This window comes from Armatimonadota bacterium, from assembly GCA_016869025.1.
Taxonomy (GTDB): domain Bacteria; phylum Sysuimicrobiota; class Sysuimicrobiia; order Sysuimicrobiales; family Humicultoraceae; genus VGFA01.
Genome location: VGFA01000016.1, coordinates 1 through 56,404, shown reverse-complemented (window position 1 = coordinate 56,404; position 56,404 = coordinate 1). Strand labels below are relative to the sequence as shown.

The window sequence follows — 56,404 nt, the reverse complement described above, 5'->3', positions numbered from 1 at the left end:
GTCTCCTTGGCGTTCATGGCGTCCTCCTTTCTATAAGGTGGCCGGCCTCAGCGCTGGCCTATCCGTCTGCTAGGCCGCGTTTGGGTCGTCCTGCCAGAGCGCGAAGACGTTCATCTGTGGATCGGCCAGCACGCAGAACCAGCCCATCTTGGGAACAGGCGACTTCGGCCGCAGGACCTGGCCGCCGAGGGCTTTCACCTGCTCAACGGTTGCGTCAACCGACTCCACCGAGACGTAGTTCAGCCAGGCGCGGGCATCGGGCGTGGGCCGCTTCATCATGCCCCCGTTGACGCCGCCGGGCTGTGTCGGCATCCCCCTCTCGTCGGAGGGGACGGTGTAGATCATCCAGTAGTCCATCTCGGGCGACTTGTCGATCTTCCACCCGAACACTTCCCTGTAGAAGCCCGCGAGCTTCTCTGGTTCGTCGCCGTAGATCTCGAAGTGCACCACCGTGCTCGGCATAATCATCTCCTCCCTCTAGTGCGGCCCACCGCCATCGGAGATCTCCACGAACTCGACCTCGGCATCAGGGTCAGAGGCCTCGCTCACCACGAGCACCAGGGCGGTAAGGGACTCCGCGACGTCATGGCCATCCAGGATTATGCTCAGAGGGTCCTGGAGGGCCTGCACGGACGGGATCCGCGACTCGGCGTACTGCTCGTCCCACTTCTTATTCACTGACCTCTTCCTCCCACACCTACCTCCAGGCAGCCAGCAGCGCTCCCATCACGATCAGCGATACGAGCGGATAGCCGGCGTTGATCGCGTAAAGCCGGCACGGCCGGCCCTCGAACAGGTAGTTGGCGCCCACGGTCGTGGCCACGAAGCCCAGCCATGCGAGCAGCCCGATCGCGGCGCCGCCGAAGAGCGACTGGACCTTGGCGTACCAGAGGATCCGCGCGAGCGCGTAGGCCATCACGAGCGACGCGACGAACGTCCAGGAGTAGGCCCGCCGGGCGCCCGCCGCGCGCTTCTCAGCGTCCTCGGGGCGGATGCCGACGAGCTCCATCCAACCCTTGCCGAACAGCGATGGGGAGTACCACAGGGCCCCTATCGCCATGTTGACTATCGCCGCCACGAGCACGGCCAGGTAGTTGACGCTCTCCACTAGGGCTCACCTCCTGGGGTCTGCCGGCTGGGATCGCACAATGTTGCCACGGCCTGATGACGCACTCGCAGCAAAGTGCCGGGGTGGTGTGTAGAGCCCTGGCGGAGGAGGTGGGATTCGAACCCACGAGGCGGGCTCAACACCCGCCCACCCGCTTAGCAGGCGGGCCGGTTACCAGGCTACCGTACTCCTCCGCGAAGCGCGCTACTTGTGAAGCGTAGCACAACGCCTGTGAAGGTGGAAGGGACCCCCGGCGGCAAGATCAGGTGACTCGATTGGGGGTTCCATCTCGGCGGAGGAAAGGCCCTTCGGCCGGCAGGAGGAAGAGGTGGGCTGTTGAACACACTCGGGCGCTGGTATCATAATAGGGACATGGTGTCCGTATCGTGACAAAACCAAGACCTGCCCGTGGACAACGCTGAGACCTGGCCCGGGACCACGCCGAGACCTGACCGTGGGCAACCGCAAGGCATGCTCGGACCGAAGCTCAACCTGGAGGTGAGTGGGTATGCGTAGGACGCGCACACGCACGGCCGTCACGTTTGGCGCGCTGATGGTCATCGTGCTGGCGGCCTCGTTCCTGACGCCCGCACGCTCGCAGGATATCGTCACCCTGCGATTCTCCAACTGGCACTTCGTCGAGACCGTCTGGGGCAAGTCGCTCCGCGAGGCGATCAACGTCTTCGAGAGCCAGAACCCCGGCATCCGGGTGACCCCCGAGCCCATCTCCTACGGCGAGAAGGAGCCACGCTATCAGGCCGAGTGCGCGGCCCGCAGGATGCCCGATGTCGTCAAGCTCCACAACTTCTCCCTCACCATGTTCTTCGAGCTGGGCTGCGCCGCGGACCTGACGCCGTTCGTCCAGAAGGAGAGGCCGGGCTTCATTGACGCCTGGGACCCGGCCGCCATCAAGGTCATGACCCACAGGGGCCGCCTGATGGCGCTCCCACAGGACTACATGTCCATGGTGATCATCTACAACCGCGAGATGTTCAAGGCCGCCGGGCTCGATCCCAACAAGCCGCCGAAGAACTGGGCGGAGTTCCTCGAGTACAACAAGCGCCTGACACGCGATACCGACGGCGACGGCCGCGTTGATCAGTGGGGCTTCAGCATACCGGCGGCCAAGGGTCCTGGTCTGCCGCTGCGCATCCTGCCGGTGGTCTGGAGCTTCGGCGCGGACATCCTGACGCCTGATGGCCGCCGCTCCGCGATGGACTCGCGGGAGTTTCGGGAGGCGTTCAACTACATCATCGAGCTGGTCACGGTTCACAAGGTCGTGCCCCCCGGCGTGACGACCTTCGGTCCCGGCGACGTGCGCACGCAGATGGCGCACCGCCGCGTCGCGATGAAGGTCGGCTCCGGCTGGTCCTACCCGATCATCAACGCAATCAACCCGGGCCTGAACGCCGCCGAGACGCTTGAGGCGGCGCCGATGCCCGTGGGCAAGACGCAGATCTCGGCCGCCTGGCTCTCGGGATGGCTGATGAGCCCGCATACCCGGCATCCCGAGGCCGCCTGGAAGTTCATCAGGTTCCTGGGCAGCAAGGAGATCGAGAAGAAGTTCTTCTACGACAACCGGGTGATCTCGTCCCGCAAGGACGTGAACTCGCTCCCCATGGTGCAGACCGACAAGTTCTCCCGCGTCATCTGGGCGCAGACCAAGCACGCCCGCCTCGAGCCGCTGATCAAGGAGTGGCCCGAGATCTTCGACGCGTTTGCCACGGCGCTCCAGGAGGCGATGACGGGCGCGAAGGCCACTGATCGGGCGCTTTCGGACGCGCACGCGCGCGTGAACTCGATCCTGGGGGCGCGGTAGGAGGAAGCGCGAAGCCGCAGAACTGCAACGCCATGATGACCGGGGGGCCAGCCGTACCGGCCCCCCGGGGCTTCCAAAGGATAGAAGTCAGCAAAAGGATGGCAAGGTGAAGCGTCCGCTGGGGCTCCCCCGACTGCGCGACCGGCACATGGGCTACGTCTTCGTGGCCCCTACCCTGGTCCTGCTCGTGGCGGTCCTGGCTTACCCCGCCTACCACAGTCTGCGGTTCAGTCTCAGTCCGCGCGGCTCAGCCGGGGCAGGCCTGACACTGGTTCAGTACCTGACGCTCTTCCGGGACGGCCTTTTCCACCAGGTGGTGTGGCAGACCGTCCTGTTCGTTGCGGCCAGTGTCGCGCTGCATGTTGTCCTTGGGCTGGCCGTGGCCCTGGCGGTGAACCGGCCGCTGTGGGGCAGGACGGCCTTCCGCATACTGGCCCTCCTGCCCTGGGTAGTGCCCGACGTTGTGGCAGGGATCGTATGGAAGTGGGTGCTCAACCCTCTCTACGGGGTGTTGAACGACGCGCTGTTCCGCATCGGGGCCATCGCCAACCCGCTGGAGTGGCTGACGGACCCGCGGTTGGTGATGCCGAGCGTCATACTCGCGAACGTCTGGCGCGGGTTTCCCTTCGTGATGATCATCTTCCTCGCCGGGCTGCAGAGCATCCCAACGGAGCTCTACGAGGCGGCCGCAATAGACGGGGCCGGGACGGTGAAGCGGTTCAGGTTTGTGACGCTGCCCGGGCTCCGGCGGGTCATGATCGTGGCCCTGGCGCTGGACACGATCTGGGAGGCCCGCCGGTTCGGGCTCGTACAGGCGATGACTGGCGGAGGACCCGGCACGCTGACCGAGGTCCTCTCCACGCAGGTATTCAAGCAGTACTTCCAGTTCTTCAAGTTCGAGTACGCGTCCGCGATGGCCATCGCCATGACGGGGCTGTTGCTCCTCGTGTCGATCCCTTACGTGCGGATGGTCGTCCGCCAGGAGTAATGGGGGCAGGGTTGAGTGAATCGTGAGGATGCTGGCGCGGGGTTCCGCCTGAGATGACCGACTCGCCCATCCTATACAGCCGCTCGCGGCTGGTGCTCTCCGGCGTGTACGCCTTCGCCGCCCTGGTCGGCATCTTCGTCTTCTTCCCGTTCGTCTGGATGATACTGACGTCGCTCAAGACGGAGACAGAGGCGCTGCGCATCCCCGTGATATGGTTCCCGGAGCGCGCGACCATCGAGGCCTACACCACGATGTGGGTGAGGAAGAACTACGCGACCTACTTCCTCAACAGCACGATCGTCTCGACTACGACCGCCCTGATCTCGACGCTGCTGGGCGCGATGGCGGGCTATGGCTTCTCGCGCTTCGCCCTGCGCGGCCGCGGCTTCCTGATGGGCCTAGTCCTCACCACGCAGATGCTCCCCGGGGTCCTGGTGGTGGGGCCCTACTTCCGGATCCTCTCGGAGGTAGGTCTCTACGACACCCGCACAGGGCTGATAATCGCCTTCCTGACGATCTGCCTGCCGTTCGCCACCTGGATGCTCAAGGGATTCATAGATGGGATCCCGACCGAACTGGACGAGGCCGCGACCGTGGACGGGTGCGGCAGGTTCGCCATCTTCTTTCGGATCGTGCTGCCGCTCGTGAGGCCGGGAATGGTGGCGACGATGCTCTTCGCCTTCCTGCTCGCCTGGGGAGACCTGCTGTGGGTGGCGACCCTGACGCACAGCGAGGGTATGGTGACGGTCACGCTGGCGATCGCGCGGACCGTTCAGGAGTTCTACGTCGCCTGGCCCGAGCTGATGGCCGGCGCGCTCCTGGGAGGGTTTCCAGGGATAGTCTTGTACCTGCTCATGCAGCGGTGGCTGGTTGCCGGGCTGACCGCGGGCGCTGTGAAGCAGTAGGGACACGACGGTTGGGGCGCCCGCACGGAAGGCGGGCTGCCGAGACGGATGCCGCTGGGGGGCTGCATATGCTGGGTGTCGTGAAGGTCGGACGCGGCAAGGGGCTCGTGGAGCTGCGCGAGTTGGAGGAGCCGTCGCCTGGCCCCGGCGAGGTGAAGATACGGGTGGGCGCAGCGGCCATCTGCGGGAGTGACCTCCACATATGGCGCGACGCTCATCCCTACTGGCCGCCGGTTGTGCTGGGACACGAGTTTGCAGGGACGGTGAGCGCGCTCGGTGAGGGAGTGACGGGATACGCCGTCGGAGACCGCGTTGTCTCCGAAACCAGCACCGGGAGCTGCGGTGTCTGCTTCCTGTGCAGGAGCGGCAACAGGCACATCTGCCCTGACAAGCGGGCCGCCGGCATCGGCCAGAACGGCGCCTTCGCCAAATACGTCATCATGCCCGCCGGACTGCTGCATCGGATCCCGGATGGGCTCGGGCTCGAGGAGGCCGCGCTCGGCGAGCCGACGGCGATCGCCGTCCACTCGGTGATGGAGCGCGTCGGGGTACGCGCCGGCGAGAGCGTGGTCATCACCGGGCCAGGACCGATCGGGCTGCTCTGCCTCCAGGTGGCGCGTGCTTCGGGCGCAGGACCGATAGTCGTCGGCGGCACGCCGGCCGATCTGCCGCTGCGCCTTCCTGTCGCGGCGGCTACGGGAGCGGACATCGTCGTCAACGTCGCCGAGGAGGACCTGGTGGAGAGGGTGATGACCCTGACCGGTGGTGCCGGCGCCGACCTCGCGATCGAGGCCTCGGGCTCCGCCGCAGCCGTGGAGATGCTGCCCCGCCTCGTTCGGCGGCTCGGGAGGATCTGCGTGCTGGGTGTCACAGGGCGGCCCTCCGTGCAGTTCCCGTGGGATGCGGCCGTGTTCCGGGGGCTGGAGGTGCAGTTCTCGTTCAGCAGCCGGCACACGAGCTGGACCACCGCGCTCCGGCTGATGGGCTCGGGCCGAGTGAGGGCGCGGCCGCTGATCTCGATGGAGGTTCCGCTAGAGCGATGGCAGGAGGCGTTCGAGGCCCAGGCAGAGGGGCGCGCGATCAAGGCCCTGCTCATGCCCGGGGCGAGCGGGTGAGCCGGAGGGAAGCGTCATGAACCTCGAGGGGCGTAAGGCAATCGTCACCGGCGCGGGAAGGGGGATCGGCCGCGCGGTCGCGCTGCGACTGGCCTCCGAGGGTGCCGCGGTGCTCGCAAGCGACGTGGACGCCGCAGCCGCAGCGGCCGTGGCCGAGACGATCAGGGCGCGCGGCCATCGGGCGATCTCCGCAGCAGCCGATGTCTCGGATTGGGACGCCGTGGTGCGCACGGTCGAGGCCGCGCGCTCCGAGTTCGGCGGCCTGGAGATCCTGGTGAACAACGCGGGCATCATCCGCAGGGGGAATCTCGAGTCTATGACCCTCGACGATTGGCACCGCGTGATCGCCGTCAACCTGACGGGCACCTTCTACTGTTGCAAGGCCGCGACCCCGCTCCTGAGGGAGGCCGGTTGGGGGAGGATCATCAACATCACCTCCATCGCCGGGAAGATGGGCGACATCGCCTCGGCCCCGGGCTACGGGCCTTCCAAGGCGGGTGTAATCGCTCTCACCAAGTCGCTCGCCCGCGAGCTGGCTCCGGCGGGCATTACGGTCAACGCCGTGGCTCCGCACGCCGTCCTGACCGAGATGAGCGCAGAGTGGCCGGCCGAGAAGCGCGCGGCGATCCTGGCAGGTATCCCGCTGGGCCGGCTGGGCACGGTGGACGAGGTGGCCGCTGCTGTTGCGTTCCTGGCGTCGGAGGAGGCCGGGTTTATCACAGGCGAGACCCTGGACGTGAACGGTGGGGCATGGATGGATTGAGGGCGCCCGAGGGAGCGCACGGGTGGATCTAGGAGGATACAGGCAGCATGACCAGACGCTACGCAGCATGGGACCTCCGTGAGTTCGTGGCATCTGCGCTTGGATCGGCGGGCGCGCGGCCAGACGACGCCGGGCTCGTCGCCGAGGGCCTGGTGGCCGCCGACCTGCGCGGAGTGCACACGCACGGAGTGCTACGTGCCGGGATATACGTAACGCGGCTGCGGGCCGGCTCGATCAACCCCAACGCCTCGCTGGCCGTGGTCCGGAACACCGGCCCGGTGGTCGTGGTGGACGCCGGGGCCGGGTTCGGCATCGCGATGGCGGCCAGGGCGATGGACCTGGCAGCGGATCGGGCAGCAGCGGGCGGCGCCGGCTTCGTGGGCGTCCGCAACAGCAACCACTGCGGCATGCTGGCCTGGCTGGCGATGCGCGCGGTCGCCCGCGGAATGGTCGGCATGGTCATCAGCAACGCCGACTCCCAGGTCGCGCCCTGGGGCACCCGCGCCAAGTACCTGGGCACCAACCCGCTGGCGATCGCCGTGCCGGCCGCGGAGGAACCTCCGCTGGTCCTGGACATGGCCACAAGCGTCGTCCCCCACGCCCGGATCCAGGCGGCACAATCGCGCGGAGAGAGGATCGAGCCCGGGTGGGCGCTGGACTCGGAGGGACGGTCCACCACAGATCCCGCGACCGCGCTGCGCGGGGCGCTGCTGCCGTTCGGGGGTCCCAAGGGCTCAGGGATCTCTCTCATGATAGACGTGCTCGCAGGGCTGCTGACAGGAGCCCTTTCAGGACCGGCGATCGCACCTCTCTACGAGCAGCTCGACAGGCCCCAGGGTGCCGGCCACCTCATGCTGGCGCTGTTGGTCGAGGCCTTCGGGTCGAGGGCGGAGTTCGCCCGGCGCGTGGACCAACTGATAAGGGAGATCAGATCCCTGCCTCCTGCCGAGGGGTATGACCGGGTCTACCTGCCCGGTGAGATAGAGCACGAGAGGACGCTGGAGTATATGCGGGACGGAATCCCCCTGCCGGACCACGTGATCGAGGCCACTGGGCGTCTGGCCGCCGAGGTCGGCGTGGACGCCCCGCGGCCGCTGTGAGGGACGGACTGCACGCAACACCGGAGGCGCTGGGACGATGACGCGAGGAAGTCGCAGCAGCACGATCGCTCGTAACTCAGTTCAGTCGGTTGATCGCGCGATGGCAATACTCGAGGCGATGGGCCGCGCAGGCCGCTCCCTCTCGGCCAAGGAGATCAGCGCGCTGGTATCGCTGCCGAGGCCTACTGTCTACCGTCTGCTCGGCGCCCTCGGCGGCCATGGCGCGGTCGCCGCGACCGACGGAGGATTCGTTATCGGATCACGCATCCTCTGGCTCGCGGCACAGCGGCTCGAGCAGACGGAGCTGCGCGCCGCCAGCCGGCCGCACGTGCTCGACCTGCGCGATGATACCGGTTTGACCGTGCACATGGGAGTCCTCGAACAGGGGCAGGTCGTCTACATCGAGAAGGCAGAGCCGCCCGGGCCGTTCCGCATGGCATCTGCCATCGGCAGGATAATGCCGGCCCACTGCACCTCGCTGGGCAAGGCAATGCTCGCCTGCATGCCGCCCGATGCTGTGCAGGGAATCCTCCACACGGTCGGCATGCCCCGCCGGACTCCCAGGACGATCACAGATCCCGAGCGGATGACGGCCGAGCTTGCCGCCACCCGCGCACGGGGATACGCCATAGACAACATAGAGAACGAGGAGGGTATCCGCTGCGTGGGCGCCCCGATCTTCGACCATCGGGGCGCGGTGGCAGGCGCGATCAGCCTGTCTGGTTCCACGAAGAACATCACGCTTGAGCGGATCAGGCGGGAGCTGGGGCCGCGTGTGCGCGAGGCGGCCATACGGATCTCTCGCGCGCTGGGATGGGCTGGAGAGGGGGTCCCGGCAGGGCATGCGTAGCGGCAGAGGCGGGTTGTAGGTGGGCGGGTTGTAGGTGGGCGCGTTGCCGGAGATAGTAGCCCTGGGCGAGCCGATGGTCGAGTTCGCTGCCGCGGAGCGCGGCAGGCTCGGCGATGTGACCGTGTTCCATCGCGGCTTCGGCGGCGATACCTCGAACTTCATCGTGGCCGCGGCCCGGCTGGGTGCTTCCACGGGCTACATCACCAGGGTCGGCGGCGACGAGTTCGGCAGGTCGTTCCTCGATATGTGGCGCAGGGAGGGCGTGGACGCCTCGCGCGTCGTCGTTGAGCCCGAGGGGTTCACCGCGGTCTACTTCATCTCACAAAGGCAGGAAGGCGGGCACGACTTCACCTACTACCGCGCCGCGTCGGCCGCCAGCCGCCTCTGCCCCGAGGATGTGGACCCAGGATACCTGGCCGGGGCCCGGCTCTTCCACACGAGCGGGATCTCCCAGGCCATCTCTGAGTCGAGCCGGGCCGCTGTAGACGCGGCGATCGATAGGGCGAGGGGGGGCGGGGCGCTGGTGAGCTATGACGCCAACATCCGGCCCAAGCTGTGGCCGCTCTCCGTTGCGCGCGCGGCCTCGGGGAGCGTCATCCCACGGGCCGACGTCGTCTTCATGAGCACAGAGGACGCAGGCCACCTGTACGGCGACGAGCCGGTCGAGGATGTGGCCCGGCGCCTGGCAGCCGCGGGCCCGCGCCTGGTCATCATCAAGATGGGGGCCGGCGGCTGCATGGTCGTCTCTTCGGAGGGCGCCGCCGTGAAGGTCCGGGCCTGCAAGGTGGATGTACTTGATGCAACCGGTGCGGGCGATGCGTTCGCCGCAGCCTTCCTCGTCGAGTGGCTGCGCGGAGCCACCCCGGAGCGCGCGGCCTTCTTTGCCAACGCCGTGGGCGCGCTCACCACGACCGGGCTTGGCGCGGTCGCCCCAATCCCGACGCGGCCGCGCGTGGAAGCGTTTCTGGCCGGGCGCTAGCCCGCGAACCGCTCCAGGATCAGCGCGATGTGCTTGATCCCCTGGATGTAGTCCGCCAGCCGGATGTTCTCGTTCGGCCCGTGGCTGTTCCCCTTGGCATGGCCTATGCCCGTGCCTACGGCCGGCATGCCGGACTGCCCGCACACGGCGTGCATCGGCCCGGTCGCCGCCATGGTGGGGAGGATGATCGGAGCGTGGCCGTAGACCTCCTCGGCGGCCTCGGCGACGACTTCCACGATCGGCGCGTCAAACGGCGTCTTGTAGGGGTCTTCGAGCCCGAACGCGCGCACCGTGACGTCGCCGTACGCCTCGCGGCGCAGGTGCTCGCGAAGCATGGCTACGATCTCCTCTGCCCTCTGATTGGGCACGATCCGGAAATCAACCTTGGCGCTAGCCCTCCGCGGCAGCACCGTCTTCGATCCCGCTCCGGAGTAGCCCGCGGTGAGGCCGCAGATCGTGCAGGTGGGCCGGAACAGGTGGTGCTTGACGAGTTCGACGCCGGTCATGCCCTTCAGGAACATCTTGAGTCCCAGGTCGCGGCGGATCGTCTCGTCGTCGCGCGCCGCGGCTATGCGCTCCAGTTGGACCATCTCTGCCGGGCTGGGCTCGACCACGCCGTCGTAGAACCCGGGGATGCGAACCTGCTCGTCAGGTCCCTTGATGGTGGCCAGCGCCCACACGAGCCGCCAGGCCGGGTTGGGGATGGTCGCACCCGCCGAGGAGTGAAGGTCTCGGTTGGCTCCCTGCACCTCCAACTCGACGTAGCAGATGCCCTTCACGCCCAGGTAGATGTTCAGGACGTCACGATGATCCTTGGCGCCCGACTCCCAGATGCAGGCGTCGGCCCGTGCCAGTTCAGGCCGCTCCCGCAGGGTCTCGCCGAGGTGCGGGCTGCCGATCTCTTCCTCTCCCTCGATGATAAACTTGACGCCGACCGGCAGCCGGCCGCGCACGCGCAGCCAGGCCTCCACCGCGGCCAGGCGCGCCATGATGTTGCCCTTGGTATCCTGGGCGCCGCGGGCATAGAGACGGCCGTCGCGGATCTCGGCGGCGAACGGGTCCGAGGTCCACTCGTCGAGCGGGTCGGTCGGCTGGACGTCGTAGTGACCGTAGATCAGCAGCGTGCGCGGGCTACTGCCGGGGATCTCGGCCACCACGAGCGGCGGGCCGCCCAGGGATGGTTCCGTCCGCGCAGGGATACCCTTGGCCTGCATCTGCGCCACGAGCAGCGAGGCGCACTCTTCCAGGCCCACACCCTGCGCCGAGATGGACGGCTGGCGGCAGAGGCGCTGCAGGTCGTGGATGAACGCCTCGCCGTGCGAGTCAATGTAGCGGAAGAGGTCGTCCATTCGGCGCTCCCTACGGCGCCTTGCTCTTCTGCTCGACGAAGTTCAGCCGCAGATTGGTGATCAGCGCCTCGACCTCGCGGCGCTCGCGCTCCCCCACGCGGGGGCGGATGACGTCGGCCAGGGCCGCTGCGGCGTCAATCGCGATCTGCGCGTCGTCGAGCTTCCGCTCGACCTGCTTCGTCGCGGGATCCGGCACGAGCCCCATGGCCTGCCAGGCCCTCGCAGCCAGCAGGCTGAGGAACGTGCCCACAAGGGACATGGCGTCCGGCAGGGGATGGGGGCTGCCCTCGCCCTCGGGCTGGGGCTCGGACTCAGGTTGCGCGTGTTGCTCTGCCACGGCACTCACCCCACTCTGTCACGACGTTCGCCCCACGGCTGCCTTGGTCGTGCTCCGGCCTGTGAACCACTGAATCGCGGCTACCGCTGCAATGGCCGCGATCGCCACCGCGTCCTGGAGTCCTGCGGGGTAGATCAGCACCACACCGGCCGCGGCCAGCACCATCCGCTCAGGCAGCGCGCATCGCCTCAGGAACCAGCCCGTTATCCCTGCGGCCAGCGCGCTGAGACCGAACACGGCCGTGATGGTAACGTGCGCCACGGTCTGCCAGGGGGCCTGCAGCAGCAGTCCCATCCCGGACCTGTGGATGGTGAACATGAACGGCACCACGAACGCAGGCAGCGTGTACTTCCAGGCCATCATCATCGTACGGAACGGCCGGCCGCCAGTCAGCGCGGCCGCCGCCAGCGGTGACAGCCCCACGGGTGGCGAGACCTCCGAGAGGATCGAGTAGTAGAAGATGAACATGTGAGCGGCCAGCTCTGGGACGCCGAGTCTCGTCAGGGCCGGCGCGACGATCACCGCGGCGATGATGTATGTTGCGGTGATTGGCAGCGCCAGCCCCAGCACCCACAGGGCCACGGCCGCGAACAGCAGGGTGGGCAGCAGCATCCCACCCGCGTAGGTGATGATCACGTCTGAGATCTTGAGGCCCAGGCCCGTCAGGTTGACGACGCCGACCACGAGTCCGGCAGCGGCGCAGGTCGCGGCCACGTTGAGCACCTGCCGGCTCCCGTTGTCCAGGGCGGTGATCAGGCCGGCCGGGTCCACAACGATCCCCCCAAGGCGCAGCCCACCTCCGGGTGCGCGCAGCCCGCCCGCCGCTTGCAGTCCCCCGCCACCGGCCCCCACGCGGCGCACGGTCACCAGCGTGGTGTCGGGTCGCAGCAGGCTGGTGGCCGCCGCCACGATGATCGCCCAGAAGACCGCCTTGATAGCCGTGAAGCCAATCACCATGAACACTGGAATCAGAATCAGCGACGTGAGCAGATACCAGTAGCGCAGTACGAGCTGCCAGACGTTGCCCGCCGCGATCTCCACGGCCTTGAGGTCCATCCGCCGCGCGTCGAACTCGATCATCAGCATGATCGAGAAGTAGTACAGGATGGTTGGGATTATCGCCATGACGACGACCGTTAGGTATGAGATCTTCAACATCTCGGCGATTATGAACGCGGCGGCACCCAGGATCGGCGGTGAGATGACCGCGCCGATCCCCCCGGCCGACAGCAGGCCACCGGCCGACTCTCGATCGTACCCCGCGCGTTTCAACAGGGGGTAGGTGATGGCGCCTACGGACACGGTGGTGGCCACGCCGCTGCCCGATGGCCCGCCCAGCAGGAACGACGCGATGGTGACGGCCTGGCCCGGCCCGGTGCGGCGCCCCCGGGTTAGTGCCAGTGCCAGGTCCACGAAGAACCGCCCGGCTCCCGAGGCGTCCAGGACGGCCCCGTAGGTCGTGAACAGGATGATGAACGTCGCCGAGACCTGCAAGGGAACGCTGAAGAGCCCCTCCAGAGTGATGAAGAGCTGCCCGACGACCCGGACCAGGTCGTAGCCCCGATGGGTCCACGGCTCCGGCAGATACGGCCCGACGAACGCATAGACCAGAAAGACGATGACCAGGAGCATCAGGGCATTGCCGACCGTACGGCGCGTAGCCTCAAGCACCAGCAGGATCGTGATGATGCCGAAGGCCATGTCCAGCGTGGTGGGGATGTAGGACCGGTAGATGAAGGCTTCGAAGTCCACGAGGATGTATCCCAGGGATGCGATGCTTGCCACCGCGAGGACGACGTCCCAGAGGGCAGGGGCCTTCCGCTGGAGGGAGAGTCGTGTGCCCGGGTAGAGCAGGAAGCTCAGGACCATCACGAACATCAGGTGCCGCGCGAGGTGCACTTGAAGGATGAACGTCGCTGTGGCCGCGTACAGGTGGTAGAGGGACATCGCCACGGCCAGGGTGGTCACCAGGAGGCCCCAGCCGCCCGCGAGCCTGCGGGTCTTGCCCTCGTACTCCTCTACGATCTCTTTCAGTTCCTCTTCGGACTTGGGCAGGGCCGTTTCGTCGGGCTGCTGCATTGTGCCCCCCTCACTGCACCCAAAGGATCGCCCTGGGGACCCGTCTCAGCGTCAGGCGCGCCGCCTCCCCGACACCGATGCTGAAGAGGGGGAACTCCGCGCCGTCCACGGTGAGTCGCTGCTGGCCGGTCTGGCCGATGCGCGTGGTGAAGCCTTCAAGGGCAGGGCCGCGAGTCTTGGCCACCAGCAGCCCGGCGCGCGCCTCGTATGGTGGGTCCAGCCGGAGATACTCGAGCACCGCCTCCCTCGTCGTGGCGACCTCGACAAGCCGCAGCCTGCCGCCCTCCGCTACGAACAGTTCGGTCGTGGGTGCGTTGTGGATAGAGTTCGTGTAGCTGAGGTTGACGCGGGATCCCTCGCGGAGCGCAACCCGCCACAGCAGGCGCCCGGACCCAACATGGGTCACCTCCAGCGCGGGCTCCGGCAGCATCATCCAGGCGGCCCCGGCGGCAGCCAGCATCAGGGTGACCGCCGGGACCAGGCCGGCCCGTGCGCCCGAGGCGGTGGCGGCGCGGCCTGCCGCCGCGCCGATCGCGGCCTCAGGCCGTGTCCTCTTTTCGGGATGGCTAGAACCCTTCGACTCCTCGCTCCCTGAAGTACCTGACGGCCCCGGGGTGGAACGGCAGCGGCGAGCGCCCCGCCGCGCCGATCAGCGTGATGTTGGCCGCCTCTTTGTGCACCTGAGCCAGTTCAGGCCGCCGCTCGAAGAGGAGCTTCGTAATCTGATAGGCGAGTTCAGCGTCGAAGTCCGCGTGCGAGATCAGCAGGTTGGCGACGCCGATGGTCGGGGCGTCGGCGGGCATCCCGGGATAGAACTCCTTCATCACAACCGACCGAAAGTAGAGGTTGCCCCACTTGCGCTGCATGGCGGGCAGCAGGGCGTCCAGCGGCACCAGCCGGATCCGGATGCCCGGCGAGGCGGCCAGGTCCAGCACTGCGGCTGTGGGCAGCCCTCCGCTCCAGAAGAAGGCGTCCATCTTCTTGTCCTTGATGGCGTCGGCGGATGCAGCCGGGGAGAGGCGCTCCCTGCGGATGTCCCTATCCGGGTGGATGCCCGCCGCCTCCAGGATCCTCAGCGCGGTCACCTCGGTCCCGCTGCCTGGCGGGCCGACCGAGACGCGCTTGCCGCGAATGTCGCCGATGATCGTGATGCCGGTGCCGTCCACCGTCACCAGGTGGTTGAAGTTGTTGTAGAGCGGCGCCAGGGTCCGAATCGGCACAGGGCTGCCGCGGAACGCCTCCTCGCCCTTGATCGCGTCGTGGGCTGTATCCGCCAGGACAAATGCTAGGTCGGCCCGCTTGGCCTGCAGCAGCCGGATGTTGTCCACCGAAGCCGGCGTGACCTCGGCCGTGGCTGTCACGCCTGGGATGTGCTTGGAGATCAGCGACGCCAGGCCGCCGCCCATGGGGAAGTAAACGCCGCCGGTGGTCCCGGTGGCTATTGACAGGCGGACCGCGGGTCCTGCTGCGACCGGTCCCAGTCCTCCCGCGACAACGGCGGCCACCGTGATGGCAACCGCCAGACCTCTCACCCTGTACCCATCCAAGGCCAATCCCCCCCTCGGACCTCCGGATACCCTCAGACCTCTGGATACGCCGGGCGTTCGCAACCTGTTCAGGCCCGGCGCACCAGGATCCCTCTTCTGGCGCCGGACTTCTCTCTTGGTGCGCGTCTTACCTCTTGGACGGCAGGATGCCGCCTACGGCTCAACCGCCTGGCGCACCGCCCGCACGTTCTCCTCAGGCGCGTCTATGGGTATCACGCATCCCGCGGTGACGACGAACCGCTTGCCCTGTGTCTGGGCAATGGCGTCCCGGACCTCCGCGGCCACCTGCTCGGGCGCGGCCCTGCCGATCGTGTCCATGGAGTCCACGCCGCCCGCGATCGTGCCCGAGAATTGCTCGCGTGCCTCCCGAAGCGTCGGCGGGGTGCGCCGGTCGTGCCAGTTGACTATCTGCACAGGATAGTCCACGAGCTGCTCGAACATGATTCGCTCGCCGTGGATGTGCAACATCACGACCTCGGCCTTGCGCGCGGCATCGAGCACGCGCAGGTCGTAGGGCCGTCCGAACTCCTCGTACTCCTCGATGGTCATGTATCCGGTGGAGGCACACTGGGTGGCCAGGAACAGGCCGTCGGCTCCCGAGGCGATGCACTCGGCCGCGAACTGGCCCGTGGCCTCGGTGATGATGTCGAGGCCTTCGTGCGTCTCGTCCACCGAGTCCCTCAGGTAGCGGAGCAGCGCGGTCTCGCCGGCCAGCGCGCGGGCGATAGAGAGCGGGCTGAAGACCGAGGCCAGGATGATCGCGTCCGGCAGCGCCTTTCGGAGTAACCGGATCGTCTTCAACTCGCGGCCGTGGGCTCCGGTGCTAATGTCCAGCCGCTTGAGCTTGGGCCAGTCGGTTTCCTTCTTGATCGGCCGCTCGGTGTAGTGCCGGACGCCTTCCCGGTTGGGCCTGTAGGTCGAGCGCAGGCCCCAGTCGTCGCCGTAGAAGGCGCTGGCCGGTGTGACCTTCAGGAAGTCCCAGTCGAAGGTCTTGAAGAACGCCGCGTGGGCCTGGGCCAGCGTCTCGGCCCGCTGGTCCTCTTGCGGGAAGTGCCGCCACAGGGCTACCGGCGGGCGGTCCACCGGATTGCCGTCAACAGCGGCATAGACCCGCTCGTGCTTCGTCACCTCTCACCTCTCCCTTCGTCCTTAGCCCGGCTTCTCGTATGCGACAGGATCGCGCGCAGCGCTTCCAGGGTTATGTTCCCGCCGCTCAGGATCAATCCGACCTTGCGGCCGGCGATGCGCTCACCCAGGCGTCGTGCCGCGGCCACAGGAGCCGCGCCGGCGTGCTCGGCGATCTGGCGGGTTGTATCGAGTAGGATTCGGATTCCGTCCTCCATTTCCTCGTCGCTGACCAGGACCATCTCGTCGAGCCCATCCCACAACATGGCCAGGGTGAGGGAAAACGGGGAGCGGGTGGCCAGCCCCTCGGCCCTGGTGGTCATCGTGTTCGTGCTGACGATTCGTCGCTCCCTCCACGAGCGCGTTACGGCAGGAGCGCCCTCGGCCTGCACGCCGACCAGCTCGATCCTCGGGTTGACCGCCTTGGCCGCGATTATGTGCCCGCTGGCTCCAGAGCCGCCACCGACCGGTACGATGACGACTTCCAGATCCGGCACCTCCTCGATCAACTCGAGACTTGCAATTCCGACCCCGGCGATGAGCAGCGGCTCGTTGCCCGAGTGCACATACCTGTACCCCTCGGCCGTCGCCGTTCGCTCTACCCACTCGCGGGCCTCGTCAAAGTCGCGGCCCACCTCGACGACCTCGGCGGCGAACTCGCGCATCGCCAGCACCTTGTCCGGGTTCGCACGCTCGGGCACTCCTATGATCGCGCGGACCCCGAAGATCTGCGCGGCCAGCGCGACGGACTGTCCGTGGTTTCCCGTGGAGGCGGCGATGACACCGCGCCGCCGCTCGTCTGCGGTCAGCCGCGATACCAGGTTGATGCCGCCGCGGATCTTGAACGCCCGGGTGGGGTTTGCGTTCTCGCACTTGACGAAGGCGCGGCAGCCCAGAAGCCGGTCGAGCGCGGGCGAGGTGACCACCGGCGTAGGGCGCAGGTACGGGGCGATTGCGCGCCTGGCAGAGAGCACATCCGCGAATCCTGGACGGCCGTCTCGTACCATGGGCCGCCTATCTCCTCACCGGGAAGTCCTCGACCAGGTAGAACCGGCCTTCCAGGTAGTCCACGGCTGCCATGCCCAGATTGGGAAGGCAGTCCACCTGGTCGCGCAGCACCGCGGTCTGGGCGACGTGCGCCCGGAACGCCAGCAGGACTATCGGATGGCTGACCACCAGGGTGGTGCGGCCGTATCCCACGTCGCCTATCGTGCGCAGCTCAGCGGTGATGCGTGCGGTGCCGTCGGCGAGGGACTCACCATCCATCGAGGTCCGGTAGCTCTCGAAGAGCCGGTCCGCCCAGTCTGCCCATGCCTGCGCGTCGGTGAGCGCAGCCGCGGTCTTGATCTCGTCCAGCCCTTCGCGCAGGGTGACCGGCACGCCTCGGGCCTGGCTGATTACCTCCGCGGTTTCCCGTGCGGGTTGCCGGGGGCTGGCCACGATTGCATCGAAGCGCGGCAGTGTGGCCGCCGTCATCTCCACGTCCCGCAGGCCCTCGGTCGCCAGCGGTGGCTCTCCTCCGGCAACCCGCGTCCAATCCACGGCACCGTGCCTCAGTAGCAGCAGGCGCGTCCTCACCGGTTCCAGAAACAGGGGTTCCACGGCGGTTAGCTGCGGGTTGTCAGGGCCTCGAGATGGCGGGGGTGCAGGGTGAGGACCTCGCACCCGTCGTCCTTGACCAGGATCGTGTCGGTGTGGCGGAACACGTCCCCACCCTCGACGTGGATCCCCGGCCCGACCGACACCACCATGCCCGGTGCGAGAACCGTGTCATCGCCTTCTGCCAGGTAGGGAAGCTCATGGCGCCCAATTCCCAGCCCGTGCCCGGTCATGCGGGTGAACTGCGGACCACACCCGGCCTCTGCGACGACCGCTCTGGCAGCCCGGTCCACCTCCTGGCAGGGCACTCCGGGGCGAATCGCGGCGCGGGCCGCGGAGGCGGCGCGCAGTATCACCTCGAACAGGCGGCGCTGGTCGTCTGAGGCGGTCTCGATCAGAACCGTTCGTTCTGCCTCGGCATGGTATCCGTCCACGGTGCAGACCGCGGAGCAGATCAAAGCGTCGCCGGCGGCCAGCGCACGACCCGCGGCCGGTGAGTGCGGCCAGGGCGCGTTCGGCCCGGCCGCAGGGTGCGATGCCGCGGTTACACGGAGCTCTGGGTGCCGCGCGGCGCCCGCGCGCACCATCGCGGCAGTGGCCTCGATGCCGATCACCGGTATTGTGTTCCCAGGGCGGCACTCCGCGATGCCCGCGCCGATCCCGTGATCCGCCAATCCGGCGGCGACGCGGATGAGCTCCATCTCACCCGCATCCTTTACCATCCGCATCTCTTCGACGATCCCGCGGGTAGGCACGACCTGGGCCGGGATGCGACTGCGCAGAGTGAAGAACCCCTCTGCCGAGAGCCCCTCCGACTCGAGCCCGATCGGCCCTGAGGTGCCCAACTCCTTGAGCGCCTCGAGGGCGACGGCAAGCGCCAGGTGCAGGTGCGTGAAGCCTCTCTGCCTGCCGTACTGCCGGTCCGAGTAGGTGAGGATGTCCCCGATCACCGAGGTGTCGCGGGCGCGCGCCTCCTCGAGTTCCGGGACAACGAGCACCGGGTTCTCGCTGACCACAACCACGACCGGCAGGGCACAGGTCTCGGTCGGGAACCGGCTCAGGTAGTAGGCGTTGGCCGGCGTCGTGACCAGCAAGCCAGCCAGGCCGTGGTCGCGCATCCGGGCGGTGGCGGATTCCAGCCGGTTCATTGATGACACGGACCTTCCTTCAGCGCAACTCGCGCTTGAAGTGGTGCATGTAGGGGGCGAATCCCAGCCGCGTCCAGAACGCCACCGCCTCCTCGTTCAGAACGGCCACTGTCAGTTCCGCCGTAAGGGCGCCGCATTCCTGCATCCACACCAGGAGCGCTTCGACTATGCTGCGGCCGACTCCCCGCCGCCGGTACGGCTCGCACGTGACCACGTCGTGGAGATAGCCCCGCCGCCGTCGTTCGAAGAAAGCGGGCAGCATTGTGATCCGCCCGACACCGTAGCCAATCACCCTGCCGCCCTCCACGGCCACGACGGCGCGGGCATCCTCCCGGCCCAGCAGTCCCAGGATGAAGTTCTCGTACTCCTCCTGCCAGCGCCGGGACGGCCGAAATGCATCGTCGAGCCGGGTGTGGTGCGCCGCCAGTTCGCCCCAGATGGAGACGATTTCGCCCACGTCGCGGGCGGTTGCCGGCCGGACCTGGGTGTGCTTCATTGTCTCGATGGTTCGGCTGGAGTGTCCGGACTCCTCTGGGAGCGCGCCATTTGCTATTGTTGAAGGACCACTCGATCGGAGGTGTACGAGGAGCGGCATGAGCACGGCTCTGCGAATGGGTCTTTCCGAGACGGCGGCGTTTGCCCTGGAGACAGCGCGGGAGGCGGCGGCGCTGGTCATGGGCATCCTGCCGGAGTCCAGGGTGGAAAAGCAGGTCCGCCTCAAGACCGCCACCGATCTGGTAACGCGGGCCGATCACGAGGCCGAGCGGTTGATCGCGGCGCGCATCCGCGCGCGGTTCCCTGACCACGGGATGCTGGGCGAGGAAGGCACCACGAACGATGGAACAGGTCCCTGCTGGGTGGTGGATCCAGTGGATGGGACCGCCAACTTCGCGCACGGCGTCCCCTGGTTCGCGGTTTCGATCGCGCTGGAGTATCGCGGGGCGGTGCAGTGCGGCGTGATCGCGGTTCCGCCGCTTGACGAGTATTTCGTGGCAGAGCGCGGCCGGGGCGCCTACCTGCTGGCCGCCGGTGCCGAGCCCGTCAGGATGGAGGTCTCCGAGACAGCAGACCTGGGAGCGGCGCTCGTGGCAACCGGACTCCCGCGCGAGCCCGACCGCAGCTGGCACGTGCAAACCATCGGCCCCCTGATTCTGCGGTCGCTGGAGGTGCGGATCATGGGAGCGGCGGCGATCCATCTGGCATACCTGGCGGCAGGCCGCCTCGACGCCTTCTGGGAACCGGGGCTCCAGCCGTGGGATGTCGCGGCCGGAGTCCTCCTGGTGGAGGAGGCCGGAGGTAGGGTCAGCGACTGGTCAGGAAGGCCGCTGGTCTCGCTGAAGACCGAACTGCTGGCGTCCAACGGTCCGCTGCATCCTGCCATGGTGCAGGCGCTCGCAGGGTATTCGCGCGCGCATTCCCCTGGTTAGCCCGCTGCTCCGCGTCCTGTCTTCGCCTGCGGCCGCCTCTGCGGCGCGCCCACCAGCCCGCGAGTGACAGCGGGCAGCTGGCCTATTCCTATGAGCACGAGCATTGCGTATGCGGTTCCGAAAGCGACCGCAGAGCCAGGGCTTGGGTCTCCCAGCAACGACACGAACAACCCAGGGTCTGCCAGCGCCGCGACCGCTGCGTGGATCGTGATCACCAGGGGCGCGCAGACCAGGATCAATGCCCACCACGCCCCCGGCGTGCCCCGCGAACCCACGACCCACGACGGCGCCAGATGGTCGAGGTTGACCCCGTCGTGAGCGCGGCGCAGCGCGAGGATGCGCCGCAGCCGGAAGAGCGCCATCACGGTGAGGACGCCGGCGAGAACCGGGAAGAGACGCGCGAGATCGTCCAGGCCCAGTGGTACGGACCAGGGGAACGAGTTCACCCTGGCCAGGTGTTCCTTGAGGTCGCGCCCTCTGGCGGCCAGCTCGGCGGAGCGGGCCTGCAGTTCCGGTTGGCGGCTCCTGAGTGCGGCCGCCGCGGTCGCGATCCGGCGATCGAACGCCCTCCTGGCCTGTTCGATCTCCCGCAAGACCTCCTCCGCGCGCGGCGACGCCGCACCAAAGGTCGCTCCGGGTTCGTCCCACTTATTCCAGAAGGCGGGATCAGCAGCGAGCGCCTCACGCAGCGCCTCGTTGAGGGCCAGGACATGGCGTCCCAGGTCCTGCTCCGCGGCGCGGAGTGCTTCCGCTATTTCGGCCGGAGGGTTCTGAAGAGCCCGCAGAGGTCCAAAAGCGCCATCCAGCGCGACGCCCAGCGTCTCAACCTGCTTTCCGATCTGCTGCCTGATCGCCTCTTCGAGCGGCGTCGGCTCGGCGGCACCGGCACGGCTCCGGGTGACAAGATCCGCGATGGCGTGCCGCAGCGCGGCCGGCCCTGAGTCCAGCGCGTCCCGGAACTCAACGAGCGCGCCCGCGGCCTTCGCCGCCGCATCCAGGGCCGCCTCTGTTGCGGCCTTCTCGTGCTGGATGCGGGCGCGGGCATCGGCGACGAGGGGCACGGCCGCCCGGGTCTGCAGAAACGGCAGTACCGCTGCCACGTACAATAGCGATATCACCACCAGCACTGTGCCGAAGAAGGCATGAAAGGCCCGAACCTCGGCGGCGTAGGCGGCAATCGCGCGTTCGCGGTCAGATAGCTCGGGCACGGCGCGCCTCCTGGCAGTTGTTTGTGGACCCCTGGAAGGATGTTGGCTGCTCGGCGGGCCGATGCCTGCCGCAGACCCCTGTGGCCGCGCACTTCCTGCGGCGTTTCTCTGACTGCGGGTTGACATCACGATCAGTCCCGCATACCCTCGTTGTAGACCGACGCGTCGGTCTGCCCGACGTGGTGGTGATGGCCCGCGGGCGCGCAGAGGTGTGGCTCCGCTAATGGCCCGTGTACGCGCAGAGGTGTGGCTCCGATAATGGCCCGCCGTACCAACATGGAGTCCGCGACCCGCGACCGCCTGGTCCATGCGGCCATGGACGTGTTCGCCCAACGCGGGTACCACGGCACAACCGTGGACGACATCGTGGCCGCCTCGGGCTCTTCCAAGGGCGCCTTCTACCACTACTTCCCCAGCAAGCAGGGGATCTTCCTAACGCTCCTGGATCAGCTTGCCGGCATGGTTGAGGCCGGCGTAGACCACGCCATTGACAGGGAAGGCGGCGCCCTGGCCAAAGTCGAGGCCGCGCTGCGGGTCGTGCTGGAGGTTGCCGCCTCGCACAGAGACTTGGCCCGGATACTGCTCGTTGAATCGGCCGCGCTTGGTCCCGAGTTCGAGCAGAGCCGCCTTGGGATACACAGGCGGTTCGCAGCGCTGATCCAGCGCCATCTCGATCGCGCCGTCGCCGACGAGGCGATTCCCGCCCAGGACACCCGCACCGCTGCCGCCGCGTGGATTGGCGCGATCAATGAGGTCCTGACGCAGCAGATGGCTTCGGGCGCGGACCTGCTGGCCGGGCTGCCGGCGCTGCGGACGGTGCTGCTGCGCAGCATCGGCGTGGAGATTAGCGGTGAATCCTCGTAAGCAAAGCACTGTCCTGCGGGACGAGGCGGCGGCAGGAGCAGACCCGGCAACGCTGGCGCGCCGGCTCCGGGCCGCGGTTGGCGCCGCCGGTCAGAGGGCGCGCGAAACAGGACGGCCGGTGCTGGCCTGGGCCGGCGCGCGCATTCCGGCTGTTGATCCAATCGCCGTCTTCGCCGATGCCTCCGGAGCGCACGACCGGGTACTCTGGACTGCTCCGCACCGTGACCTCAGCATGGTGGGCGTCGGACGCGCCTGGGCAATCTCGGCCGCCGGCGCAGGGCGCTTCGCAGAAGCCGGCGCGGCATGGCAGGCGCTCCTGCGCGATGCCGTCGGTGACGCGGGCCTCGCCCCCGTGGCGATGGGTCTCGGTCAGCCCGGCCCTGTTCTGATCGGGGGGTTTGCGTTCGCGCCCGGTGGCCCTGTCAGTCCGGAGTGGGAGGGCTTTCCCGCGGGTCTGCTGACCCTCCCCAGGGCCTGTGTGGCGAGCGCGGGCGGGGAGAGCCGGCTTGTTCTCTCGAAGGTGGTCACGCCTGCCGGTTCCGTTGAGCCAGCGATGCCCGAGACGGTTGAGCCCCTCGAACAGCCAATCGGCGCCGCGCCGGTCGGCGCCGCACCTCAGACCCATCACGGGCTGACGGTCGAGGAGCATCCTGCATGTGGCGACTGGAGGGCCAAAGTCGCCGCGTCTGCGCAGGCCGTCCGGGAAGGGATCCTCCGCAAGGTAGTGCTTGCCAGGTCGGTCCGGGTGCGCGGCGGTCCCTTTGATGCCATTGCTGCCCTGCGCATGCTGAGCGACGGTTATCCGGGCTGCACGCTCTTCGCGGTGACGCGAGGTACCCGGTGTTTCCTGGGCGCAACGCCGGAGCGCCTAGTCCGGGTGCGCGGCGGCGAGGTGAGCGCCATGGCCCTTGCAGGCACCGCTCCCAGGGGGCGCGACGATGAGGAAGACCGCCGGCTTGGAGAAATGCTGCTGGCCGGTTCCAAGGACCGGGTCGAGCACGCTGCCGTGGTGGATCTCCTGCGCGAGGATCTGGCCGGCGTGTGCACGGAGGTCTCCGCCGATGAAGGGCCGCGGCTGCTGAAGGTGGCCAACGTGCAGCATCTGTGCACCCCGTTGACTGCAAAGATCCGCCCTCCTGTGACGCTGCTGGACCTGGTCGCACGGCTGCATCCCACCCCGGCCGTGGGAGGGGTTCCGCGCAACGAGGCGCTGGAGTGGATACACAGGTACGAAGGCCTGGACAGAGGATGGTACGCCGGGCCGGTCGGCTGGGTGGACCAGACAGGCGAAGGCGAGTTCGCGGTCGCCATCCGCTCGGCGCTGCTGCACGGCGACGAGGCGGTGCTCTTCGCCGGATGCGGCATCGTGGCGGAGTCAGACCCGGATCAGGAGTACGAGGAGTCCCGCCTGAAGCTGCGGCCGATGCTGTCTGCCCTGGGAATACGGGAGGGGTTTGCATGAACGTCCCCGAGAACGCGACCTACGCCTACATCGGCGCGGTGGTGGACGAACTGGTGCGCTCGGGCGTGACAGACCTGTGTCTCTGCCCGGGATCGCGCTCCACGCCCATCGCAGTATGCGCGGCGCGTCACCCAGGCATCAGGGTTTGGACGTTGATTGACGAACGGTCTGCGGGGTTTTTCGCATTGGGGTTGGCGAAGGGGCTGAGCCGTCCCGCGGCCCTGCTCTCCACATCCGGCACCGCGGCGGCCAACTTCCTGCCCGCCGTCATAGAGGCGCGATACGGCCGCGTGCCGCTTGTGGTGCTCACGGCCGACCGCCCGCACGAACTACGGGACACCGGGGCGCTGCAGACGATTGACCAGGTGCGTCTCTACGGGACGCACGCGAAGTGGTTTGCCGACGTGGCTATCCCGGAGGCCACGGACGCGTTGATGCGCTACGCCCGCAGCGTTGCCTCGCGCGCTGTGGCCGTGGCCGCGGGCGCGCCTCCGGGCCCGGTGCACCTCAACTTCCCGCTGAGGGAGCCGCTGGTGCCGGTGCCCGCGCCGGAACAGCTCCCCCCTGAGGAGGCGCGGGCCCATGCGGCCTGGACCGGTCGCGATGAGGGACGGCCTTACGTCGCCTCCCAGGTGCGAAGGGCGCCGGATCCCGAGCTCGCCTCGGCGCTGGCCCGAGAGCTGACGCAACGCCGGCGGGGTCTGATCGTCTGTGGGCCCTTGGACGATCCTGCGCTGCCGGATGCCGTCTGCCGACTGGCCGCTGCGCTGGGCTATCCTGTGCTGGCAGATCCCCTCTCGCAGGTGCGCTGCGGGCCGCACGACCGCGGCCCGGTCATTGACGGCTACGATGCGCTGCTCCGGATTCGCGGCGCGAACGAGACGTTGGCCCCTGAGGTTGTGCTGAGGTTTGGCGCCGCGCCCGCGTCCAAGCCGCTGCTGCGGTATCTCGAAGTGCACGGCGCGGTCCGGCAGATCGTGGTAGACGCTGGCGGCGAGTGGAACGATCCTGCGCGGCTGGCCGCGGAGTTCGTGCACGCCGATCCTGCGCCGTTGTGCCAGGCGGTCCTCGGTGCGCTGGCCGCCACCGGGGCGGTATCGAGCGCGCCTGGGGCGGTACCGAGCGTGCCGGGGGTTGTATCGAGCGCGCGCGGGGCGCACGACTGGCTGGCCTTGTGGCAACGCCTGGGAGCGCAATCTCGGGATGCCATCAGGATCCGGCTGGATGCGATGGCAGAGCCGTTCGAGGGCAAGGTGTTCGCCGAGCTTGCCGGTCTGCTGCCCGACGGCGCGGTGCTCTATGTGGGCAACAGTATGCCGGTGCGGGACCTCGACACCTTCTCTCCGGGAACGCCGCGTTCGGTCCGGTTCCTGGGAAACCGCGGCGCCAGCGGGATTGACGGGCTGGTCTCCAGCGCGCTGGGGGTCGCGGCAGGGATGGGGGCGCGGGTCGGCGGCGGCCGCCCGACGGGCTCAACCCGGGCGCCGGTGGTCCTGGTGCTCGGGGACCTGGCCTTCTACCACGACCTCAACGGGCTTCTGGCGGCCAAGCTGTACGGGCTGAATGCCACCATCGTGCTGATCAACAACGACGGCGGCGGCATCTTCTCCTTCCTGCCTCAGGCAGGATACCCGGAATACTTCGAGGCGCTCTTCGGAACGCCGCACGGCCTCGACTTCCGCCACGCCGCCGGGCTGTATGGCGCCAGACATGCGCTCGTCGAGTCCTGGGAAGAGTTCAGGGCGCACGTGCGTGAAGGCATCTCCGGAGAGGGGCTCTCAATCGTCGAGGTGCGCACGGCGCGGGACCGCAACGTTCTTCTGCACCGCGAGGTCTGGCAGACGGTCGAGTCCGCCCTGCGGGCCTGGCTGCCGCCTGGCGCCGCGGGAGGACCCTCCTGATGCCCCGGCTTCCAGTGAACGGTGTGAATCTCAACGTCGAACAGGCAGGCGCCGGCCCGCCGCTCGTGCTGTTGCACGGCTTCACCGGCAGTGCCTCGGGTTGGGCAGAGCACGCGGAGGTCTTCGCACGGAGCCACGCAACGCTTGCGGTGGATCTCCTGGGCCACGGCTCCTCCGACGCGCCGGACGATCCCGCGCGCTACGGGATCGGCCACGCCACCGAGGACGTGCTGGGCGTGCTCGACGCCCTGGGGATCCGGCGGGCGGGGCTGCTGGGCTACTCGATGGGCGGCCGCGTCTCGATCTCGCTGGCTATCGTAGCCCCTGAACGGTTGTCCGCGCTGATCCTGGAGAGCGCCTCGCCTGGGATCCGCGACGCCGGCGCACGCCGCGGGCGTGCCGCCGCGGACGCCGCGCTGGCAGCGGCTATTGAGCGGGATGGGATCGAGCCGTTCGTGGATCGCTGGGAGCGCCTGCCGTTGTTCGCCAGCCAGGCCACGCTCCCTGATGAGGCGCGGCAGGGCCTCCGCGCCCGGCGCCTGCGGAACAACCCCACGGGCCTGGCGAACAGCCTGCGCGGCCTGGGTCAAGGCGTGCAACCGCCTATGCATGAGTACCTCCAGCAGATTCGCGTGCCCACGCTGCTCATCGCAGGAGGGCTCGATCCTGCCTACTGCGCGATGGGAGAGGAGATGCGCGCCCTTATCCCGCGGGCCATCTTAGAGGTCGTACCTGGAGCAGGGCATGCAGCGCACCTGGAGCAGCCCGAGCGGTTTCGCGCGCTCGTGATGGAGTTCCTCAGTCAGGTCGAAGGAATGAGGTGAGGATCCGATGCAGGTGAGATGGACGAAGGTCAAGGATTACACCGACATAATCTATGAGCACTCCGATGGGATCGCGAAGATCACCATCAACCGGCCCGAGGTGCGCAACGCCTTCCGGCCCGAGACGGTCAAGGAGTTGATGGATGCCTTCGCGGATGCGCGCGACGACTCCGCCGTCGGGGTGGTGCTCCTCACCGGCGCCGGCGACAAGGCGTTCTGCTCAGGCGGCGATCAGCGCATAAGGGGCGACGCGGGCTACGTTGGTGGCGACAAGATCCCCCGGCTGAACGTGCTCGATCTGCAGCGGCAGATCCGCATACTGCCCAAGCCGGTGATAGCGGTGGTGGCTGGGTACGCCATCGGCGGCGGGAACGTTCTGGCCACGGTGTGCGATCTCACGATCGCGGCCGACAACGCGATCTTCGGGCAGACCGGTCCAAAGGTCGGCAGCTTCGATGCCGGATACGGCTCGACCTACTTGGCGCGGATCGTGGGCCACAAGAAGGCCCGCGAGATCTGGTACCTGTGCAGGCAGTACAACGCCCAGGAGGCGCTGGCGATGGGACTGGTGAACGTCGTTGTTCCTCTTGATCAGCTCGAGAAAGAGGCGGTCCGGTGGGCCAAGGAGCTGCTTGAGAAGAGCCCGCTGGCCCTGCGTTTGCTGAAGGCCGCGTTCAACGCCGACACCGACGGCCTGGCCGGGTTGCAGCAGCTTGGCGGCGACGCCACGCTGTTGTACTACATGTCGGAGGAGGCGCAGGAGGGCCGGGACGCCTACTTACAGAAGCGCAGGCCTAACTTCAAGAAGTTCCCAAGGTACCCGTAGGCGCGCGGCATGGACGCCGCGGAGGACGGGATGAATACGCCAGGCGCGGCCGGCCCGTGGCGGGCCTGGGTGCTCGCCGCTCGTGTGCCCACGCTCACCGCGGCAGTGGCCCCGGTGCTGGTCGGTACGGCTGCCGCGGCCGGGGACGGGATGTTCGCGCCGTTGCCCGCGTTTGCCGCGCTGATTGCCGCCGTCAGCATCCAGATCGCCGCGAACTTGCACAACGACGCGCTCGACTTCCTACAGGGGGCCGACACCGCAGGCCGCCTGGGGCCCGCACGTGCTACCCAGGCCGGCCTGCTTTCGGCGCGGCAGGTGCTTGTCGGCGCCTACCTGTGTCTTGGTGTCGCAGCGGCCGCCGGCATCTACCTGGTGGTGCTGCGGGGATGGCCGCTGCTGGTGGTGGGGCTGGCCTCCATAGCCGCTGCCCTGGCGTATACTGCGAGTCCCCTGCGTCTGGGCTACCGCGGGCTGGGGGACCTGTTTGTGTTCCTCTTCTTCGGGGTTGTGGCCGTCGTAGGCAGCGACTACGTGCAGAGTGGAGAGATACGCGCAGTGGCGGTGGCCGCCTCGGTGCCGGTGGGGTTGCTGGCCTCTGCCATCCTGGTGCTCAACAACCTGCGCGACATTGACACCGACCGCGCGGCCGGAAAGCGGACGCTCGCGGTAAGGTTGGGTCCGCGCGCCACCCGCGCGCAGTACGTCTTCTGCCTGGCCGGAGCCATGGCTGCGCCTGCGGTGATGCGCCTGGCAGGGCTGCTCGGACCGTGGTTCTGGCTACCCTGGCTGGCGGCGCCCACAATGGTGGGGCTGGTGCGAACCGTGCTGCGGCACGACGCCGCCGCGGCTCTTGTCGAGGCGCTGAAGCGGACCGCGCGGCTGCTTCTTGTCTACGGGGCGCTGCTGGCAGCCAGCCTCCTGCGGGGTTCATGAGGAGGTGATTTGCGGTGAGGGGCGCTAGTGAGATCGTAATCTCGGGAAGGAGTCTGGCCGGCGTACTAGATGGGTTCTGCCCCCGCTGCTTCTGGATCCAGCACAAATGCACCCTGCCCTATCAGATGCCGTTTCCCGGGATCTTCAGCGTCATTGACTCCTTTACCAAGCGCACGGTGCACGGGTTCTTCGACCGGCACGGCAGGCTGCCCGACTGGTATCCGAAGATCGGGCGGGTGGTTGACTATGTGAAGAACGGCGGGCTTCTCCACTGGAGCAGATACAGGATCACGCATCCGCCGACCGGGATCATACTCACGGGCTCCCCCGACGATGTATTCAAGCTCCGCGACGGCTCCTATCACATCGTGGACTACAAGACCGCGCGCATCACGCAGGTCCAGGAAGAGCTGTTCGAGACCTACAAGATACAGCTCAATAGCTACGCCTACATAGCCGAGCGCATCGGCTTCAAGCCTGTCTCAGGCCTGTCACTAATCTACATGGAGCCCGATGCCGCCCGGCCGCCTCTGCGCGACCGCGGCGCGGCGTTGGGTTTCATCGCGGCGCACCGGTCGGTGGAGTTGCGCGCCGACCGGATCATCCCCCCGCTGCTGGAAGAGGTGCGCAAGGTGCTGTCCAGGAGCACGCCGCCGCGGGGGATCGCCGGGTGCGAGGACTGTGAAGCGCTTAGAGGCCTCGTTGATGTCGTCGGCTGAGACCCTGCCCGACTGGCTCCGGGCGCGGGCGCGCGCGTTTCCTCGGCGCCTGGCCGTGGCGGCCGGCGGTGATCGGCTGACGTTCGAGGATCTAGACTGCCGAGCGGACCGTGCCGCGCGGCAGCTCGCAGGCCTGGGTATGGCCGCGGGGGCGCGCGTGGCGCTCGTGCTTGGAGGCGGTGTGCATTTCGCAGTGCTCACTCACGCGCTGGCCCGGCTGGGCGCGGTGATGGTTCCGGTCAATACGCGCATGGCCCCGGCTGAGGTGGCGTGGTGCCTTCAGGACGCGCGGCCTGCGCTGGCGATCTGCGACGAGGCGAATGCTCGGGCCACGGGAACCGGCGTCCGGATCCTCACGATCGAGGAACTGGCCGTACTACCCGAGGCAGACGCGCCCCTGCGCGACGACATTACGCTTTCAGATGTGCAGGGAATCATCTACACCTCGGCCACTACCGGGCGGCCCAAGGGTGTCGTGCTGACCTTCGGCAACCACTGGTGGAGCGCGGTCGGCTCGGCCTTCAATCTCGGGCTCCGCAACGACGACTGCTGGCTGGCCCCGCTGCCGCTCTATCACGTGGGGGGGTTGGCGATCCTGTGGCGCAGCGTGATCTACGGCATACCCGCGGTGGTGCACGAGGCCTTCGATCCAGGAGAGGTCAACCGTGAGATTGATGCCGGAGCGGTGACCATCGTCTCGGTGGTCAGCACCATGCTGCAGCGCATGCTGGACGAGCGGGGCGATCGGCCGTATCCACCGACCCTGCGGTGCGTGCTGCTGGGAGGCGGCCCGGCCCCGCTCGATCTGATCGAGGAGTGCCTGCGGCGCGGTGTGCCGGTGGCCCCGACCTACGGGCTTACCGAGGCGGCATCTCAGGTGGCGACGCTGCCGCCGGGGGACCTGCCGCAAAGACCCGGATCGGCCGGGAAGGCACTCTTTCCCACTGAGATCAAGATTGAGGACGGCGAGATCCTGGTGCGTGGCCCCACGGTCACGGCCGGCTACTTCGGCCGGCCTGAAGAAACCGCGCGTGTACTGAAGGACGGATGGCTGAGCACCGGCGACATGGGATACCTGGATGGCGACGGCTACCTCTTCATCTCGGACCGCAGGGACGACCTTGTGATCTCAGGCGGCGAGAACGTCTATCCGGCGGAGGTGGAGAGGGTCCTGGGCGGCCATCCTGATGTGGAGGACGCGGGCGCCTTCGGCCTTCCGGATCCGGAATGGGGGCAGGCCGTGGCAGCGGCGGTCACAGTGCGGCGCGGCGCCTCCCTCGACGAAGAGGATGTGCGCGCCTTCTGCGCTGCGCGCCTGGCCCGGTACAAGGTGCCGAAGCGAATCTGGCTGGTGGACGAACTCCCGCGATCTCCGTCCGGCAAGTTGATCCGCCGGGCGCTGCGCGAGAAGTTCGGGAATGGGGCTGCGCCGCCAACAGAGCGGCGCACGTGGGTCAGGGACGCCTTTCACCGGATCTCCGGCCGCTACGATCTGCTGAACCACGTGCTGAGCGGGGGCCTGCACGTCCTCTGGAAGCGGGCGGCCGTGCAGGCTGCCGGCCTCCCTCCGGGCGGCGTGGCGCTCGACGTGTGCTGCGGGACCGCGGACCTGGTGCTGCTTTGCTCGCGCGAGGTCGGCCCTTCGGGGCGCGCGATAGGCGTGGACTTTGCGCCGGGAATGCTCGCGGTGGCCGCCAGGCGCCTGCGCCGGGCAGCAGGGTTGGCGGATGAAGCATGCCCGGCGCCATCTGGGTCGGGCGCCAGGGCCTTGCTCGTCTGCGCGGATGCCGAGGCGCTCCCGCTGGCCGACGGGTCCACTGACGCGGTGTCATTTGCCTTTGGGATCCGGAATGTTGCGTCCCCATCAGGAGCGCTTCGGGAAGCCCATCGGGTGCTACGGCCAGGAGGCCGGGTTGTGGTGCTCGAGTTTGGACGGCCGGGGGCGTCGTGGCTGCGGGCGGCCTACGACCTGTATTCCAGGACGATCATCCCGCTTCTGGGCGGCCGGCTCTCGGGACGGCGCGACGCCTACCAGTACCTGCACGACTCGGTCCGCCAGTGGATGGACCCCGAGACGCTGGCCGGCCTCATGCGGGAGGCAGGATTCCAGGAGGTCCGGTATCGGCTGCTCACCGGCGGGATCGCCGTACTGCACGCCGGTCAGAAGCTACGGGCGTAGCGCCCCGACCGCCCGGATCAAAGCAGTGATCAGCGCGTCAACGTCGGCCCGCGTATTGTACCCCTGGACCGACACACGCAGCAGCGGCCGGCCGTTCCAGTTCCACACCGGCACCTCGATCCTGAACTCCTCGCGCAACCGTTGCTGGAACGCCTCCGGGTCGCAGGGAGGCAGAAGCGCGCTCGCCATCTGGGCGAACCATGGGCTGCCGTCCGGTCGCGTGTCTGGGCAGATCGGCGGCAACCCGGTCAGCGCCTCGATCGCCCGACGCGCGCCTTTGGCCGTGGCGTGGCACTCCTGCCGCACCGCGTCCCAGTCGTGCTCCCTGAAGAACTCGATCGCAGAGGGCACGGCCAGGAAGGCCGCCAGATCGCGCGTCCCCTGGTACTCGTGCTCGTCTATGAACCGGGACGGTCCCGGCTTGTCGGACCGCCACCCCCAGCTCACGACCAGCGGCTCGAGCAGCCGCTGGGCCTCTCTCCTCGCATACAGGAACGCCGAGCCCTTGGGCGCGCACATCCACTTGTGGCAGTTGCCCGCGTAGAAGTCGGCGCCCAGCGATTCAAGGTCAAGAGGGATCTGCCCCGGCGCGTGGGCGCCGTCTATCACGGAGAGGATGCCCTCGGCCCGGGCGCGGCGGACCAGTTCCCCAACAGGGAGAATCAATGCGGTGGGCGGGGTGATGTGGCTGGCGAACAGAACCCGGGTCCTGGGCGTCACGCGTGACCAGACCGCCTCCACGACCTCTTCCTGGGAGGTGACCGGCAGGGGCACCGGCGCCCGCACGCACACCGCCTTCTGTCTCTCGCAGATAAACTGCCAGGTGCGGTCAAGCGCTCCATACTCGTGGTCGGTGGTCAGCACCTCGTCCCCGGGGTTGAGCCGCAGAGAGCGGGCCACGATGTTGAGCCCGGTGGTCGCGTTGGGCACATAGACCAGGTCGTTGGGATCCGCGCCGATGTACTCTCCAAGCGACGCGCGCGCCCATCGCATCAGGTCACTTGCCCGCCGCGCGAAGAACTCCACCGGCTGGCTTTCCAGCTCGCGCTGCCAGTGCTGGTACGCTTCGAAAACGGGCTTTGGGCAGGCGCCGAACGAGCCGTGATTGAGGAAGATCACGTCCCGGCGAAGAAGGAACTGATCGCGGATGGCTGCGGCGTGCGCGTCCGGGTTCGATGTTCTGGAATCCGTCATGGCGTTCTTGGGGGCAGCGCGCGATAGATGAAGTCCTCGCCTTCCCTGCCGCGCAGGAACCACCGCAGCCATTCCCGCAGCGCGGTGGTGTGAGTGCGGATGTACTCCTCGGCCTGCTGCAGCGAGCGCAGGTCGTCGTCGGCTGGGTCTGGGGTATAGAAGTACCGGTCGTTGTAGAGGCGCTGCGAGATCTCGATGACGTAGTGGAACGTACCCGAGGTGGCGTGGTGCCAGTTCGATGACTGGCCCATCGGCGCCAGCAGCGACATCTGGGGAGCCCGGCACACCGCGGGGTCAAAGATCGGTGAGTCCGATCGGCAGAAGCCGCCCTGTTGCCTGGCGTCGGCAATCCACCGGCCCAACTCGCCTGCCACAACCAGCAGCGTGCCCTGGTCCGGAGGCGGAAGCACGCGGTCCTCTGCCCGGCCTGTACTCCAGGGCCGCATGATCTCACTCTGCGGGTACGGGTTGCCCTGGTGGAAGTCCACGCCGAAGCGCGGCCGCTGCTCCAGGGCCAGGTCGCGCACCGCCCGTGTCTCGGGCTCTGAGAACGGCGCAACACCTGCGTAGTACGACGACGCCGGGTCAATGCACTGCGGCTGGTATACGACGCACCGATCCCAGCGGAAGTCGTAGTTGCGGTTCAGGTCCACACCGGGGTTATCGCCGTTCTTTCGTCGGTTTGTCTCGTACCCGTACACGTTCTGCACCGGCACGAACCAGATCTCGTAGGCGTTGATCCAATCGGTGATCTCCTGGTCAACTCCGTAGCCGCGTGTCAGATCGTGTATGAGCCCGAGCGTGATCTTGAGCCCCAGCGGTTCTCGGCCGTGGACGACGCTCAGGAACAGCCAGGCCGGTTCATCTTCCTCGCGCGTCGCGTTGTCCGAGATCTTGACCGCGAGGATCGGCTTGCCGTGGGAGCTCTGCCCTATCTCGCGCACCTGCACGATATCCGGAAGGCCGGCCTGCAGCCGCGACAGGCGGGCGACGATCTGCTCGTACGAAGGGTAGAAGGCCTCCTGCGGTTGTGCGCGCGATCCGGCAAGGGCGCTCGTGCCCGTGGGGATGCAGGCGGCGATGACGGCGAGGGTCAGCCCGGCCAGGAGCAGGCCCGGTACCAGGAGCGGACCCGGTGCCAGGATACGCGGGTTCAAGCCGGCAGCACCCGCACCTCGCGCGGCAGCATGCTCAGCCGTTCCGCGCCCCGCGCGGTCACGACCACGATCTCCTCCAGGCGGACCCCGAACTCGCCTTCGAGATAGATCCCCGGCTCGACACTGAACATCATCCCTTCCTGCACCGGTAGATCGTTGGTGTGCGTGACCGAGGGCGGTTCATGACCGGTTAGCCCGATGCCGTGGCCGGTGCGGTGGGTGAACTGCCTTCCGTAGCCGGCACTCTCGATCACCGCGCGCGCCGCCCTGTCAACGGCTGAGAGCGGGGTGCCGGGTCTGACCGCGACCATTCCCGCGCGCACCGCGTGCTCGACGATCGCGTGCACCTCGCGGTAGCGCGCCGAGGGCTCGCCGATGTACGCCATGCGGGTGATGTCCGACATGTAGCCCTCGAGGCGGCCGCCCAGGTCCACCAGGACTGGCTCGCCTTCCCGCAGGCCCCGGCTGCCCGACCGGTGGTGGGGGTAGGCAGAGTTCGGCCCGCTTCCCACGATCGCCATCCCGGGCTGCGACACCTCCTGCTCGGCGAACGCGCCCGCGACCGCTCGGGCGACTGCGGTCTCTGTTGTGCCCGGACGGCAGGCCGCGAAGGCCGCGTCCACGGCCACGTCTGCCGCGGCCGCGGACCGGCGCATCAGCGCGATCTCCTCGGATGTCTTGATCATGCGCACCGGCGCCATCACCTCAGCGCCGGAAGCAAAGACGCTCTTTGTCCACCGCTCCTGGAGCAGCAACAGGAAGTCGGCCCGCATCGTGTCGCCGACGCAGATGCGTTCAGGATCGCCCAGCCGGTTGTGCGCCTCGCGCAGCACCGTCCCGGGGCCCTCGGCATCGGTGTAGGTGAGGAAGGGCGGGTCAACGTGTGCGCGCGCCTCCCCGGCGTTGAGTTCGGGCACGAGGAATATCGCGTCGTTACCTGTCAGGAAGAGGTAGCACGGCCGCTCGTCCGCATGCGGGGTGAAGCCGAGCAGGTAGTACATGTCGTCGCCCGGCGGCAAACTCAGCAGGTCCACCCCGGCAGATCTCATCTGGGCACGCGTGCGGGTGACGCGGTCGGTGTCGGGCATCTGGGACTCCTCTCGTGCGGGTGTTCGGCGCTATCCGGAAGCCGCCCTGTTGCAGCACTCTATACACCGTCCGCCTTCAACAGACCTCCCGTCGGCGCAACACCCTGCGGCAGGAACGATCCGATGCGCCGGCGAATCGGCACGCGGTCATGCCACAGCGGCTCGCAACACTGACTGCCCTCCGGCGCCGCGCCACCAAGATCGCAGCTATCCTGGGCGAGCGCTACCCGGTGACCCGCCTGCCGCTTCGGCACCACAACCCGCTGCAGTTGCTGGTGGCGACGATACTATCGGCGCAGTGCACCGACGATCAGGTCAACAGGGTTACGCCCGCGCTGTTCGCCCGATACCGGACGGCGGCGGAGTTCGCCTCCGCAGACCAATCCGAACTGGAGGCGCTGGTCCACCCAACGGGCTTCTACAGGCAGAAGGCGCGTGCGATCGCGCGCATGGCCAGGATGCTGGACGAGAAGTTCGGCGGTGTTGTGCCACGGACTATGGAGGAACTGCTGGAACTCCCGGGCGTAGGGCGCAAGACCGCAAACGTGATCCTCGGCGGGGTCTTCGGCGTGCCCGGCGTCGTAGTAGATACGCACGTGCGGCGCATCAGCCGGCGCCTTGGCTTCACCGCGCACGACGATCCTGCGAAGATCGAGCAGGACCTGATGCGGCTTCTGGATCGCGGCCAGTGGTCGGACTTCTCGCTACGGGCTATCTATCTGGGTCGGGAGATCTGCCGGGCGCGGCAGCCGTTGTGCCCGGCCTGCCCGCTGCGTCACCTCTGCCCCTTTGCGCGCGGAAGCCGGTCCAGAGGCCCATCCCGCCGATAGCCAGGTACGCCAGGTCATAGAGGCCGACCGCCTGGGTGCCCACTACCGGGATCCTGCCTCCCATCAGGAGCGTGCTGAGAAACCCGAGGAGCGCCGCGAGGGTGTAGACCAGCCCCGCGGTCTGCGCCGCCATCCGGACTCCCCAGCCAGCCGCGCCCAGACAGACCAGCACCGCGCCGCTGACCACGTGGAAGGGTCTGGACCCCTGGGCGAGGGACCCCAGCAGTAGAAGAACGATTCCGGCTGTCAGGCAGTAGAGCCGCGCCATTGGATGCGCAGTTCGACTTCGGCGCGCTTGCTCCCTTCGCACGAGTGGCTTCCGCGCGAGTGGCCTCCACACGAGTGCCCGATCGCAGGAGTGCCCGGCGCCCAGGGTGAATCGCCCGGTGAGGGATTGGTGACCATGCGTACGGGACGCTCGACCGTGATCGCGCGACGCGCGGCCATCGCGACGGGTCACCCGCTCGCGACGGCTGCGGGCCTGGAGGTTCTGGCAGGCCGGGGCAACGCCGTGGACGCCGCGGTGGCCGCGGCGGCGGTGCTGGGCGTGGCACAACCGATGATGAGCGGGCTCGGCGGCGACACCTTCATGCTGGTCTACTACAAGCCCAAGGGGCGCGTCTGGGGGCTCAACGGCAGCGGCCCCGCGCCCGCGGGCGCGTTGCGCGAGTTCTTCGTCAGGCAGGGCCATTTGAGGATGCCACTCCGGGGTATGCTGGCGGTCTCGGTGCCCGGAGCGGTTCGAGCGATGGATGAGGCCCTGACCCGATGGGGCAGCGGCCGGTTCTCCCTCCGCAGACTTCTGGAGCCGGCGATCCGCTATGCCGAAGAGGGTGTGCCGGTGACGCGGAAGGTCGCCCTCTGGTACAGCGAAGCCACGCCCGTGATCGCCCAGTATCCCTCCTCGTCGGCAGTGTTCCTGCCTCGCGGCAGGCCCCTGGAGGAAGGCGAGATCCTTGTCCAGCGCGATCTCGGCGCATCGCTGCGGATGGTGGCCGCAGGCGGTTCTGAGGCGTTCTACGAAGGGCCGATCGCCGAGGCAATCGGCGCGTACAGCCGCGCCCACGGAGGATTGCTCTCCGCCGGCGACTTCGCCGGGTACGCCGTGGATGTGCACGAGCCCCCAAGCACCACGTTCCGCGGCCTGACCGTCTACGCAACTGCGCCTCCGTCACAGGGGATCCTGCTGCTCGAGATGTTGAACATCCTTGAGGGTTTTGAGCCCGGGCGCTGGGATTCGCCCGACGCCATCCACAGGGCCGTAGAGGCCAAGAAGATCGCCTATGCCGACCGCCTGGCCTACCTGGGAGACCCGCTGCTCGTCCGCAACCCGGTCGGCGCGCTGCTCGACAAAGGGTACGCGGCCCGCCGGCGAGAGGAAGTCCACGGGAGCCAGGCTGCGCAGGCCCGCGCGGGCGGCCTGCCCGCCGAGGAGTCAGGAAACACAACCTACTTCTGCGTGGCCGACTGTGAGGGAAACCTCGTCTCGTACATCACGAGTCTGTCGGCTGCCTTTGGCTGCGGCGAGATCGTTGAGGGAACCGGCATCCTGCTAAACAACCGCGCAGGCCGCGGGTTCACCCTGGAAGCCGGGCACCCCAACCGCATCGCGCCCGGCAAGCGAACGATGCACACTCTGACCCCCTACATGGCGTTTCGCGGTGGAATGCCCTGGCTGGCCTGGGGCACACCCGGCGGGGACGCGCAGCCGCAGTGGTGCCTGCAGATCCTTCTCAACCTGGTCGAGTCCGGGATGAGCCCGCAGCAGGCGGTCGAGGCCCCGCGCTGGCACAGCTTCCCAGGCACCGATCCGGCGACGCTCGGGTCGCAGTTCGAGTTGCGCGTCGAGGAGGGCTTCCCTCCGGAGACCCTCATCGAGCTGGAACGGAGGGGCCACCGTGTCCTCCTCGCGGCCTCGCCCGAAGGCGGCGGCGGGGCCCAGGCGATTCTGGTAGACCACACGCGCGGGGCATACCTGGGCGCCTCGGATCCGCGCGTGGACGGCTGCGCGATAGGACTCTAGTGGGTCTCATCCGCGCGACGTATGACAGCTTTCTCGAAGACGACTGCCCGTTCGCGGTCTCGACGCACTTCCTGGAGCACGAGCGGGTTCAATCCGCGATCCAGGAAACGTTGCGTGCCTATCTCCCACCGAGGGCACACGCGGTGATTCTCGAGAACGTGCGGGAGGCCATTCGACTGCGCGGCCCGGTCGGGGTAGTGGCGGCTTTCGCCTATCTGTGGTCGTCATCCGCGGCGGTCGGCGCGGTGCGCCACACTCTAAACCGGATCTGGGACGTGAAGCGGAGCCGTCCGTTCTGGCAGAGGAAGTTGCTCGAGGCCGGGACGACCCTGGCGCTTGCCGGAGTCCTGGGCGCTCTGGCCATCATCTCCGTGGGCCTGTCCATCCTGGCGGGGCTGGGGTGGCGGATCCCTCTCTCAGGACGGCTTCACGACCTCGTGCTGGCCGGCCCGGCCCGGGAGGCCGCCGCGCTCATCGCCGCCGTTCTGTTTGAAGTGGCGAGGCACGCCGCGTTCTGGGGCCTCGCGCTGTTCGCCCAGTACCAGCTCGTGTACGGCTCCATGGCCGGGGTCGTCATCTTCCTACTGTGGACGTACGTCACGGCGACCATCCTGCTGATCGGCGCCGAAATCGCGCGATGCCGGGCGCCCCTATCTCCCGCAGGTGAATAGGGTCATGGTCGAGAGGGCCTCAAGAACCGCTCAGGCCCAACGCGCCATGCCAGAACTGCTGGGCGGGCGGCAACTGATCGTTGTCAGCAACCGTGAGCCGTACGCTCATCGCCGGGGCAGGCGTGGCCTCGAGGTGGAAAGCCCGGTCGGGGGGCTCGTGGCCGCGCTCGATCCGGTCCTGCAGGCCACCGGCGGCGTGTGGATCGCCTGGGGGAGCGGCGAGGCCGACTTCGAGGTTGTTGACGCCCACGACTGCATTCAGGTTCCACCCGAAGCTCCGCGCTATGCCCTGCGGCGAGTGCGCCTGACCGGCGACGAGGTGGAGCAGTTCTACCGTGGCTACGCGAATCAGTCCATTTGGCCGCTCTTCCATCTGGCCGTGGAGAAGGCCCGGTTCGTCCGCCGGAATTGGACCGCGTATCAGACCGTTAACCGGCGTTTCGCGGACGCGACCTCGAGCATGGTATCCGGTGATGCCCTGGTCTGGATCCACGACTACCATCTTGCGCTTTGCCCTCTCTACCTGCGCCGGGACCGCCCGGACCTCTTCCTGTCCCACTTCTGGCACATCCCCTGGCCGGCCTGGGACGTGTTCCGGATCTGCCCTCAGAGCACCGAACTGATCGAGGGCCTGCTCGCCAACGACCTGTTGGGATTCCACCTCCCGCGCCACGCGGACAACTTCCTCGACTGTGCCGAGCGCGAGCTGGGTGCCGAGGTGAGCCGAGACGAAGGTCTTGTCGAGTACCGCGGGCGTTACACCAAAGTGCAGGCGTTTCCCATCAGCATAGATCAGGACAGATGGGGACGGATGGCGGAATCGCAGGAATGTGAGCGGTGGATGGCCCGGTTGCGCCATCGCTTCCGCCTGGCCGATCGGTTCATCGGGGTTGGCGTTGATCGGCTTGACTATACCAAGGGGATCCCCGAACGGCTGCGTGCCATAGAGGTGCTCTTCCAGCAGGAGCCGGGTGTTCGCGGCCGGTTCATCTTCATTCAGAAGTCCCAGCCCAGCCGTACGCGGATCAAGGCCTACCGCGACCTGCAGAACCACGTTGAGGCTGAGATCGAGCGGATCAACTCGCTCTACGGAACAGAGACCTGGCAGCCCATAGTTCACATTCCCCGCCCTCTGCCCGCCGCAGGGATGGCGGCGCTCTACCGGATGGCCGACGTCTGCATGGTGACCTCCCTCCAGGATGGGATGAACTTGGTCGCCAAGGAGTTCATAGCTTCACAGGTGGACGGCCGCGGGGTGCTGGTTCTAAGCGAGCTGGCCGGAGCCGCGGACGAGGCGCCCTGGTCGCTCACGATCAACCCGTTTGATTCCGAGGGCGTCGCCGAAGCACTGCAACGGGCACTGAGCATGCCGCCGGCAGAGCGCCAGGAACGCATGCGGCACATGCGGGGCCACCTGCAGCAGCACGACGTCTATCACTGGATGGAGCAGCACTTCCGCGCCGCGGCGCGCATGCTGGCCACCAGGGCGGCAACCAGATCCGTGTTCGCGGACATGGAGCAGATCCGGCAGCAAGTCACGGCACGTGATCACCTGGCGGTGCTCGTGGACTTCGATGGGACCCTTGCCCCGATCTCAGACCGCCCGGATGATGCGAGCCCGCCTCCGCTGGCGCGCGCGGTCCTGGCACGTCTGGCTCAGCGTCCGAGGTGCCTCGTAGCCGTCATCAGCGATCGTGCCCTGGACGACCTGAGGGAGCGTATGGGCCTGACGGGCATTACTTATGTGGGCAGCCTTGGCTTCGAGATCGCCGGTCCGGGCTGGAGGTCCGAGCGGCGGCAGACCGCGGAGGTTCGGGCCCTCATCGCGTCCTGCAGTCAGCGACTGAGGATCCGGCTGCGGGGCGTGCAAGGCGCCACCGTTGAGGATAGGGGTCTCACCGCCACCGTCTACCACCGTGTGGTCCAGCGCGACCAAATCGAGACCATCCGCCAAGCCGTGCTGGAGGAGGTCGGGCGCGTGCCCCCCGGGAAGCTTGTGCTCCGGCGCGGGAAGATGGCGATAGAGATCCGGCCGGCGGTAGATTGGGACAAGGGACAGGCCGCCCTGTGGCTGCTGGAGCACGTCCTGGGCAAGGATTGGCGCACGCGGTGCGCCGTGCTCTACGCAGGGGACGACCGCACGGATGAGGACGCCTTCATGGCTCTTGCGGACGATGGCGTTACGATCAAGGTGGGCGCCGGTCCCTATCCCACCGCTGCCAGGCATGCCGTCCGGAGTGTGGCCGAGCTACAAGCGCTGCTGGAGGCTATCTGGAGCTGGGTCCAGCCCCCGGTGAGCCCGTGCTAGCAGCAAAGGGCCGATCCACCGGAAATAGCTCAACCCACACCGGCCCCTGGGGCAGCACCACGGGACCGCCGCCTGCGGTCTGAAGCGCCAGCGACCTGTCCTTGGACCTCCGCCAGGTTCCCTCCACGAGGCGGCCTTCGGTGATGATGGCGAGGCGCCCTGTGCCGATCAGGGTGATCTTGCTGCTCGGGGCTCCCTGCTCCATCACGTCTCGCCACTGCACGAACGCGACCAATACCGATGCCGGCGCGATCTGCCTGCCGTCCGCATCCAGGTGAGGGCGGCCGTCCTGGTCGCGTAGATACCGACGCCGCCCGGCATCGTAGCGGTAGCGGACCGCGTAGGGCGGCCCGTAGTCGAGCACGACCACATCAGAAGGCGTGGCGCCGGGTAGCACCAACTGAGGCGCGACCTCCATGGAGTAGGGCACACTGCCGGGCCGGGCGCTCAGAGGCTTCCTTCGTAGTTCTGCGCGCAGGCGGTCAAGCCGCGTGTAGAGGTTGTGGGGCATCTTGCGCGCAGGGTCGCGCCAGAACGGCCCCGATGCCCAGAACTCGTTGATGACCGGGAACTTCTGCGCCCGAATTGACGCCAGCGCTTCCGCGCTGTGGCCGGCGTGTACCAGAATCGCGCCCAGGTCCGAGGCGATCTCCAGCATGTATTGCCGCACGCTGCGCACCGGCCCGATTGCCGTGGGGGGGTCCCCGCAGTAGGAGGCCAGGAAGCGCGTGATGCGCGCCTCGGTTGGAAGAGCGTAGACCAGGCACGCGTCGGCCAGCCCCGACTGCGGCCGGGCCTGCGGGGCGTTTTCGATCACGACCAGGAACGGCGTCTCTCCGTCGGCGCCGGGGATGAAGGTACGCTGCGCTTCGGGCAGCGCCGGCGCCTCGGGCGGCGCCATCGCTCCCACACCGGTCTGCCCCATCTGGGGGCCGGCGTCACGCCACGCGACCATTCCCGCGGCGAGCACCACCGCAACTGTTGCCGACCAGATTGCAGCTCTTTGCTTGTGGCTCACGGGTGAGTAACATTATACAGGCGGGAACGCCCCGCCGCGACCGTATGGAGGTGGAGCATGCCAGATGCACGATACGAACGCACCCTCGTCTTCCTGAAACCGGACGGCGTCCAGCGCGGGCTGATCGGGAAGATCGTGGGGCGGTTTGAGGGTGCGGGGTTGAAGGTGATCGGCCTGAAGATGATGCGGGCGACGCCCGATATGTTGGAGCGCCACTACCCATCGGACGAGGGATTCCTGCGCACCATTGGCGGCAAGACGCGCGAGGCGTTTGAGGCCGCAGGACTGGACGTCCGTCGCGAGGCGGGCACCGATGACCCCCTGGCCATCGGGCAGAAGGTGCGGCAGTGGCTGATCGAGTTCGTCGCGTCCGCTCCGGTGGTCGCGTTCGTGCTGCAGGGAACGCATGCCGTCTCGGTAGTCCGAAAGATGGTCGGCGACACGCTGCCCTACCGGGCCGCGCCGGGAACTATCAGGGGCGATCTGTCCGCCGACTCCCCTGCTGTTGCGAACCTCCAGAAGCGCCCGGTGCGCAACCTGGTCCACGCCTCGGGGACGCTCGAGGAAGCCGAGGCGGAGATCGGGATGTGGTTCTCTCCCCAGGAGCTGTACGACTACCGGAGGGTGGACGAGGAGATCATCCTAGGGTAGCGCTTCTCCGAGCACCCATCCACTCCCTGAGAGCACCTCGCCGGCCCGGGGATCGGCCGGCAGGACCCCGCGGTCGGCCACCAGCGAGAGGGTGGCCCCGGCCGTGGCGATACGCATCCACCAGAACCGCTCGCCGGTGGCCACGTTGGTCAGCTCGTGTGACTCGGTGACGTACCCCGTGACAAGGGCCGTCGCGTCGGCGTCGCCGGAGGGCTCGTCCGCGCCGTGGTGGATGCTCGATGCGAACGACTGCACCGGGGGGCGGTACGAGTGCTCCCTGACCGCCTCGTAGGCGCGCGCATCCGCGTACAGCGTGGCCTCGTGCAGGATCACGGCGAGGCGTATCGTGATAACGTTCTCCGGGTGCAGGTGCTGCTTGATGGCAAGGTAGTTCACCAGATCAACCCGCAGCGGGAAGACCCCGGAGTACGGCTCGTCTTCCTCGGTGGGATTGAGCCAGCCGTCAATCCAGCCTTCAAAGCCGTCGTAGTCGGAAGGGCCGGCGCCGGTCAGCGCGATGCGGCAACTGTCGTCGCCGGCGAAGAACGGAGTGGCGATCAATGCCTCCCCCGCCTCGTTGGTCTGCGCCCAGATCTCGGGCCCCCCACCCGGAGCCCACCGCACCAGCGTATGCCCGCCTTCGCTTGCGATGCGGTTGCCGGCCTGCGCGGCCCGCTGCGCGAGCGCCCAATACTCGCGCACCTCGCGCACGGGGAAGCCGATGGCGGTGAAGTGGCTGGACATGGCCGTCATGAATCCCTTTCCCAAAGCGGTGCGGTATTCCTCCAGGGAGGTGATCCGCGGCCGCGGAAGAAGGTTGTACATGGACCGCCATCAGTGGGAAAGGGGCGATCAGTGGTGCGCATCCGTTACCTGGTGATCGTGGCCCTGGGGGTTGTCGTCGCCGCGGGCATAGCAGCGCTGCTTGTGACGATCGTTGTACGGCAGCAGGAAGCCCGCCTGACCTACTTCAAGGTCGTTGACGTCGCTGAGGACGAGCCGGACCCCGCGGTCTGGGGCCGCAACTTCCCGGACCAGTACGGGGCGTACCTCAAGACGGTCCGGACCTCCGAGCTCGTGAAGTACAGCGCCTACGGGCGGTACGGCGGATCAGAAGCATTTTCCAAGCTCGACAAGTACCCCGACCTCGCCAGGATCTTCGCCGGAAACGCGTTCAGCGTTGAGTACCGCGAGGAGCAGGGACACCTCCAGGCACTGAAGGCCGTGCAGGAGACTAAGCGGCTCGGCGATGAGAAGCCGGGCACCTGCATGACCTGCAAGTCAAGCGACGTGCCCCGCCTGATGAAGTCCCTCGGCGCGGCCCAGTTCTATGCCACCCCGATGAAGGAACTGATCGAGAAGAACAAGATCAAGCACGCGATCTCCTGCGCAGACTGCCACGACGCCAGAACGATGGCCCTTCGCGTGACCCGGCCGGCGTTCGTCGAGGCGATGAAGACCCGGGGGATTGACGTGGGCGCGGCTTCCAGGCAGGAGATGCGGACCTACGTGTGCGCACAGTGCCACGTGGAGTACTACTTCCGCGGCAAGACCGAGAAGTACCTGGTGTTCCCGTGGGCCAAGGGCTTGAAGATCGAGAACATTGAGGCCTACTACGACGAGATCAAGTTCTCCGACTGGGAGCACAAGATCACCAGGGCGCCGATGGTCAAGGTCCAGCACCCCGAGTTCGAGCTGTGGTCCAGCGGGAACCACGCCCGCTCAGGCGTCGGCTGCGCGGACTGTCACATGCCCTACAAGAGGGTGGGGTCGGTCAAGGTCACCGACCACTGGATCCGCTCGCCCCTGGAGAACGTGCAGAACGTCTGCACGACCTGCCACCGCCAGTCCGAAGCCGAGATGCGCGCGCGCGTTCTGGAGGCCCAGGACCGGACCTACCAGTTGTTGACCCAGGCGGAACGGGCGATCGTTGACGCCATGGCCGCGATAGAGAAGGCGATGGCCGAGGGCGTCACGGATAAGGACCTGGCCGGAGCCCGCGGGCTACACCGCAAGGCGCAGATCCGCTGGGACTTCATCAGCGCAGAGAACAGCATGGGCTTCCACAGCCCGCAGGAGGCCGTCCGGATCCTGGGCGACGCGATTGACCGCGCCCGGCACGCCGAGATCGCCGCGCTCAAAGCACCCCGACCGAAGCGCTAGGGGGAAACCGTGCGTCCCTGGGCAGTAACCGGATTGGCGCTGGCCTTCCTGGCCGGCGGTGTTCTCGGCCTGGGCACCTACACGTTCGTCTACGGCAAGGGCTACTCATACCTGCTGGACGATCCCGCCGCCTGCGTCAACTGCCACATCATGCGCGACAACTACGACGCCTGGGCGGTCGCGACGCACCGGACCGTTACATGCAACCAGTGTCATGTGCCCAAGGGATTAGCGGCCAAGTACCTGGCCAAGGCAAGGAACGGCTTCCTGCACTCGTACGCCTTCACGTTCAAGGACGTCCAGGCGATCCGGATCAGGCCCTCGAACCAGCAGGTCCTCGAGGCGAACTGCCAGGCCTGCCACGCGCGCATGGTGGCGCTCGTCGAGCCGCACGCCGCGCAGCCGTCGAGACTGTGCTTCGCGTGCCACAAGGGCGTGGGGCACGGGTTCTAGCGGCCGGCCGGCCGGTCTCACTGAGGCCGGCCAGCCCGGCCCAACTCACTGAGCCGCGGCACCCGCCGCGGCGAAGTAGTCCTCGTCGAGGATCGCGTACCGGATCGTGTCGTGCCACCGGCCTTCGGCCCAGATGCGCTTGCGGAAGACACCCTCGCGCTTGTAGCCTGCCTTCTCCAATGCCTGTTGGCTGGCCCGATTGTCGGCGAGCGCCTCGGACTCGACCCGGTGAAGGTTGAGCGTTTCGAAGGCGAACTTCGTGCGCACCCGCAACACGTCGGTGGCGTAACCCTGGCCCCAGGCATCCTTGTCTCCGATCACGATGCCGCTTGTGGCCCGCCGCTGCCTCCAGTCTATGCCGTGGAGGCCGGTGAAGCCGATGTGCCGGTTGCGCTCGTCGTGGATCGCCCAGGTGAAGTCGTTGTCCCGCTTCTGCACCCTCTGGATCCACTCTTCCTCCATCCCCGGGGTCACGCCGGTAGAGAGGTTGAGATACCGCGTGACCTCCGGATCGTTCATCCACCGCAGCGCGTTGTCGAAGTGCAGCGAGCGGTCCACCGGGACCAGCCGGACCTTCTCACCGCGCAGCCCCACTATCTCCATCGCTGATCCTCCTTCCGCCGGCGTGACGCCGCATGTAATCCTCGTAGGCGCCCGGGAAGTGCTTCCTGTAGAGAGCCAGGTTGAACCCTTCGGCTACATCCGATGTGCGCCACAGTTCGCGGAGGGCCCCGTAGTCGAGGTCGGCGACCACGATCTCCTCCTGATCCCACGACGCCGCCTGGGCAAGGACGCCGGACCCATCCGGGGTCAACTCGACCGGGGCCAGGACCGCGCTCCGGCCGGTGACAGTCATTCCCAGAAAGCGGCCCACCATCGCGGCGTGCACCCCGTAGGTTTGACTCTCCTGCACGCGCGGCCACAGCCCGCGCAGCGCCTTCCATGCGTTGTAGGGGGCCGGGGCCGCGCCGCCACGGGCCTCCCCGATGCTGGCGCGGGCCGCACCGACCGCTCGGTCCTCCTGCACGTCGCACGCCGGGATCATAATCACCTCTGCTCCCAGGCCTGCCAGGATGCGCGACGTCTCGAAGTACGTGGCGTCCATGCAGATCGGGAACCCCAGGGCGCCCACCGGCGTGCGCACGATGCGCAGATCGTCCCCTGCCTCCAGACCCCAGGATGCTTCCAGCGGCAACAGGTGGCACTTCACCTGCTGCCCCAGCAGCGCTCCGTCAGGACCAAAGAGGTAGCCGACATTGAGCACGGCCCCATGCTCGTCCGGCAGCATCGCGCTTCCGGTGGCGATGTAGACGCCCAGCCGGCGCGCCACCTCCGAGAAGGTCGCGGTGTATGCCACCCGGATCGCCGGGCCGATGAAGCGCAGGATCTCGGAGGGCCTTACGCCCGGCCCGGCCACCGCGCCGGTGGCCTGCGCGAGAGAGACATCATCGGGCAGATTGTCGAGCCCTGGCAGGAGCCCTGCCAGGTGCGTACCGCTGTCCTCCGGGAAGACGATCAACTGCGCGCCCAGGGCCGCGGCGTCGCGCGCGCGCGAGGCAATCATCTGCGCGTATTCGGTCACATCGCCGATGAGCCGCAGCCGCATCTGCACCGCGGCGACCCGCACCCTGTGTGGCGGCAGCGAAGCGCAGTTGTCCGTGCGTTCGAGCCGCATCCGGTCGAGCGCAGCGCGGATGAGGCCGGGCCGGGTGCGCCAGCCGAGCCAGTGTCGAAAGGCGGCTTCACGCAGCCGCGCGCTGAGGCCCATCACTCACCCCGCCACCGTTCGTAGATCGCCGGCAGATAGCGGGCGTAGAGCACCGGGTTGAGCTGGGAGAAGATGTCGTAGGCGCGCACGACCTCTTGCAGCGCTCCCGCGTCGAGGTCCGTGGTGAGCAGGTAGTCCCCCTCGCGGTCCAGGACGGCCAGCCAGCCCGTCTCGCCGGCGGTCATCTCCACCGGCGCGACCGCCGCGGTACGGGACTGCCAGCGCACGCCGGCCGCGGCTCCGCACAGGCCGGCCTCTACCCCGAAGACCTGGTTCTGTTGAACCTGCTGCCAGAGCCCTCGCCACTGGTGCCGTTCCCCGTACGGATGAGAGACCGCGACAGGACACGCCAGAATGATCGCATCCTGCAGCGCCAGGATCCGCGCCGCTTCCGGGTACCACAGATCGGTCCCGATGAGAACACCGATCCGGCCGGCCGGGGTGTCGGCGGGCCGCAGGTCATCCCCAGGCACCCATCCCAGCCGCCGCTCTGCCGCGGTGAGGTGCGTCTGGACCTGCCAGCGCACCACCCTGCCCTCCGGCGTGATGAGGGGCGCCGCGTGATGCCAGCCGTCGGGTGGCCGGCTGCCGGGTAGCCCGCCGTGCGGCCCGGTGCTGCCTCCGCCGCCCGGGGCCGGCACGCCGGTCGGCCACACCACCGTGCCCGGGAGCAGCGTCACGTGATACCCCGACGCCAGGCGGCGCGCTGCCTGCAGCCACTCGCCCGCTGCGTCGGCCGCCTCCGCCGCGTGCTCCTGTGGCCAGGGCTCCACAAAGGGATCGCCCACGCCCATTGAAGCGGCCACATAGAACGTGCCGGTGTGTGCAGGGAAGATCACCAACCCCGCGCCGGCACCGGCGGCCGCCTCGACGAACCGGGCGGTGGCGGCCAGCACGGCCCTCGTGGTGGTCAGCCCTCCTGCGTCGAGTTGCACCGCGGCGCACTTCATCGCGCACCCCGGATCCGCCAGATCAGCGCCGAGCCGATCAGCAGGTAGACCGCTCCGGCCACCAGCAGCACCACATAGCCCAGATTCGGTTCCCGCAGATTGAACTTGTCGAGCAGCGGGCCTCCGAGCAGCGGCGCCAGCACTTGAGGAAGCGTTGTCGCGATGCCCCAGATTCCCATGTCCTTGGCGGCCGCGGTCTCCCGCGACGGCAGCACGTCGGTCGCCAGCGCCCAGTCCACACTGATGAACGCGCCATAGCCCAGGCCGAAGACGGCCGAGAGGCCCAGCAGCAGCGGGAAGCTCGGCGCGGTGAGAAACAGCAGGCACGGCGCGGCCATCAGCACCGCGGAAGCGCACACGATGCCCCGCCTGCCCACGCGGTCAGAGAGCCACCCGGCGATGAACGCGCTGGCCAGCGCGCCGATCACCACGACCGCGCTGACGGTCCCGGTCGCCTCCTTGAAGCGGGCGATACCCATGAAGTCCTTGAGGAAGTACTGGAGGAAGTTGAACACGGTATAGAAGCCCATCAGTACGAACAGGCGCGAGACGAACAGCCACGCGAAGTCCGGGTGCCGGCGCGGGTCCACCCAGAACCCGCGCAGAAACCTTCCCAGATCGAACGGGCCGGCAGGATGGGGCCGGGCCTCGCGCACCCGCCAGACCGTGATCGCCAGTGTCACGGCGAGGACCGCCGCGATCAGCCAGTAGACCTGGGCCCGGTAGCCGCGCTCCATCAATATGCCGGCGGCCACCGCCGCGGCGATGGTCCCCAGCATGGTCATCAGCCCCATCCATCCCGACGCCACGCCGCGTTGATCGTCTGGGACCAGGTCGGGGATGAGGCCGCTGTAGGCCGATCCGCCCAGATTGTTGGAGAACTGCACCAGCCAGTAGGCGGCCACGAAGGCCAATAGCGTTGGCGACGCACCCATCAACGCGAGGGCGGCCACGTTGAGGATTCCGCCCGCGAGCATGAACGGCCGCCGACGGCCCATCGCAGCGCGACTGCGGTCGGAGAGTGCGCCGGCGATCGGCATCACGATCATGGCAATGGCCGCCCCACCCGCGAACACCAGGGAGAGGGCACGGCCCTTCTCCGCGTCCGGGACGAACCGCAGCACCTCCGCGGGGATCACAATGGCGAGCAACGCGCCCCAATGGAAGTTGAGCCCGAACCAATAGAGACTGAGTGAGAGAAGGTTGCCGGTGCTCATGCGCCGTCGCGGTTCCATCCACCACCCCCGGCAGGAAGCAGTGCGGCTCTTCAGGAAGCGACCGTAGGGCCGGAGTTCCACACGCGGAGTTCCACACTCGGAGGAGGACCCCTTTGCGCACGCGGTTTCCAGATGGGTTCCGGTGGGGCACCGCGGCCAGCGCCTACCAGTTCGAGGGCGACAGCAGCGCCAGCGATTGGTGGTCCTGGGAGCAGCAGCCCGGACGCATACTGAACGGCGACCGGTCGGGCCTGGCCTGCGACTGGTGGCACCACGCCGAGCGTGACTTCGACCTGATGGTCGGGCTGCACCAGAACGCCCTGCGGCTGTCGGTCGAGTGGGCCCGGCTCGAGCCCCAGGAAGGGCGCTGGGACCACGCCGCCGAGGAGCGCTACATCGAGATGCTGCGCGGCCTCCGCGACCGGGGGATCGAGCCCCTGGTCACGCTCAACCACTTCACGCTGCCGCAGTGGGTCGCCGAGCGCGGCGGGTGGCTTTGGGCTGGGATCGAGCCGGCTTTCGGCGCGTTCGCGGGTCGGTTCGTTCGGGCAGCGGTGGGTGCGGCCGGCGGTAGCGCGGCGCTGGTGGACTTCTGGATAACGATCAACGAGCCGGTCGCCCACCTGATCAGCGCCTACGTGCTGGGGCGGTTTGCGCCGGGGCAGACCAGGGTCGTCGCGTTCACCCGGGCGCTGGCGCGATCGGTGCAGGCCCATGCCGCGGCCTACCACGCGATCCACGAAGCGCAGCCGGATGCCAGGGTGAGCGTGGCCGCGTACCTGCGGCCGGCCTCACCGTCCCGCCCGCGCTCCCCTCTCGACCGGTGGGTGGCGAGGCGGCTCGACCACATAATCAACTGGATGTACCTGGACGCGCTCGCCACAGGCGTGCTGGCAGGCCCGTTTGGAGCGCGTACGCACGTGCCGCAGGCGGCCGGCACGATGGACTTCCTGGGCGTCAACTACTACACACGCAGCCGCGTCGCGTTCGACCCGCGGCGTCCCGGCCACCTGTTCGTGCGGGACGAGCCGCCGCCCGGCGCTACGATCACCGACGGCGGATACAGCGAGATCTATCTCGAGGGCCTTCTGGATGTGCTCAGGCGCGTGCGCGGCTACGGCCTTCCGATCTACATCACCGAGAACGGCCTGCCCGACGCCGACGACGACCTCCGGCCCGGTTTCATAGTTGAACACCTACGCCGGGTGGCCCAGGCCATAGACGAAGGCGCCCCGGTGCGTGGCTACTATCACTGGGCGCTGGTGGACAACTTCGAGTGGGCGGACGGCTGGAACCTGCGCTTCGGCCTCTACTCGCTGCATCCGGCGACGCAGGTGCGCACGCCCCGCCCCAGCGCGGCGCTGTACGGGGAGATCAGCAGGAGCGGTACGCTGCCTTAGGAGCAACACCTTCCATAGCGCGACCCGGCCAGGTGCTCGACCGCCGGCAAGGCATATCCCCGCATACAGGCCGTCGCATGACCGATCAAATGGGGTGGATGGGAACGCCCGGTCGAGGCACCCGGGGGGCGCCTGCCGACTCCGCGCTGCTCAGCATCGTGTCGCGCCGTCCGCTTTGAGCAATCGCCGTCCAGCTCTCGGCGCGGCCGGCAGGATCCTCTGGATCATGCTCATAGCCGATGCCTTCCCCGAGAACGGTCTCGTCCCCGCGATCTCGGAGATAGCGTCCGTGACGAATCTTACCATCGGTGATACAGGTCCATCAGGAGCACAGCGGCCGCGGCCTCTCGACCGTGTGCACGAAGCCATCCGCGCGCGCCACTTCAGCCGTCGCACGGAGGAGGCGTACACCGCCTGGGTCCGTCGGTACATCCTGTTTCACGACAAGCGCCATCCCGCAGAGATGGGAGCAGCCGAGATCACGAAGTTCCTGACGGATCTGGCCGTTCGTCGCAAGGTAGCTGCCTCAACGCAGAACCAGGCGTTGAGCGCGCTGCTGTTTCTCTACCGCGAGGTGCTGGATCAGGAGATGCCGTGGCTGGAAGACGTGGTGCGCGCGAAGCGCCCACGGCGACTGCCCGTGGTGCTGACCCGCGACGAGATTCGAGCCGTCCTCGATCGGCTCAGAGTGAAAGATGTCGATCTGGCGTCAAACCATATCGTCGTGCGGGCCGGTAAGGGGGATCGCGATCGCGTGACGATGCTGCCCGCCGCGGCCAAGACCCGCCTCGCCCGGCATCTCGAGCTCGTGAGGCGTCAGCACGAGCGGGACCTGGCGCGCGGCGCCGGCTGGGTCGAGCTCCCAGGGGCGCTGATGCGAAAGTACCCGAACGCCGGCAGAGAGTGGGGATGGCAGTGGATCTTCCCGGCGACACGGATCTACGTCGACCGGGTGACCGGCCAGCGGCGGCGCCACCACCTGCATGAGACCGTGCTCCAACGTGCCGTCGCTGATGCCGTGCGGCGAGCCGGCATTGGCAAACCTGCCACCTGCCGCACCTTCCGCCATTCGTTTGCGACCCATCTGCTCGAGGATGGATACGACATTCGCACCGTGCAGGAGTTGCTGGGACACCGGGACGTGAGCACGACGATGATCTACACGCACGTCCTGAACCGGGGGCCCGGCGGTAGATCGATGGCCTCTCCCCGAGCGGGACCGTGCCTTTGCCGGTTGCGGCGATGCCCGAACCGTAGGATAATCCTGATCAAGCCCAGCTTTCGCCCGGGAGGTCGACGTGCGCCCATTGCGGGCGGCGTACTATGCAGACCCGCCTAACCCGGCGGCGGAGGAAGCGGTCTAATGCGTGAAATCCACTGGGGACGGGCCGTCCAGCCGATTTGTCGTCGCGCGCCCACGGGGATTAGGCTGCGACGCCCGTCAGTGTTAGCTGTATTATCCGCCATGCTGTCGCACGACGGATAAAAGCCTATTCATTAGACCGATCCGATGGAGGTGGTTGGATGAGAACCTTCACGGCAGTAGTCGAGAAGGACCCCGATACCGGCCTCTACGTCGGCCACGTCCCCGGATTTCCGGGGGCTCATTCCCAGGCCGAGACCCTCGACGAGCTCAACAAGAACCTCCGAGAGGTGATCGAGATGCTCCTTGAGGATGGGGAACCCAGGCTGGAGGGCGAATTCATTGGGACGCAAACCGTTTCCGTGGCCTGACGATGCCCAAGCCGCCGGTCCTCAAGCCCCGGGAGGTCGTAGCAATCCTTGAGCGTCTGGGCTTTGTTGAAGTACGCCGGCGGGGATCACACCGGCAATATCGGCATCCGGATGGACGCTGGACGACAGTACCTTTCCACTCTGGGCGGGATATCTCACCGTTGCTCCTGCGATAGATTGCCAAGGACATCGGGCTGATTATCGATGAGTTGCTGCAGCAACGATGAGCACGGTCCAACTACCGGATGCAACCGCCCCGCTGACGCGGGCGGCTGATCCGGGGTGCTAGACGCCCAACCGCTCGGGTGTAGATCGCGTCTTTCGACCAGCACCGCCCGCCCACCGCGCTTCCCATCCCAGCCTGCCGGCAGTGTCCCACAGGGGGGGTGTCCTGCGGGCAGGTGGGCGGGAATCCGTTGGCGACGAGGCCGGCGGACGAGGCAACATCCACAAGGGTGCCGCCCCAATCGAGTTCCACCAGTTGAGGGCAGGCGTTGGGGACCAGGTCCTCCAGGCCGAGGCTGAGGCGCTGGGGAGTTCGGTGGCCACCGCACGGATGGCGTGGATCATCACGCCACTCCCCGGATCATCATCTGATGGCGTGCCTCCTGAAGAAATCCCAGATGACCTCGTTGGCGTAGATGTCCCTGCTTGTCCTGCCGATCACGCGCTCCGGGAGATACGGAAGCCCTCCGGGCCAGGTGTGCCCGCCGCCCTCGACCACGTACACGATGACGTCAGCGCCCTCGCTGCACCCGGCATAGGCCTCGCGGCGCACGCGCGTGCCGTCGCCGGGATCCCTGTCGGGCTCACGCGTGATGGTTGGCGTCGGGGCGCACCTGTTGTGGTTGACCCAGTACCTCACGGTCTCCGCCACGGACAATACCCTGCCTACCGCGCGGCCGCCCGGGAAACCGAGATTCCCTCCTTCCCAGGGCACCAGGGGGTCGTGTGTGCCCGGGATCAGCACGATCGGGATCGGCCTGGCCGGCGCGCGCATCGCCGCGATCTTGTCGGTTGCGGAGATGGCGACGGGCGCGATCGCGGCGATCTTGTGGGAGAGTTCGTGAGCCAGGCGCATCGAGAGCAGCCCGCCGTTGGAGATCCCTGTCGCGTAGACGCGGCCGCGGTCAATGCCCTGGGTCTGCGCCAGGTGTTCGATGAGCGCCGAGATGAAGCCGACGTCGTCCACGTTTTCCCTTTGAGCGCGATACTCCTGAACTCCCCTGCCGTCGTTCCAATGCCGGTCCACGCCGTCCGGGTAGACCACCGCGAAGCCGCCTGTCTCCGAGAGCCGGTTCAGGCCGCCGAGGGTGAGCTGCTCCATGTTCAGGCCGTTGCCGCCGCCGCCGTGTAGGGCAAGAATCAGGGGCATCGGGCCGGCTCTGCCGGCCGACGAGGGTAGATGGATACGATAGGTGCGCTCGATCCCGCCGTGGTGAATCGCTCCGGTGCGGCTGACGGGCCCGCGGCTCTGCGCGTGCGCGACGCCGCCCGGACCCAGGCCCGGCAGGGCGACCTCGGTCACCAACAGCGCCACAGCCAGTAGCAGCCCCGCGGCAAACAACACTGTCGCCGCCAGCAGCAGCGCTGCACCAAGCAGCGGGCTCGGCGCCGGTCCGCGCAACCTCATGATGCCCCTTGGACGTCCCGGCGCCTCTCTCCGTTTATGCCCGGAGCCCACTACCAGATCCCGGCAATTGTCTGTCCGCAGTCCGGGCAGCGGCCGCCCGACTCTTCCAGCCGGTTCTGCCGGACGTGGAACCCGCTGCGTTCGACCAGCACGGCCCTGCAGCCGGGGCAGCAGGTATGCTCGTACGATCCCACCTGTCCGGGCAGATTCCCCGCGTACACGAACCGCAGCCCCTCGGCCTGGCCTATCCGCGCGGCCCGCAGCAGGGCGCCAACCGTGGTGCTCCTGTGGCCGATCATCCTGTAATCCCCGTGGAACGCGGTCACGTGCCAGGGGATGTCCGGCGAGACCGAGGCGATGAACCGGGCGGCGTCTGCCAGCTCGCCGTCTGAATCGTTCCAACCGGGAATCACCAGGGTGACGACCTCCATCCAGAATCCCATCACGTGGACCATCCGGATCGCCTCGAGCACCCGGTCGAGCACGCCGCCCAGGACGCGGTAGGTCCTCGCGTTCATGGACTTCAGGTCCACCTTGAAGCAGTCGCACCAGGGGCGCAGGTAGGACAGTACCTCGGGCGTGGCATAGCCGTTGCTCACGATGCCGGTGAGAAGCCCGGCACGCCGCGCCTTCTCGAAGACCGCGACCGCCCACTCGGACGTGATCAGCGGCTCGTTGTAGGAACTGGCCACCATCCGCGCCCCGCACCGGAGGCCGAAGGCCACGATCTCTTCGGACGAGATGTCCTCGGGCACAACTCCGGCGGCGGGATCGCGCAGCGCCTGCGAACTCACCCAGTTCTGGCAGCCTGGGCAGTGGAGACTGCAGCCCAGCATCCCGAATGTGAGCGTCGTGGATCCCGGCAGCACATGATAGAAAGGCTTCTTCTCGGTTGGGTCGCACTGCAGCCCGGCGACGTATCCCCAGGGGACACGGAGCGACCCGCCGTCATTGAACCGTGACCGGCAGATTCCGCGGCGTCCGGGGAAGATGACGCATCGGTGCCCGCATGCGACGCAGCGCACCTTGCCCTCCGCCAGGGATTCGCAGAGCGAGCCCTGTGCTGTCCTGGCGTCGAGAAACGCGGCCAGGCCTGATGCGGCGCGGGCCTCCGGGGTTCTCACTGCGCGTCACCCCTTCCATTCTATATCACTGTTCTCCCTCGCCGATCCCCCTCGCCGATCTTCCTCGTCGTTCATGCTCATGGACCGCCGGCGTTCACGAAACATTCACACCTGATTCATGGCTTCTGCACCTCGCCCCGCTAGTCTCAGGAGTGGAGCACGAGAACCGCATCCGAAAGGAGATGGGACATGATGAAGCGTGCGATGGCAGCTCTGGGCGTCGCGGCCGTGATCGCAACACTGGCCACCCCGGCGCTCGCTCAGATGATGAGGCCCGGCATGGGGCCCGGAAAGATGCAGGGGTACTTCCAGTCGGGCGGCGTTCAACCACGGGGACCGGCGCTTCCGGTGGATCAGGCGATCACCCGCGTCCGGCAGTTCGTTGGGCAGTACGGGAATCCTGACCTGGTGCCGGTCGAGATCATAGAGTTCTCGAACGTCTTCTATGCCGTGGTGACCGAGAAGAGCACCGGGAAGGGCGCATTTGGCCTTCTGGTGGACCGGTACAACGGTAACGTCACGTTCGAGATGGGCCCGCCGATGATGTGGAACATCAAGTACGGCCGGCTGGCCGGCGGAATGGGCATGATGGGTCCGGGGATGGGCTATGGGATGGGTTACGGTGGCATGATGGGCCCGGGGATGGGCCCCGGCGGCATGATGGCCCCGCCGCCAGGATATGGCCCGCGTCCGGGATACGGCCCACAGCCCGGCCCGCAGCCCTCTCCCGGCGCCCCGGGCGCGCGCCCGCCGGTGGCGCAGCTCGACGAGGCAAAGGCCAGGGCCGCGCTGCAGGCCTGGGTGGCCCAGGCGTTCCCCGGCGCCGGAATCGGCAAGGTCGTCGAGTTCCCGGGCTTCTTCACCTATCGCCTGACACGTGACGGGAAGAACTTCGCGCTTGCCAGCGTCAATGCATACGGTGGGCAGGTCTGGTACGCATGGCACTACGGCACTGTGATCCGTGAGCAGGTCATTCGGTAGGCGTACGGGAATCCGGGCAGGGGATCGGGACTTCCGGTCCCCTGTCCAGGGCGGACAGCGAGGTGATGGTGATGGCATGTTGCCGGCACGCGTGGGTAGTTGCACTTGTGGTGGTCGGTGTGCTCATCCTGCTGCCGATACTCGGTGGCCTTGGGATGATGGGTGGATGGGGCATGATGGGTCCCGGCATGATGGGCGGAGGGTGGTCTGGCGCGCCCTGGGCCGGGGGAAGCTGGACAGGAGGTTGGGGGATGCCGCTTCTTGGGATGCTCTTCTGGCTGTTGATACTCGCAGGGATCGTGCTCGTGGTCACGGCATACGTGCGACGTGAGGGAACAGGCGCGCAGGCAGGCCAGGATGAGGCGCCGCTGGAGATCCTGAAGCGCCGTCTGGCCAGGGGCGAGATCACGCGCGAGGAGTACGACGCGATCAAGAAGGAACTGTCGTAGGCCTTGTGAGATGGAGAGGGCGATGCGAAACCGAGTGATCTTGGGCGTTGTGCTGATAGTCGTCGGGATTGTCGGCCTGGTGTGCCTGGGCCGGGCAGGATGGGACGAGTCAGGATGGGGCGGACCAGGATGGGACGGGCCCCCCGGCGGCGGATGGTGGCGGCATCACGGCCCGATGATGCGCGGATTCGGGCCGTACCACATGCGCGGCCCGTGGGGCTGGCAGGGAAGGGGTGCATGGGCGTCCCCTCCGGTTGCCGGTGCCCGGACCGTTGAGATTGTCGCGACCGACTTCTCGTTCAACCCGGCTGAGATACAGGTGAAGGCCGGCGAGGTCGTCAACCTGAGTCTGGTCAACAAGGATGACGATTCCGTGCACGACATCGTGGTACCGGGCCTGCGCGTCCGGCTCCTGGCGCCGCCCGGTCAGAAGGTTAC

General features: G+C 67.8%; 57 protein-coding genes and 1 tRNA gene (1 of these 58 cut by a window edge). 31 read left to right on the top strand and 27 right to left on the bottom strand.

What is annotated here, in order from left to right; genetic code table 11:
• The 5 genes from FJX73_09230 to FJX73_09210 all read right to left on the bottom strand — a co-directional run.
• A protein-coding gene (locus tag FJX73_09230; GenBank protein MBM3470959.1) for a cysteine hydrolase crosses the window boundary here: on the bottom strand, positions 1-17 show its 5' portion. 586 nt of this gene lie to the left of the window's left edge; only the first 17 of its 603 coding nucleotides appear in the window; its start codon is at positions 15-17; its stop codon lies off the left edge, out of view.
• Between the two features lie 52 nt (positions 18-69).
• Complete coding sequence (locus FJX73_09225) at positions 70-468, bottom strand: VOC family protein (GenBank protein MBM3470958.1); 399 nt, start codon at positions 466-468, stop codon at positions 70-72.
• A 9-nt stretch (positions 469-477) separates the two neighbouring features.
• Positions 478-678 (bottom strand): hypothetical protein, encoded by a 201-nt coding sequence (locus tag FJX73_09220; protein MBM3470957.1) that lies wholly within the window; start codon positions 676-678, stop codon positions 478-480.
• A gap of 19 nt (positions 679-697) precedes the next feature.
• The gene (locus FJX73_09215; GenBank protein ID MBM3470956.1) at positions 698-1,108 is read right to left on the bottom strand and encodes a DUF1761 domain-containing protein; all 411 of its coding nucleotides are present in this window, start codon (positions 1,106-1,108) and stop codon (positions 698-700) included.
• Positions 1,109-1,207: 99 nt separating this feature from the next.
• A tRNA-Ser gene (locus tag FJX73_09210) sits at positions 1,208-1,302 on the bottom strand.
• Between the two features lie 314 nt (positions 1,303-1,616).
• On the opposite strand from FJX73_09210, the gene FJX73_09205 reads away from it, so the two are divergent.
• From FJX73_09205 to FJX73_09170, 8 genes are all read left to right on the top strand, one after another.
• Positions 1,617-2,927 carry a sugar ABC transporter substrate-binding protein gene (locus FJX73_09205; protein MBM3470955.1) on the top strand — a complete coding sequence of 437 codons (1,311 nt, stop codon included), beginning with the start codon at positions 1,617-1,619 and terminating at the stop codon, positions 2,925-2,927.
• Positions 2,928-3,033: 106 nt separating this feature from the next.
• Complete coding sequence (locus FJX73_09200) at positions 3,034-3,915, top strand: sugar ABC transporter permease (GenBank protein MBM3470954.1); 882 nt, start codon at positions 3,034-3,036, stop codon at positions 3,913-3,915.
• Between the two features lie 53 nt (positions 3,916-3,968).
• On the top strand, positions 3,969-4,820 hold the full coding sequence (locus tag FJX73_09195) for a carbohydrate ABC transporter permease (protein MBM3470953.1): 852 nt from the start codon (positions 3,969-3,971) through the stop codon (positions 4,818-4,820).
• 68 nt (positions 4,821-4,888) lie between these two features.
• A complete protein-coding gene (locus tag FJX73_09190; GenBank protein ID MBM3470952.1) occupies positions 4,889-5,935 on the top strand; it encodes a zinc-binding dehydrogenase in 1,047 nt (348 codons plus the stop codon).
• A gap of 16 nt (positions 5,936-5,951) precedes the next feature.
• A complete protein-coding gene (locus FJX73_09185; protein ID MBM3470951.1) occupies positions 5,952-6,698 on the top strand; it encodes a 3-oxoacyl-ACP reductase FabG in 747 nt (248 codons plus the stop codon).
• 47 nt (positions 6,699-6,745) lie between these two features.
• Positions 6,746-7,798 (top strand): Ldh family oxidoreductase, encoded by a 1,053-nt coding sequence (locus FJX73_09180; GenBank protein ID MBM3470950.1) that lies wholly within the window; start codon positions 6,746-6,748, stop codon positions 7,796-7,798.
• 37 nt (positions 7,799-7,835) lie between these two features.
• Positions 7,836-8,648, top strand: coding sequence for an IclR family transcriptional regulator (locus FJX73_09175; protein MBM3470949.1), 813 nt, complete (start codon positions 7,836-7,838; stop codon positions 8,646-8,648).
• A gap of 43 nt (positions 8,649-8,691) precedes the next feature.
• On the top strand, positions 8,692-9,627 hold the full coding sequence (locus FJX73_09170) for a sugar kinase (protein ID MBM3470948.1): 936 nt from the start codon (positions 8,692-8,694) through the stop codon (positions 9,625-9,627).
• Here the strand turns inward: FJX73_09170 and FJX73_09165 are convergent.
• The 10 genes from FJX73_09165 to FJX73_09120 all read right to left on the bottom strand — a co-directional run bounded on the left by FJX73_09165 (position 9,624) and on the right by FJX73_09120 (position 19,493).
• Positions 9,624-10,976 carry a M20/M25/M40 family metallo-hydrolase gene (locus tag FJX73_09165; GenBank protein ID MBM3470947.1) on the bottom strand — a complete coding sequence of 451 codons (1,353 nt, stop codon included), beginning with the start codon at positions 10,974-10,976 and terminating at the stop codon, positions 9,624-9,626. The two genes, FJX73_09170 and FJX73_09165, sit on opposite strands and share 4 nt — an antisense overlap.
• Before the next feature lie 10 nt (positions 10,977-10,986).
• Positions 10,987-11,313, bottom strand: coding sequence for a DUF1844 domain-containing protein (locus tag FJX73_09160; GenBank protein MBM3470946.1), 327 nt, complete (start codon positions 11,311-11,313; stop codon positions 10,987-10,989).
• Positions 11,314-11,331: 18 nt separating this feature from the next.
• Positions 11,332-13,392 carry a TRAP transporter fused permease subunit gene (locus FJX73_09155; GenBank protein ID MBM3470945.1) on the bottom strand — a complete coding sequence of 687 codons (2,061 nt, stop codon included), beginning with the start codon at positions 13,390-13,392 and terminating at the stop codon, positions 11,332-11,334.
• A 10-nt stretch (positions 13,393-13,402) separates the two neighbouring features.
• Positions 13,403-13,852: a hypothetical protein gene (locus FJX73_09150; GenBank protein MBM3470944.1), complete on the bottom strand. Its 450-nt coding sequence runs from the start codon at positions 13,850-13,852 to the stop codon at positions 13,403-13,405.
• A gap of 106 nt (positions 13,853-13,958) precedes the next feature.
• On the bottom strand, positions 13,959-14,945 hold the full coding sequence (locus FJX73_09145; GenBank protein ID MBM3470943.1) for a TAXI family TRAP transporter solute-binding subunit: 987 nt from the start codon (positions 14,943-14,945) through the stop codon (positions 13,959-13,961).
• 147 nt (positions 14,946-15,092) lie between these two features.
• Positions 15,093-16,067, bottom strand: a complete 975-nt coding sequence (locus tag FJX73_09140) for a uroporphyrinogen decarboxylase (protein ID MBM3470942.1) — start codon at positions 16,065-16,067, stop codon at positions 15,093-15,095.
• Positions 16,064-17,071: a threonine/serine dehydratase gene (locus tag FJX73_09135; GenBank protein ID MBM3470941.1), complete on the bottom strand. Its 1,008-nt coding sequence runs from the start codon at positions 17,069-17,071 to the stop codon at positions 16,064-16,066. Before FJX73_09135 ends, FJX73_09140 begins: the two co-directional genes overlap by 4 nt.
• 7 nt (positions 17,072-17,078) lie before the next feature.
• The gene (locus FJX73_09130) at positions 17,079-17,729 is read right to left on the bottom strand and encodes a histidine phosphatase family protein (GenBank protein MBM3470940.1); all 651 of its coding nucleotides are present in this window, start codon (positions 17,727-17,729) and stop codon (positions 17,079-17,081) included.
• Positions 17,672-18,811, bottom strand: a complete 1,140-nt coding sequence (locus tag FJX73_09125; protein MBM3470939.1) for an aminopeptidase P family protein — start codon at positions 18,809-18,811, stop codon at positions 17,672-17,674. The genes FJX73_09130 and FJX73_09125 overlap by 58 nt, the downstream gene beginning before the upstream one ends.
• Positions 18,812-18,830: 19 nt before the next feature.
• On the bottom strand, positions 18,831-19,493 hold the full coding sequence (locus FJX73_09120; GenBank protein MBM3470938.1) for a GNAT family N-acetyltransferase: 663 nt from the start codon (positions 19,491-19,493) through the stop codon (positions 18,831-18,833).
• Here FJX73_09120 and FJX73_09115 point away from each other — a divergent pair.
• The gene (locus FJX73_09115; protein ID MBM3470937.1) at positions 19,423-20,238 is read left to right on the top strand and encodes an inositol monophosphatase; all 816 of its coding nucleotides are present in this window, start codon (positions 19,423-19,425) and stop codon (positions 20,236-20,238) included. The two genes, FJX73_09120 and FJX73_09115, sit on opposite strands and share 71 nt — an antisense overlap.
• On the opposite strand, the gene FJX73_09110 is transcribed toward FJX73_09115, so the two are convergent.
• Positions 20,235-21,446: a hypothetical protein gene (locus FJX73_09110; protein ID MBM3470936.1), complete on the bottom strand. Its 1,212-nt coding sequence runs from the start codon at positions 21,444-21,446 to the stop codon at positions 20,235-20,237. The two genes, FJX73_09115 and FJX73_09110, sit on opposite strands and share 4 nt — an antisense overlap.
• Before the next feature lie 258 nt (positions 21,447-21,704).
• Here FJX73_09110 and FJX73_09105 point away from each other — a divergent pair, with 258 nt between their 5' ends.
• From FJX73_09105 to menE, 8 genes are read left to right on the top strand one after another with little or no spacing between them, the layout of a single operon-like run.
• Positions 21,705-22,310 (top strand): TetR/AcrR family transcriptional regulator, encoded by a 606-nt coding sequence (locus tag FJX73_09105; GenBank protein ID MBM3470935.1) that lies wholly within the window; start codon positions 21,705-21,707, stop codon positions 22,308-22,310.
• Positions 22,297-23,772 carry an isochorismate synthase gene (locus FJX73_09100; GenBank protein ID MBM3470934.1) on the top strand — a complete coding sequence of 492 codons (1,476 nt, stop codon included), beginning with the start codon at positions 22,297-22,299 and terminating at the stop codon, positions 23,770-23,772. The genes FJX73_09105 and FJX73_09100 overlap by 14 nt, the downstream gene beginning before the upstream one ends.
• Complete coding sequence (gene menD, locus FJX73_09095; GenBank protein ID MBM3470933.1) at positions 23,769-25,673, top strand: 2-succinyl-5-enolpyruvyl-6-hydroxy-3-cyclohexene-1-carboxylic-acid synthase; 1,905 nt, start codon at positions 23,769-23,771, stop codon at positions 25,671-25,673. Before FJX73_09100 ends, menD begins: the two co-directional genes overlap by 4 nt.
• Positions 25,673-26,497: a 2-succinyl-6-hydroxy-2,4-cyclohexadiene-1-carboxylate synthase gene (menH, locus tag FJX73_09090; protein MBM3470932.1), complete on the top strand. Its 825-nt coding sequence runs from the start codon at positions 25,673-25,675 to the stop codon at positions 26,495-26,497. Before menD ends, menH begins: the two co-directional genes overlap by 1 nt.
• 7 nt (positions 26,498-26,504) lie before the next feature.
• On the top strand, positions 26,505-27,323 hold the full coding sequence (menB, locus tag FJX73_09085; GenBank protein MBM3470931.1) for a 1,4-dihydroxy-2-naphthoyl-CoA synthase: 819 nt from the start codon (positions 26,505-26,507) through the stop codon (positions 27,321-27,323).
• 30 nt (positions 27,324-27,353) lie between these two features.
• Complete coding sequence (locus tag FJX73_09080; protein ID MBM3470930.1) at positions 27,354-28,256, top strand: 1,4-dihydroxy-2-naphthoate polyprenyltransferase; 903 nt, start codon at positions 27,354-27,356, stop codon at positions 28,254-28,256.
• A 14-nt stretch (positions 28,257-28,270) separates the two neighbouring features.
• The gene (locus tag FJX73_09075) at positions 28,271-28,975 is read left to right on the top strand and encodes a hypothetical protein (protein ID MBM3470929.1); all 705 of its coding nucleotides are present in this window, start codon (positions 28,271-28,273) and stop codon (positions 28,973-28,975) included.
• Positions 28,962-31,154 (top strand): o-succinylbenzoate--CoA ligase, encoded by a 2,193-nt coding sequence (menE, locus tag FJX73_09070; protein MBM3470928.1) that lies wholly within the window; start codon positions 28,962-28,964, stop codon positions 31,152-31,154. Before FJX73_09075 ends, menE begins: the two co-directional genes overlap by 14 nt.
• Here the strand turns inward: menE and FJX73_09065 are convergent.
• Genes FJX73_09065 through FJX73_09055 form a run of 3 tightly spaced genes read right to left on the bottom strand, consistent with a single transcriptional unit; the run spans position 31,143 to position 34,593 of the window.
• Positions 31,143-32,348, bottom strand: a complete 1,206-nt coding sequence (locus tag FJX73_09065; GenBank protein MBM3470927.1) for an aminotransferase class V-fold PLP-dependent enzyme — start codon at positions 32,346-32,348, stop codon at positions 31,143-31,145. The two genes, menE and FJX73_09065, sit on opposite strands and share 12 nt — an antisense overlap.
• Positions 32,345-33,505, bottom strand: a complete 1,161-nt coding sequence (locus FJX73_09060; GenBank protein MBM3470926.1) for a zinc carboxypeptidase — start codon at positions 33,503-33,505, stop codon at positions 32,345-32,347. The genes FJX73_09065 and FJX73_09060 overlap by 4 nt, the downstream gene beginning before the upstream one ends.
• On the bottom strand, positions 33,502-34,593 hold the full coding sequence (locus FJX73_09055) for an aminopeptidase P family protein (GenBank protein ID MBM3470925.1): 1,092 nt from the start codon (positions 34,591-34,593) through the stop codon (positions 33,502-33,504). The genes FJX73_09060 and FJX73_09055 overlap by 4 nt, the downstream gene beginning before the upstream one ends.
• 149 nt (positions 34,594-34,742) lie before the next feature.
• Here FJX73_09055 and nth point away from each other — a divergent pair, with 149 nt between their 5' ends.
• From nth to FJX73_09035, 4 genes are all read left to right on the top strand, one after another.
• Complete coding sequence (gene nth / locus FJX73_09050) at positions 34,743-35,423, top strand: endonuclease III (protein MBM3470924.1); 681 nt, start codon at positions 34,743-34,745, stop codon at positions 35,421-35,423.
• A 403-nt stretch (positions 35,424-35,826) separates the two neighbouring features.
• Positions 35,827-37,446, top strand: a complete 1,620-nt coding sequence (gene ggt, locus FJX73_09045; GenBank protein ID MBM3470923.1) for a gamma-glutamyltransferase — start codon at positions 35,827-35,829, stop codon at positions 37,444-37,446.
• Positions 37,140-38,117: a YihY/virulence factor BrkB family protein gene (locus FJX73_09040; protein MBM3470922.1), complete on the top strand. Its 978-nt coding sequence runs from the start codon at positions 37,140-37,142 to the stop codon at positions 38,115-38,117. The genes ggt and FJX73_09040 overlap by 307 nt, the downstream gene beginning before the upstream one ends.
• 4 nt (positions 38,118-38,121) lie before the next feature.
• The gene (locus FJX73_09035; protein ID MBM3470921.1) at positions 38,122-40,425 is read left to right on the top strand and encodes a bifunctional alpha,alpha-trehalose-phosphate synthase (UDP-forming)/trehalose-phosphatase; all 2,304 of its coding nucleotides are present in this window, start codon (positions 38,122-38,124) and stop codon (positions 40,423-40,425) included.
• Here FJX73_09035 and FJX73_09030 read toward each other — a convergent pair.
• On the bottom strand, positions 40,385-41,443 hold the full coding sequence (locus tag FJX73_09030) for a DUF3048 domain-containing protein (GenBank protein ID MBM3470920.1): 1,059 nt from the start codon (positions 41,441-41,443) through the stop codon (positions 40,385-40,387). The genes FJX73_09035 and FJX73_09030 overlap by 41 nt on opposite strands.
• A 57-nt stretch (positions 41,444-41,500) precedes the next feature.
• Between FJX73_09030 and FJX73_09025 the strand changes: the two genes are divergently transcribed.
• Positions 41,501-42,094: a nucleoside-diphosphate kinase gene (locus FJX73_09025; protein ID MBM3470919.1), complete on the top strand. Its 594-nt coding sequence runs from the start codon at positions 41,501-41,503 to the stop codon at positions 42,092-42,094.
• Here the strand turns inward: FJX73_09025 and FJX73_09020 are convergent.
• Entirely contained in the window at positions 42,086-42,718 is a 633-nt protein-coding gene (locus FJX73_09020; protein ID MBM3470918.1) for a hypothetical protein, read from the bottom strand. The two genes, FJX73_09025 and FJX73_09020, sit on opposite strands and share 9 nt — an antisense overlap.
• Before the next feature lie 6 nt (positions 42,719-42,724).
• Here FJX73_09020 and FJX73_09015 point away from each other — a divergent pair, with 6 nt between their 5' ends.
• Together FJX73_09015 and nrfH are read left to right on the top strand one after the other, a co-directional pair.
• Positions 42,725-44,257, top strand: a complete 1,533-nt coding sequence (locus FJX73_09015) for an ammonia-forming cytochrome c nitrite reductase subunit c552 (protein MBM3470917.1) — start codon at positions 42,725-42,727, stop codon at positions 44,255-44,257.
• 9 nt (positions 44,258-44,266) lie between these two features.
• A complete protein-coding gene (nrfH, locus tag FJX73_09010) occupies positions 44,267-44,710 on the top strand; it encodes a cytochrome c nitrite reductase small subunit (protein ID MBM3470916.1) in 444 nt (147 codons plus the stop codon).
• Between the two features lie 45 nt (positions 44,711-44,755).
• On the opposite strand, the gene FJX73_09005 is transcribed toward nrfH, so the two are convergent.
• The 4 genes from FJX73_09005 to FJX73_08990 are packed head-to-tail and all read right to left on the bottom strand — an operon-like array spanning position 44,756 to position 48,663.
• Entirely contained in the window at positions 44,756-45,313 is a 558-nt protein-coding gene (locus FJX73_09005; protein MBM3470915.1) for a GNAT family N-acetyltransferase, read from the bottom strand.
• A complete protein-coding gene (locus FJX73_09000; protein MBM3470914.1) occupies positions 45,288-46,481 on the bottom strand; it encodes a nitrilase in 1,194 nt (397 codons plus the stop codon). Before FJX73_09000 ends, FJX73_09005 begins: the two co-directional genes overlap by 26 nt.
• Positions 46,478-47,428 (bottom strand): carbon-nitrogen hydrolase family protein, encoded by a 951-nt coding sequence (locus tag FJX73_08995; GenBank protein MBM3470913.1) that lies wholly within the window; start codon positions 47,426-47,428, stop codon positions 46,478-46,480. The genes FJX73_09000 and FJX73_08995 overlap by 4 nt, the downstream gene beginning before the upstream one ends.
• Positions 47,425-48,663 carry an MFS transporter gene (locus tag FJX73_08990; GenBank protein MBM3470912.1) on the bottom strand — a complete coding sequence of 413 codons (1,239 nt, stop codon included), beginning with the start codon at positions 48,661-48,663 and terminating at the stop codon, positions 47,425-47,427. The genes FJX73_08995 and FJX73_08990 overlap by 4 nt, the downstream gene beginning before the upstream one ends.
• Here FJX73_08990 and FJX73_08985 point away from each other — a divergent pair.
• The 4 genes from FJX73_08985 (at position 48,621) to FJX73_08970 (ending at position 51,955) form a co-directional block, all read left to right on the top strand.
• Positions 48,621-50,045, top strand: a complete 1,425-nt coding sequence (locus tag FJX73_08985) for a glycoside hydrolase family 1 protein (protein MBM3470911.1) — start codon at positions 48,621-48,623, stop codon at positions 50,043-50,045. The genes FJX73_08990 and FJX73_08985 overlap by 43 nt on opposite strands.
• 226 nt (positions 50,046-50,271) lie before the next feature.
• Positions 50,272-51,384, top strand: coding sequence for an integron integrase (locus FJX73_08980; GenBank protein MBM3470910.1), 1,113 nt, complete (start codon positions 50,272-50,274; stop codon positions 51,382-51,384).
• 185 nt (positions 51,385-51,569) lie between these two features.
• Positions 51,570-51,779: a type II toxin-antitoxin system HicB family antitoxin gene (locus tag FJX73_08975; GenBank protein ID MBM3470909.1), complete on the top strand. Its 210-nt coding sequence runs from the start codon at positions 51,570-51,572 to the stop codon at positions 51,777-51,779.
• Positions 51,780-51,781: 2 nt separating this feature from the next.
• Positions 51,782-51,955 (top strand): type II toxin-antitoxin system HicA family toxin, encoded by a 174-nt coding sequence (locus FJX73_08970; protein ID MBM3470908.1) that lies wholly within the window; start codon positions 51,782-51,784, stop codon positions 51,953-51,955.
• Positions 51,956-52,368: 413 nt separating this feature from the next.
• Here FJX73_08970 and FJX73_08965 read toward each other — a convergent pair whose 3' ends face one another.
• On the bottom strand, positions 52,369-53,412 hold the full coding sequence (locus tag FJX73_08965; GenBank protein MBM3470907.1) for a phospholipase: 1,044 nt from the start codon (positions 53,410-53,412) through the stop codon (positions 52,369-52,371).
• Between the two features lie 50 nt (positions 53,413-53,462).
• Entirely contained in the window at positions 53,463-54,503 is a 1,041-nt protein-coding gene (gene amrS, locus FJX73_08960) for an AmmeMemoRadiSam system radical SAM enzyme (GenBank protein ID MBM3470906.1), read from the bottom strand.
• Positions 54,504-54,725: 222 nt separating this feature from the next.
• On the opposite strand from amrS, the gene FJX73_08955 reads away from it, so the two are divergent.
• The 3 genes from FJX73_08955 to FJX73_08945 form a co-directional block, all read left to right on the top strand.
• A complete protein-coding gene (locus FJX73_08955) occupies positions 54,726-55,517 on the top strand; it encodes a hypothetical protein (GenBank protein ID MBM3470905.1) in 792 nt (263 codons plus the stop codon).
• 251 nt (positions 55,518-55,768) lie between these two features.
• Positions 55,769-55,966 (top strand): SHOCT domain-containing protein, encoded by a 198-nt coding sequence (locus FJX73_08950; protein ID MBM3470904.1) that lies wholly within the window; start codon positions 55,769-55,771, stop codon positions 55,964-55,966.
• 175 nt (positions 55,967-56,141) lie between these two features.
• Positions 56,142-56,404: hypothetical protein (locus FJX73_08945; GenBank protein ID MBM3470903.1), on the top strand; the 263-nt coding region annotated here is incomplete at its 3' end.

Excerpts from the sequence above, each read along its gene's own strand:
- FJX73_09225 (MBM3470958.1), bottom strand. The coding sequence starts at position 468 with ATGATTATGCCGAGCACGGTGGTGCACTTCGAGATCTACGGCGACGAA.
- FJX73_09205 (MBM3470955.1), top strand. The coding sequence starts at position 1,617 with ATGCGTAGGACGCGCACACGCACGGCCGTCACGTTTGGCGCGCTGATG.
- FJX73_09195 (MBM3470953.1), top strand. The coding sequence starts at position 3,969 with ATGACCGACTCGCCCATCCTATACAGCCGCTCGCGGCTGGTGCTCTCC.
- FJX73_09190 (MBM3470952.1), top strand. The coding sequence starts at position 4,889 with ATGCTGGGTGTCGTGAAGGTCGGACGCGGCAAGGGGCTCGTGGAGCTG.
- FJX73_09185 (MBM3470951.1), top strand. The coding sequence starts at position 5,952 with ATGAACCTCGAGGGGCGTAAGGCAATCGTCACCGGCGCGGGAAGGGGG.
- FJX73_09180 (MBM3470950.1), top strand. The coding sequence starts at position 6,746 with ATGACCAGACGCTACGCAGCATGGGACCTCCGTGAGTTCGTGGCATCT.
- FJX73_09175 (MBM3470949.1), top strand. The coding sequence starts at position 7,836 with ATGACGCGAGGAAGTCGCAGCAGCACGATCGCTCGTAACTCAGTTCAG.
- FJX73_09165 (MBM3470947.1), bottom strand. The coding sequence starts at position 10,976 with ATGGACGACCTCTTCCGCTACATTGACTCGCACGGCGAGGCGTTCATC.
- FJX73_09155 (MBM3470945.1), bottom strand. The coding sequence starts at position 13,392 with ATGCAGCAGCCCGACGAAACGGCCCTGCCCAAGTCCGAAGAGGAACTG.
- FJX73_09150 (MBM3470944.1), bottom strand. The coding sequence starts at position 13,852 with ATGCTGGCTGCCGCCGGGGCCGCCTGGATGATGCTGCCGGAGCCCGCG.
- FJX73_09135 (MBM3470941.1), bottom strand. The coding sequence starts at position 17,071 with ATGGTACGAGACGGCCGTCCAGGATTCGCGGATGTGCTCTCTGCCAGG.
- FJX73_09125 (MBM3470939.1), bottom strand. The coding sequence starts at position 18,811 with ATGAACCGGCTGGAATCCGCCACCGCCCGGATGCGCGACCACGGCCTG.
- FJX73_09115 (MBM3470937.1), top strand. The coding sequence starts at position 19,423 with ATGGGTCTTTCCGAGACGGCGGCGTTTGCCCTGGAGACAGCGCGGGAG.
- FJX73_09120 (MBM3470938.1), bottom strand. The coding sequence starts at position 19,493 with ATGCCCATGACCAGCGCCGCCGCCTCCCGCGCTGTCTCCAGGGCAAAC.
- FJX73_09105 (MBM3470935.1), top strand. The coding sequence starts at position 21,705 with ATGGCCCGCCGTACCAACATGGAGTCCGCGACCCGCGACCGCCTGGTC.
- menD (MBM3470933.1), top strand. The coding sequence starts at position 23,769 with ATGAACGTCCCCGAGAACGCGACCTACGCCTACATCGGCGCGGTGGTG.
- menH (MBM3470932.1), top strand. The coding sequence starts at position 25,673 with ATGCCCCGGCTTCCAGTGAACGGTGTGAATCTCAACGTCGAACAGGCA.
- menB (MBM3470931.1), top strand. The coding sequence starts at position 26,505 with ATGCAGGTGAGATGGACGAAGGTCAAGGATTACACCGACATAATCTAT.
- FJX73_09080 (MBM3470930.1), top strand. The coding sequence starts at position 27,354 with ATGAATACGCCAGGCGCGGCCGGCCCGTGGCGGGCCTGGGTGCTCGCC.
- menE (MBM3470928.1), top strand. The coding sequence starts at position 28,962 with ATGTCGTCGGCTGAGACCCTGCCCGACTGGCTCCGGGCGCGGGCGCGC.
- FJX73_09065 (MBM3470927.1), bottom strand. The coding sequence starts at position 32,348 with ATGACGGATTCCAGAACATCGAACCCGGACGCGCACGCCGCAGCCATC.
- FJX73_09055 (MBM3470925.1), bottom strand. The coding sequence starts at position 34,593 with ATGCCCGACACCGACCGCGTCACCCGCACGCGTGCCCAGATGAGATCT.
- nth (MBM3470924.1), top strand. The coding sequence starts at position 34,743 with ATGCCACAGCGGCTCGCAACACTGACTGCCCTCCGGCGCCGCGCCACC.
- ggt (MBM3470923.1), top strand. The coding sequence starts at position 35,827 with ATGCGTACGGGACGCTCGACCGTGATCGCGCGACGCGCGGCCATCGCG.
- FJX73_09035 (MBM3470921.1), top strand. The coding sequence starts at position 38,122 with ATGGTCGAGAGGGCCTCAAGAACCGCTCAGGCCCAACGCGCCATGCCA.
- FJX73_09025 (MBM3470919.1), top strand. The coding sequence starts at position 41,501 with ATGCCAGATGCACGATACGAACGCACCCTCGTCTTCCTGAAACCGGAC.
- FJX73_09015 (MBM3470917.1), top strand. The coding sequence starts at position 42,725 with ATGCCCGCCTTCGCTTGCGATGCGGTTGCCGGCCTGCGCGGCCCGCTG.
- FJX73_09005 (MBM3470915.1), bottom strand. The coding sequence starts at position 45,313 with ATGGAGATAGTGGGGCTGCGCGGTGAGAAGGTCCGGCTGGTCCCGGTG.
- FJX73_08995 (MBM3470913.1), bottom strand. The coding sequence starts at position 47,428 with ATGAAGTGCGCCGCGGTGCAACTCGACGCAGGAGGGCTGACCACCACG.
- FJX73_08990 (MBM3470912.1), bottom strand. The coding sequence starts at position 48,663 with ATGGAACCGCGACGGCGCATGAGCACCGGCAACCTTCTCTCACTCAGT.
- FJX73_08980 (MBM3470910.1), top strand. The coding sequence starts at position 50,272 with ATGCTCATAGCCGATGCCTTCCCCGAGAACGGTCTCGTCCCCGCGATC.
- FJX73_08975 (MBM3470909.1), top strand. The coding sequence starts at position 51,570 with ATGAGAACCTTCACGGCAGTAGTCGAGAAGGACCCCGATACCGGCCTC.
- FJX73_08970 (MBM3470908.1), top strand. The coding sequence starts at position 51,782 with ATGCCCAAGCCGCCGGTCCTCAAGCCCCGGGAGGTCGTAGCAATCCTT.
- FJX73_08965 (MBM3470907.1), bottom strand. The coding sequence starts at position 53,412 with ATGAGGTTGCGCGGACCGGCGCCGAGCCCGCTGCTTGGTGCAGCGCTG.
- FJX73_08955 (MBM3470905.1), top strand. The coding sequence starts at position 54,726 with ATGATGAAGCGTGCGATGGCAGCTCTGGGCGTCGCGGCCGTGATCGCA.
- FJX73_08950 (MBM3470904.1), top strand. The coding sequence starts at position 55,769 with ATGCCGCTTCTTGGGATGCTCTTCTGGCTGTTGATACTCGCAGGGATC.